The sequence below is a fragment of the Rhizobium sp. ERR 1071 genome, assembly GCF_007828675.1.
Taxonomy (GTDB): Bacteria; Pseudomonadota; Alphaproteobacteria; order Rhizobiales; family Rhizobiaceae; genus Rhizobium; species Rhizobium dioscoreae.
The window spans coordinates 114,741-169,223 of record NZ_VITM01000011.1 but is presented as its reverse complement, the minus strand read 5'-3'; the positions used below and the strand labels follow the sequence as shown (position 1 = coordinate 169,223).

The 54,483-nt window shown below is 60.3% G+C and carries 61 protein-coding genes (2 of these 61 running past the window's edge); 23 read left to right on the top strand and 38 right to left on the bottom strand.

Going from position 1 to position 54,483, the window contains the following annotated elements:
- The 9 genes from FBZ99_RS27700 to sdhC all read right to left on the bottom strand — a co-directional run.
- Positions 1-117 carry the beginning of a DUF1579 family protein gene (locus FBZ99_RS27700; RefSeq protein ID WP_145636092.1) on the bottom strand. It extends 375 nt beyond the left edge of the window, so 117 of the gene's 492 nt are visible here — the first part of the coding sequence; the start codon lies at positions 115-117; its stop codon lies beyond the left edge, outside the window.
- 5 nt (positions 118-122) lie between these two features.
- On the bottom strand, positions 123-1,316 hold the full coding sequence (sucC, locus tag FBZ99_RS27695) for an ADP-forming succinate--CoA ligase subunit beta (RefSeq protein WP_113330702.1): 1,194 nt from the start codon (positions 1,314-1,316) through the stop codon (positions 123-125).
- 27 nt (positions 1,317-1,343) lie between these two features.
- Positions 1,344-2,306: a malate dehydrogenase gene (mdh, locus tag FBZ99_RS27690; protein ID WP_069613384.1), complete on the bottom strand. Its 963-nt coding sequence runs from the start codon at positions 2,304-2,306 to the stop codon at positions 1,344-1,346.
- Between the two features lie 179 nt (positions 2,307-2,485).
- Positions 2,486-3,649: a cell division protein ZapE gene (gene zapE / locus FBZ99_RS27685; protein WP_145636091.1), complete on the bottom strand. Its 1,164-nt coding sequence runs from the start codon at positions 3,647-3,649 to the stop codon at positions 2,486-2,488.
- Between the two features lie 66 nt (positions 3,650-3,715).
- On the bottom strand, positions 3,716-4,243 hold the full coding sequence (locus tag FBZ99_RS27680) for a protease inhibitor Inh/omp19 family protein (protein ID WP_069613433.1): 528 nt from the start codon (positions 4,241-4,243) through the stop codon (positions 3,716-3,718).
- A 336-nt stretch (positions 4,244-4,579) separates the two neighbouring features.
- Positions 4,580-5,359: a succinate dehydrogenase iron-sulfur subunit gene (locus tag FBZ99_RS27675; RefSeq protein ID WP_075853671.1), complete on the bottom strand. Its 780-nt coding sequence runs from the start codon at positions 5,357-5,359 to the stop codon at positions 4,580-4,582.
- 17 nt (positions 5,360-5,376) lie between these two features.
- Positions 5,377-7,233, bottom strand: coding sequence for a succinate dehydrogenase flavoprotein subunit (gene sdhA, locus FBZ99_RS27670; RefSeq protein WP_112341366.1), 1,857 nt, complete (start codon positions 7,231-7,233; stop codon positions 5,377-5,379).
- A 7-nt stretch (positions 7,234-7,240) separates the two neighbouring features.
- On the bottom strand, positions 7,241-7,621 hold the full coding sequence (gene sdhD / locus FBZ99_RS27665; RefSeq protein ID WP_113330705.1) for a succinate dehydrogenase, hydrophobic membrane anchor protein: 381 nt from the start codon (positions 7,619-7,621) through the stop codon (positions 7,241-7,243).
- Between the two features lie 65 nt (positions 7,622-7,686).
- Positions 7,687-8,085 (bottom strand): succinate dehydrogenase, cytochrome b556 subunit, encoded by a 399-nt coding sequence (gene sdhC, locus FBZ99_RS27660; RefSeq protein WP_113354319.1) that lies wholly within the window; start codon positions 8,083-8,085, stop codon positions 7,687-7,689.
- A gap of 302 nt (positions 8,086-8,387) precedes the next feature.
- Between sdhC and FBZ99_RS27655 the strand changes: the two genes are divergently transcribed.
- Positions 8,388-8,783, top strand: coding sequence for a hypothetical protein (locus FBZ99_RS27655; RefSeq protein ID WP_145636090.1), 396 nt, complete (start codon positions 8,388-8,390; stop codon positions 8,781-8,783).
- Between the two features lie 6 nt (positions 8,784-8,789).
- Here FBZ99_RS27655 and FBZ99_RS27650 read toward each other — a convergent pair whose 3' ends face one another.
- Genes FBZ99_RS27650 through tsaD form a run of 5 tightly spaced genes read right to left on the bottom strand, consistent with a single transcriptional unit; the run spans position 8,790 to position 12,324 of the window.
- A complete protein-coding gene (locus tag FBZ99_RS27650) occupies positions 8,790-9,440 on the bottom strand; it encodes a class I SAM-dependent methyltransferase (RefSeq protein ID WP_145636088.1) in 651 nt (216 codons plus the stop codon).
- Positions 9,441-9,470: 30 nt separating this feature from the next.
- Entirely contained in the window at positions 9,471-9,902 is a 432-nt protein-coding gene (locus FBZ99_RS27645; protein ID WP_145636086.1) for an EVE domain-containing protein, read from the bottom strand.
- A 3-nt stretch (positions 9,903-9,905) separates the two neighbouring features.
- Complete coding sequence (locus FBZ99_RS27640; RefSeq protein ID WP_145636084.1) at positions 9,906-10,199, bottom strand: YciI-like protein; 294 nt, start codon at positions 10,197-10,199, stop codon at positions 9,906-9,908.
- Positions 10,200-10,240: 41 nt separating this feature from the next.
- Positions 10,241-11,230, bottom strand: a complete 990-nt coding sequence (locus FBZ99_RS27635; protein ID WP_145636081.1) for an NAD(P)H-dependent glycerol-3-phosphate dehydrogenase — start codon at positions 11,228-11,230, stop codon at positions 10,241-10,243.
- Positions 11,227-12,324 (bottom strand): tRNA (adenosine(37)-N6)-threonylcarbamoyltransferase complex transferase subunit TsaD, encoded by a 1,098-nt coding sequence (gene tsaD, locus FBZ99_RS27630; RefSeq protein ID WP_145636079.1) that lies wholly within the window; start codon positions 12,322-12,324, stop codon positions 11,227-11,229. The genes FBZ99_RS27635 and tsaD overlap by 4 nt, the downstream gene beginning before the upstream one ends.
- A gap of 84 nt (positions 12,325-12,408) precedes the next feature.
- Between tsaD and hemC the strand changes: the two genes are divergently transcribed.
- The 6 genes from hemC (at position 12,409) to FBZ99_RS27600 (ending at position 18,375) form a co-directional block, all read left to right on the top strand.
- Entirely contained in the window at positions 12,409-13,338 is a 930-nt protein-coding gene (hemC, locus tag FBZ99_RS27625) for a hydroxymethylbilane synthase (protein WP_145636077.1), read from the top strand.
- A gap of 6 nt (positions 13,339-13,344) precedes the next feature.
- Entirely contained in the window at positions 13,345-14,073 is a 729-nt protein-coding gene (locus FBZ99_RS27620) for a uroporphyrinogen-III synthase (RefSeq protein ID WP_145636075.1), read from the top strand.
- 80 nt (positions 14,074-14,153) lie between these two features.
- Positions 14,154-15,434, top strand: a complete 1,281-nt coding sequence (locus FBZ99_RS27615; protein ID WP_145636073.1) for a COG4223 family protein — start codon at positions 14,154-14,156, stop codon at positions 15,432-15,434.
- Positions 15,435-15,449: 15 nt separating this feature from the next.
- Entirely contained in the window at positions 15,450-17,057 is a 1,608-nt protein-coding gene (locus FBZ99_RS27610; protein WP_145636071.1) for a heme biosynthesis protein HemY, read from the top strand.
- 114 nt (positions 17,058-17,171) lie between these two features.
- The gene (locus tag FBZ99_RS27605; RefSeq protein ID WP_069613367.1) at positions 17,172-17,657 is read left to right on the top strand and encodes a tellurite resistance TerB family protein; all 486 of its coding nucleotides are present in this window, start codon (positions 17,172-17,174) and stop codon (positions 17,655-17,657) included.
- Positions 17,650-18,375, top strand: coding sequence for a glutamine amidotransferase (locus tag FBZ99_RS27600; protein ID WP_145636132.1), 726 nt, complete (start codon positions 17,650-17,652; stop codon positions 18,373-18,375). The genes FBZ99_RS27605 and FBZ99_RS27600 overlap by 8 nt, the downstream gene beginning before the upstream one ends.
- On the opposite strand, the gene FBZ99_RS27595 is transcribed toward FBZ99_RS27600, so the two are convergent.
- Entirely contained in the window at positions 18,372-19,001 is a 630-nt protein-coding gene (locus FBZ99_RS27595; RefSeq protein WP_145636068.1) for a poly-gamma-glutamate hydrolase family protein, read from the bottom strand. The two genes, FBZ99_RS27600 and FBZ99_RS27595, sit on opposite strands and share 4 nt — an antisense overlap.
- A gap of 10 nt (positions 19,002-19,011) precedes the next feature.
- The gene (locus FBZ99_RS27590; protein WP_145636066.1) at positions 19,012-20,268 is read right to left on the bottom strand and encodes an MFS transporter; all 1,257 of its coding nucleotides are present in this window, start codon (positions 20,266-20,268) and stop codon (positions 19,012-19,014) included.
- A gap of 106 nt (positions 20,269-20,374) precedes the next feature.
- Between FBZ99_RS27590 and FBZ99_RS27585 the strand changes: the two genes are divergently transcribed.
- Both FBZ99_RS27585 and FBZ99_RS27580 read left to right on the top strand, forming a co-directional pair.
- Complete coding sequence (locus FBZ99_RS27585) at positions 20,375-20,698, top strand: YggT family protein (protein ID WP_113330717.1); 324 nt, start codon at positions 20,375-20,377, stop codon at positions 20,696-20,698.
- On the top strand, positions 20,695-21,012 hold the full coding sequence (locus FBZ99_RS27580) for a DUF167 domain-containing protein (RefSeq protein ID WP_145636064.1): 318 nt from the start codon (positions 20,695-20,697) through the stop codon (positions 21,010-21,012). The genes FBZ99_RS27585 and FBZ99_RS27580 overlap by 4 nt, the downstream gene beginning before the upstream one ends.
- 5 nt (positions 21,013-21,017) lie before the next feature.
- Here FBZ99_RS27580 and ppa read toward each other — a convergent pair whose 3' ends face one another.
- The 4 genes from ppa to FBZ99_RS27560 all read right to left on the bottom strand — a co-directional run bounded on the left by ppa (position 21,018) and on the right by FBZ99_RS27560 (position 25,129).
- The gene (gene ppa, locus FBZ99_RS27575; RefSeq protein WP_069613363.1) at positions 21,018-21,554 is read right to left on the bottom strand and encodes an inorganic diphosphatase; all 537 of its coding nucleotides are present in this window, start codon (positions 21,552-21,554) and stop codon (positions 21,018-21,020) included.
- Positions 21,555-21,687: 133 nt separating this feature from the next.
- Complete coding sequence (locus tag FBZ99_RS27570) at positions 21,688-22,194, bottom strand: GNAT family N-acetyltransferase (RefSeq protein WP_069613362.1); 507 nt, start codon at positions 22,192-22,194, stop codon at positions 21,688-21,690.
- A 200-nt stretch (positions 22,195-22,394) separates the two neighbouring features.
- Complete coding sequence (gene typA, locus FBZ99_RS27565; RefSeq protein WP_069613361.1) at positions 22,395-24,212, bottom strand: translational GTPase TypA; 1,818 nt, start codon at positions 24,210-24,212, stop codon at positions 22,395-22,397.
- 233 nt (positions 24,213-24,445) lie between these two features.
- Positions 24,446-25,129: a glutathione S-transferase family protein gene (locus tag FBZ99_RS27560; protein WP_145636130.1), complete on the bottom strand. Its 684-nt coding sequence runs from the start codon at positions 25,127-25,129 to the stop codon at positions 24,446-24,448.
- 90 nt (positions 25,130-25,219) lie between these two features.
- On the opposite strand from FBZ99_RS27560, the gene FBZ99_RS27555 reads away from it, so the two are divergent.
- Positions 25,220-25,684 (top strand): MarR family winged helix-turn-helix transcriptional regulator, encoded by a 465-nt coding sequence (locus FBZ99_RS27555; RefSeq protein ID WP_145636062.1) that lies wholly within the window; start codon positions 25,220-25,222, stop codon positions 25,682-25,684.
- A gap of 74 nt (positions 25,685-25,758) precedes the next feature.
- Here the strand turns inward: FBZ99_RS27555 and FBZ99_RS27550 are convergent, their stop codons facing one another.
- Together FBZ99_RS27550 and FBZ99_RS27545 are read right to left on the bottom strand one after the other, a co-directional pair.
- On the bottom strand, positions 25,759-27,822 hold the full coding sequence (locus FBZ99_RS27550; RefSeq protein WP_145636060.1) for a M3 family metallopeptidase: 2,064 nt from the start codon (positions 27,820-27,822) through the stop codon (positions 25,759-25,761).
- A 97-nt stretch (positions 27,823-27,919) separates the two neighbouring features.
- The gene (locus FBZ99_RS27545; RefSeq protein ID WP_145636058.1) at positions 27,920-28,561 is read right to left on the bottom strand and encodes a LysE family translocator; all 642 of its coding nucleotides are present in this window, start codon (positions 28,559-28,561) and stop codon (positions 27,920-27,922) included.
- Between the two features lie 160 nt (positions 28,562-28,721).
- On the opposite strand from FBZ99_RS27545, the gene FBZ99_RS27540 reads away from it, so the two are divergent.
- Positions 28,722-29,204, top strand: coding sequence for a MarR family winged helix-turn-helix transcriptional regulator (locus FBZ99_RS27540; RefSeq protein WP_113330724.1), 483 nt, complete (start codon positions 28,722-28,724; stop codon positions 29,202-29,204).
- Positions 29,205-29,278: 74 nt separating this feature from the next.
- On the opposite strand, the gene FBZ99_RS27535 is transcribed toward FBZ99_RS27540, so the two are convergent.
- The 3 genes from FBZ99_RS27535 to FBZ99_RS27525 all read right to left on the bottom strand — a co-directional run bounded on the left by FBZ99_RS27535 (position 29,279) and on the right by FBZ99_RS27525 (position 31,144).
- Positions 29,279-30,502: an argininosuccinate synthase gene (locus tag FBZ99_RS27535; RefSeq protein WP_069613430.1), complete on the bottom strand. Its 1,224-nt coding sequence runs from the start codon at positions 30,500-30,502 to the stop codon at positions 29,279-29,281.
- Between the two features lie 109 nt (positions 30,503-30,611).
- Positions 30,612-30,902, bottom strand: coding sequence for a type II toxin-antitoxin system RelE/ParE family toxin (locus FBZ99_RS27530; protein WP_145636055.1), 291 nt, complete (start codon positions 30,900-30,902; stop codon positions 30,612-30,614).
- Positions 30,899-31,144: a type II toxin-antitoxin system ParD family antitoxin gene (locus FBZ99_RS27525; protein WP_145636053.1), complete on the bottom strand. Its 246-nt coding sequence runs from the start codon at positions 31,142-31,144 to the stop codon at positions 30,899-30,901. The genes FBZ99_RS27530 and FBZ99_RS27525 overlap by 4 nt, the downstream gene beginning before the upstream one ends.
- Positions 31,145-31,229: 85 nt before the next feature.
- Between FBZ99_RS27525 and FBZ99_RS27520 the strand changes: the two genes are divergently transcribed.
- Positions 31,230-32,084, top strand: coding sequence for an SDR family NAD(P)-dependent oxidoreductase (locus FBZ99_RS27520; protein WP_145636051.1), 855 nt, complete (start codon positions 31,230-31,232; stop codon positions 32,082-32,084).
- Positions 32,085-32,151: 67 nt separating this feature from the next.
- Positions 32,152-32,793, top strand: a complete 642-nt coding sequence (locus FBZ99_RS27515; RefSeq protein WP_145636049.1) for a LysE family translocator — start codon at positions 32,152-32,154, stop codon at positions 32,791-32,793.
- Here FBZ99_RS27515 and FBZ99_RS27510 read toward each other — a convergent pair.
- The 5 genes from FBZ99_RS27510 to FBZ99_RS27490 form a co-directional block, all read right to left on the bottom strand.
- On the bottom strand, positions 32,777-33,205 hold the full coding sequence (locus tag FBZ99_RS27510; protein WP_145636047.1) for a hypothetical protein: 429 nt from the start codon (positions 33,203-33,205) through the stop codon (positions 32,777-32,779). The genes FBZ99_RS27515 and FBZ99_RS27510 overlap by 17 nt on opposite strands.
- A 5-nt stretch (positions 33,206-33,210) precedes the next feature.
- Positions 33,211-34,446 (bottom strand): 23S rRNA (adenine(2503)-C(2))-methyltransferase RlmN, encoded by a 1,236-nt coding sequence (gene rlmN / locus FBZ99_RS27505; RefSeq protein WP_145636045.1) that lies wholly within the window; start codon positions 34,444-34,446, stop codon positions 33,211-33,213.
- Positions 34,447-34,732: 286 nt separating this feature from the next.
- Positions 34,733-35,281, bottom strand: a complete 549-nt coding sequence (locus tag FBZ99_RS27500) for an invasion associated locus B family protein (protein WP_095432995.1) — start codon at positions 35,279-35,281, stop codon at positions 34,733-34,735.
- Positions 35,282-35,613: 332 nt separating this feature from the next.
- Positions 35,614-36,003 (bottom strand): YkvA family protein, encoded by a 390-nt coding sequence (locus FBZ99_RS27495; RefSeq protein WP_145636042.1) that lies wholly within the window; start codon positions 36,001-36,003, stop codon positions 35,614-35,616.
- 66 nt (positions 36,004-36,069) lie between these two features.
- On the bottom strand, positions 36,070-36,375 hold the full coding sequence (locus FBZ99_RS27490) for a 4a-hydroxytetrahydrobiopterin dehydratase (RefSeq protein WP_145636040.1): 306 nt from the start codon (positions 36,373-36,375) through the stop codon (positions 36,070-36,072).
- 137 nt (positions 36,376-36,512) lie between these two features.
- Here FBZ99_RS27490 and FBZ99_RS27485 point away from each other — a divergent pair, with 137 nt between their 5' ends.
- Complete coding sequence (locus FBZ99_RS27485) at positions 36,513-36,995, top strand: low molecular weight protein-tyrosine-phosphatase (protein ID WP_145636038.1); 483 nt, start codon at positions 36,513-36,515, stop codon at positions 36,993-36,995.
- Here FBZ99_RS27485 and thpR read toward each other — a convergent pair.
- Positions 36,926-37,522: an RNA 2',3'-cyclic phosphodiesterase gene (gene thpR / locus FBZ99_RS27480; protein ID WP_069613347.1), complete on the bottom strand. Its 597-nt coding sequence runs from the start codon at positions 37,520-37,522 to the stop codon at positions 36,926-36,928. The genes FBZ99_RS27485 and thpR overlap by 70 nt on opposite strands.
- Before the next feature lie 68 nt (positions 37,523-37,590).
- Complete coding sequence (locus tag FBZ99_RS27475) at positions 37,591-38,241, bottom strand: arylesterase (RefSeq protein WP_113330733.1); 651 nt, start codon at positions 38,239-38,241, stop codon at positions 37,591-37,593.
- A gap of 82 nt (positions 38,242-38,323) precedes the next feature.
- On the opposite strand from FBZ99_RS27475, the gene FBZ99_RS27470 reads away from it, so the two are divergent.
- The 4 genes from FBZ99_RS27470 (at position 38,324) to FBZ99_RS27455 (ending at position 43,189) form a co-directional block, all read left to right on the top strand.
- Positions 38,324-39,034 (top strand): ABC transporter ATP-binding protein, encoded by a 711-nt coding sequence (locus tag FBZ99_RS27470; protein WP_145636036.1) that lies wholly within the window; start codon positions 38,324-38,326, stop codon positions 39,032-39,034.
- On the top strand, positions 39,031-41,577 hold the full coding sequence (locus FBZ99_RS27465) for an ABC transporter permease (protein ID WP_145636035.1): 2,547 nt from the start codon (positions 39,031-39,033) through the stop codon (positions 41,575-41,577). Before FBZ99_RS27470 ends, FBZ99_RS27465 begins: the two co-directional genes overlap by 4 nt.
- A gap of 195 nt (positions 41,578-41,772) precedes the next feature.
- Positions 41,773-42,513, top strand: coding sequence for a Bax inhibitor-1/YccA family protein (locus tag FBZ99_RS27460; protein ID WP_113330736.1), 741 nt, complete (start codon positions 41,773-41,775; stop codon positions 42,511-42,513).
- 118 nt (positions 42,514-42,631) lie between these two features.
- The gene (locus FBZ99_RS27455; RefSeq protein WP_145636033.1) at positions 42,632-43,189 is read left to right on the top strand and encodes a GNAT family N-acetyltransferase; all 558 of its coding nucleotides are present in this window, start codon (positions 42,632-42,634) and stop codon (positions 43,187-43,189) included.
- Between the two features lie 482 nt (positions 43,190-43,671).
- Here the strand turns inward: FBZ99_RS27455 and FBZ99_RS27450 are convergent, their stop codons facing one another.
- The 3 genes from FBZ99_RS27450 to acnA all read right to left on the bottom strand — a co-directional run bounded on the left by FBZ99_RS27450 (position 43,672) and on the right by acnA (position 48,096).
- Positions 43,672-44,073, bottom strand: coding sequence for a DUF2794 domain-containing protein (locus FBZ99_RS27450; protein ID WP_145636030.1), 402 nt, complete (start codon positions 44,071-44,073; stop codon positions 43,672-43,674).
- 332 nt (positions 44,074-44,405) lie between these two features.
- Positions 44,406-45,149, bottom strand: coding sequence for a DUF1223 domain-containing protein (locus FBZ99_RS27445; protein ID WP_145636028.1), 744 nt, complete (start codon positions 45,147-45,149; stop codon positions 44,406-44,408).
- A 256-nt stretch (positions 45,150-45,405) separates the two neighbouring features.
- On the bottom strand, positions 45,406-48,096 hold the full coding sequence (acnA, locus tag FBZ99_RS27440) for an aconitate hydratase AcnA (RefSeq protein ID WP_113354348.1): 2,691 nt from the start codon (positions 48,094-48,096) through the stop codon (positions 45,406-45,408).
- 263 nt (positions 48,097-48,359) lie between these two features.
- Here acnA and ccmA point away from each other — a divergent pair, with 263 nt between their 5' ends.
- The 5 genes from ccmA (at position 48,360) to FBZ99_RS27415 (ending at position 51,628) form a co-directional block, all read left to right on the top strand.
- On the top strand, positions 48,360-49,007 hold the full coding sequence (gene ccmA / locus FBZ99_RS27435; RefSeq protein WP_145636025.1) for a heme ABC exporter ATP-binding protein CcmA: 648 nt from the start codon (positions 48,360-48,362) through the stop codon (positions 49,005-49,007).
- Positions 49,008-49,347: 340 nt separating this feature from the next.
- The gene (gene ccmB, locus FBZ99_RS27430; protein ID WP_145636023.1) at positions 49,348-50,007 is read left to right on the top strand and encodes a heme exporter protein CcmB; all 660 of its coding nucleotides are present in this window, start codon (positions 49,348-49,350) and stop codon (positions 50,005-50,007) included.
- A gap of 79 nt (positions 50,008-50,086) precedes the next feature.
- The gene (locus FBZ99_RS27425; RefSeq protein WP_145322012.1) at positions 50,087-50,845 is read left to right on the top strand and encodes a heme ABC transporter permease; all 759 of its coding nucleotides are present in this window, start codon (positions 50,087-50,089) and stop codon (positions 50,843-50,845) included.
- Position 50,846: 1 nt separating this feature from the next.
- On the top strand, positions 50,847-51,020 hold the full coding sequence (gene ccmD / locus FBZ99_RS27420; RefSeq protein ID WP_145322009.1) for a heme exporter protein CcmD: 174 nt from the start codon (positions 50,847-50,849) through the stop codon (positions 51,018-51,020).
- Entirely contained in the window at positions 51,017-51,628 is a 612-nt protein-coding gene (locus tag FBZ99_RS27415) for a DsbE family thiol:disulfide interchange protein (RefSeq protein ID WP_145636021.1), read from the top strand. The genes ccmD and FBZ99_RS27415 overlap by 4 nt, the downstream gene beginning before the upstream one ends.
- A gap of 201 nt (positions 51,629-51,829) precedes the next feature.
- Here the strand turns inward: FBZ99_RS27415 and FBZ99_RS27410 are convergent, their stop codons facing one another.
- The 3 genes in view from FBZ99_RS27410 to ftsY are tightly spaced (each overlapping or abutting the next) and all read right to left on the bottom strand, a layout consistent with a single transcriptional unit that may run on beyond the window.
- Positions 51,830-52,420: a DUF2585 domain-containing protein gene (locus FBZ99_RS27410; protein ID WP_145636018.1), complete on the bottom strand. Its 591-nt coding sequence runs from the start codon at positions 52,418-52,420 to the stop codon at positions 51,830-51,832.
- Complete coding sequence (locus FBZ99_RS27405; RefSeq protein ID WP_145636016.1) at positions 52,417-53,136, bottom strand: septation protein A; 720 nt, start codon at positions 53,134-53,136, stop codon at positions 52,417-52,419. The genes FBZ99_RS27410 and FBZ99_RS27405 overlap by 4 nt, the downstream gene beginning before the upstream one ends.
- Positions 53,133-54,483, bottom strand: the 3' portion of a protein-coding gene (gene ftsY / locus FBZ99_RS27400; RefSeq protein ID WP_145636014.1) for a signal recognition particle-docking protein FtsY. Its footprint extends 197 nt past the window's final position; the window shows 1,351 of its 1,548 coding nt (coding positions 198-1,548); the start codon falls outside the window, past its right edge; its stop codon occupies positions 53,133-53,135. Before ftsY ends, FBZ99_RS27405 begins: the two co-directional genes overlap by 4 nt.

The following is a 54,483-nucleotide window of genomic DNA, read 5'->3' as shown; positions in this document are numbered from 1 at the left end:
GGTTGCCGTGCCTTCCTTCGTCCAGGCCGAAGCCGCGACATGCTCTTTCCCTTCCCAGGTGCCGGCAAAGGCACCGAGGCGAAGATGAGCAGCCGTTGGAGCGAAGGAAGCAGCCATCCCGATCAGCCCTTGACTGCCTTCACGATCTTCTGGGCGGCATCGTCCAGGTCATCTGCGGAGATGACGTTGAGACCGGATTCGTTGATGATCTTCTTGCCGAGCTCGACATTGGTGCCTTCGAGGCGAACGACGAGCGGAACCTTCAGACCGACTTCCTTGACGGCTGCAAGCACGCCTTCGGCAATGACGTCGCACTTCATGATGCCGCCGAAGATGTTGACCAGAATGCCCTGGACAGCCGGATCGGCAGTGATGATCTTGAAGGCGGCCGTGACCTTTTCCTTGGAAGCGCCACCGCCGACATCGAGGAAGTTCGCCGGCTCAGCGCCGTAGAGCTTGATGATGTCCATGGTTGCCATGGCGAGACCGGCGCCGTTGACCATGCAGCCGATGTTGCCGTCGAGGGCGACATAGGCGAGATCGTATTCGTGGGCCTGGATTTCCTTCTCGTCTTCTTCGGTCGTATCGCGCAGCGCGCGGATGTCTTCATGACGGAAGAGCGCGTTGCCGTCGAAGGAAACCTTGGCGTCGAGAACGCGCAGGCGGCCGTTGGTCATGACGATCAGCGGGTTGACTTCGAGGAGCGCCATGTCCTTCTCGACGAAGGCCTTGTAGAGGATCGGGAAGAGCTTGGCGGCATCTTCGCGGGCAGCGCCCTCAAGCTTCAGCGCATCAGAAAGGGCAGCCGTGTTGGCAGCCGTCACGCCCGTCGACGGGTCGATGGCGACGGTGATGATCTTTTCCGGCGTGTCATGCGCAACGGTCTCGATGTCCATGCCGCCTTCGGTCGAAACGACGAAAGCAACCTGACCGACGGAACGGTCGACGAGGATCGAGAGATAGAGTTCGCGGTCGATATCGGCGCCGTCTTCGATGTAGAGGCGGTTGACCTGCTTGCCGGCCGGGCCGGTCTGCTTGGTCACCAGCGTATTGCCGAGCATGTCCTTGGCGTTGGCGACAACGTCGTCAACGGACTTGGCGAGGCGAACGCCGCCCTTGGCGTCTGGGCCGAGTTCCTTGAACTTGCCCTTGCCCCGGCCGCCAGCGTGAATCTGGCTCTTGACGACGTAAAGCGGGCCTGGAAGCTGTTTGGCAGCAGCAGCGGCTTCATCGGCGGAGAAGATGGCAACGCCGTCCGCGACGGGTGCGCCATAGCTCTTCAGCAGCGCCTTAGCCTGGTATTCATGAATGTTCATGGGTCTATCCCTGTTGGAACGCGGAAATTACTTCAGCGACGGCGCGATCGTAGCGCAGGCTTCGCAAAGACCCGCAACGGCTGCGACCGACTTGTCGAAGGCTTCCTTTTCAGCCTTGTTCAGGTCGATTTCGATGACGCGCTCGATGCCGCCGGCACCGATGACGGTGGGAACGCCGACATACATGTCCTTGACGCCGTACTGGCCATCGAGGTGCGCGGCGCAGGGCAGGACGCGCTTCTTGTCCTTGAGGTAGGACTCGGCCATGGCGATGGCGGACGCGGCCGGAGCGTAGTAAGCGGAACCGGTCTTGAGCAGGCCGACGATCTCGGCGCCGCCGTCACGGGTGCGCTGGATGATTTCTTCGAGGCGCTCGGCGGTCAGCCAGCCCATGTTGACGAGATCCGTCAGCGGGATGCCGGCAACGGTGGAGTAGCGGGCGAGCGGAACCATCGAGTCGCCGTGGCCGCCGAGAACGAAAGCCGTGACGTCTTCGACCGATACGTTGAATTCCTTGGCGAGGAAGAGGCGGAAGCGCGAGCTATCGAGCACGCCAGCCATGCCCACGACCTTGTTGGTCGGCAGGCCTGAGAATTTCTGCAGCGCCCAGACCATGGCGTCGAGCGGATTGGTGATGCAGATCACGAAAGCATTCGGGGCATACTTCTTGATGCCGGCGCCGACCTGTTCCATGACCTTGAGGTTGATGCCGAGAAGATCGTCGCGGCTCATGCCCGGCTTGCGGGGAACGCCTGCCGTGACGATGCAGACGTCAGCGCCTTCGATCGCGGAATAGTCGCTGGCGCCCGTGAGATTGGCGTCGAAGCCTTCGACCGGAGAAGACTGGGCAATGTCGAGACCCTTGCCCTGAGGAATGCCGTCCGCGATGTCGAACAGGACGATGTCGCCCAGTTCCTTCAGGCCGGCGAGATGCGCCAGCGTGCCACCAATCATGCCAGAACCAATAAGTGCGATCTTGTTGCGCGCCATTTCGGTGTATCCTTTGCGATCAAAATCCGTGGCGGGACACCTGCAAGGCATCCACCTTTGCCGCCATTCGCATAGACCCAAAGGCCGAAATTGGCAATTGATTATTTTGGGATCAGGAATTTCAATCGGTTAGATCGAAAATGTCTTACGTAAACGTAAGACACTCTGTCACCGAATTGTTACTCGGCGGCACGCCTGGCCGGAGTCTGAGCCAGATATTCGGCGCTCCGCATCTCGAAAAGCCGCGATGCCGTGCGGTCGAATTCGAAGCCTTCTGTCCCCCGCCGCTCCTCGAGCAGATCTTCCGGCATGGCAGCCGCGGAGATGTAGAGACGGATATTATGATCGTAGAGCGTGTCGATCAGAATGATAAAACGCTTCGTCTGGTTGCGCTTGTCCGGCCTGAGCTTCGGCACGCGATCGAGGAAGATCGTATCAAACCGTTCGGCGATGGCGAGGAAATCGGCAGGCCCGAGCGGCGCGTCGCAGAGATCGGCGAAGGAAAAGCGCGCCATGCGGTCGACGGCCAGAGGCACATGGATGGAGCGCCCCTTCATCGGGATCTCCATCGGCTGCGCCTTGCGCCCATGCAGCGCCTGCATCCAGGAGGCATCCATCGCCATGTCGGTGCGCTGGTCCAGCGGCGTCAGATAGACGGGCTGGCTGTTCAGCTTCTCCATGCGATAGTCGGTCGGCGAGTCCAGCGTCACCACATCGACATGCTTCTTGAGGAGATCGATGAAGGGCAGAAAGAGGCCGCGATTGAGCCCGTCGCGATAGAGATTATCGGGTTCGACATTCGAGGTGGCGATCAGCACGCAGCCGAGCGAGAACAGTTCGGAAAACAGCCGCGACAGGATCATCGCGTCGGCAATGTCGGTCACAGTGAATTCGTCGAAGCAAAGCAGTTCGGCTTCGGCATAGAGATCGGCGGCGACAGGTGGTATGGGATCGGCCTGCTTGGTCTCGCCATTCTTGAATTTCAGCCGCTGCGCCGCGATGCGATTGTGCACATCGGTCATGAACTCGAAGAAATGCGCCCGGCGTTTCTTCTGGCAGGGCGCCATCGAGAAGAACATGTCCATCAACATGGTCTTGCCGCGCCCGACGCTGCCGTGAATATAGAGGCCCTTGATCGTCTCGACCGACTTCTTGCGGGCAGCAAACATCCAGCCGAGCGCGCTGGATTTTGCGGCGGGCCGCTTGCGCTTGAGATCGGCAAGCACCCGGTCCAGCATTTTCGCCACATCCATCTGTGCCGAATCCACCTGAAGGGATCCGGACGCCGTCAGCGCCTTCAGCTGTTCGCAGACGCTGATCGAATAATCTGGCATGGGCTGCATGGGGAAATATCCGCCTGTGCAAAATAAGGGCGCACCCGAAGGATTGCTGCCCCTTTCAAAATAAGCTTATCGGCTGAGGCTGAGCGGCTGGCCGGAGGCGGTCGAACCGTCAAAACGCGAATCGGCCGTCTTGTAGACCGTACCGATCGTCGAGCCGTCACGATTCTTCAGGAGAACCTGCTTGCCAGAGACTTCCCACGAGCCCATCGAGGTCAGTTCGCCCGCGCAACCGCGCGTACCGCCGCGCGAACCGCTGCCGAGGTTGGTCAATGTCAGGAACATATCGCAGCTCGATCCGCCATTGCTCACCTTCCAGCTGCCGACCATCGATTCTTTCGTGACATCCATGGCCGAAGCCGCCATCGCCTGCTGCTGCGCCGGATTGGCTGCATTCGGTGCGCTCGCCGGCGCCGCTGGGAATTGCGAGCCGTTACCGGCGCCGGGAGGCGGAAGCTGGCTGGATTGGACGGAAGGAACAGGCTGAGCCTGCAGTGGCGCCGGAGACGAATAACTGTCGTTATTGTATGCCGTGCGCTGGCAACCGGCAAGCGACAGGCCAATCGCCGCAGCCGTCACTGCATATCTAAACTGCATCATCACACTCCTAAATGATTGTCCACTGCTGACATCGACAAAGTGATATTTAATGATGTCCGAATTATCGTATTTCACTTTGGTTAATCAAGTCGATACCGCCACAAATTGCCGAAGGCCATAGCTGGACAAGAATCGGGTGGTTTCAAGGCTGATCCACCGCGCCTCACTCAAAATGAACGCAGGCGGAGAATTTCGGCATTCTCTCCCACCAATGCTCTCTTGAATACCTATGCGCGACGATAGCGATATCGCATGTCATCTAGAGGATTATGCGAGCGCTTCGGCAAAAAACCTGCCGAAGCATTCTTTCATCATTTGTAGTCAAAAGGCGGGTCAGACCCGCCGCTCGACCATCATCTTCTTGATTTCGGCGATCGCCTTGGCCGGGTTCAGACCCTTCGGGCAGGTCTGGGCGCAGTTCATGATCGTATGGCAGCGATAGAGGCGGAAGGGATCCTCGAGGTTATCGAGGCGCTCGCCCTTGGCTTCGTCTCTGGAATCGATCAGCCAGCGATAGGCCTGCAGCAGCACAGCCGGGCCGAGGTAGCGGTCGCCGTTCCACCAGTAGCTCGGACAGGAGGTGGAGCAGCAGGCGCAGAGAATGCATTCGTAGAGGCCGTCGAGTTTGAGGCGGTCCTCATGGCTCTGCTTCCATTCCTTGGCCGGCGGCGGCGAGACCGTCTTCAGCCAAGGCTCGATCGAGCGATGCTGGGCATAGAAGTTCGTCAGGTCAGGCACGAGGTCCTTGACGACGGGCATATGCGGCAGCGGATAGATCTTCACGGTGCCCTTGATCTCATCCAGACCCTTGGTGCAGGCGAGCGTGTTGGTGCCGTCGATGTTCATCGCGCAGGAGCCGCAAATGCCTTCGCGACAGGAGCGGCGCAGCGTCAGCGTCGGGTCGATCTTGTTCTTGATGTAAAGCAGACCGTCGAGCACCATCGGGCCGCAATCGTCGACATCGATGTAATAGGTATCGATGCTCGGGTTCTGGCCGTCATCCGGGCTCCAGCGATAGACGCGGAATTCGCGCGTGTTCTTGGCGCCGACCGGCTTCGGCCAGACCTTGCCTTCGCGCATCTGAGAGTTCTTGGGGAGAGCGAGTTCAACCATGGTCAGTTCCTCTCAGATCAATACACGCGTGCCTTCGGCTCGATCTTGTGCGGATCGATGCCTTCGGCGATCAGGTCGGTGTGAACCGGACGATAGTCGAGCTTCACGTCGCCTGCCTCGTTGACCCAGGCAAGCGTATGCTTGCGCCAGTTCTCGTCGTCGCGGCCGGCAAACTTGCCCTCGGTATAGTCCTCGCGGGCATGCGAGCCGCGGCTTTCCTTGCGAGCCTCGGCGCCATAGATGGTCGTGATGGCATTGGCCATCAGATTGTGCAGCTCCAGCGTCTCGACAAGGTCGGAATTCCAGATCAGCGAGCGGTCGGTGACCTTGATATCTGGCAATTCCTTCCAGATCTCCGACAGGCGGCGGCAGCCGGATTCCAGCGATTCCTGGGTACGGAACACGGCGGCATCTTCCTGCATGGCGCGCTGCATCTTCTCGCGCAGTGCCGCCGTCGGCGTCGAGCCGCTGGCATGGCGCAGGCGATCGAAGCGCTCCATGATCTTGTCGCAGGCGGCGACATTCACAGGGGGAACCGGGCTGTTGCGGTCGATGACCTGGCCGGCGCGGATGGCCGCAGCACGGCCGAAGACCACGAGGTCGATCAGCGAGTTGGAGCCGAGGCGATTGGCGCCGTGCACCGATGCGCAGCCGGCTTCGCCGACGGCCATCAGGCCCGGCAGCACGCGCTCGGGATTGCTGCTGTCGGCATTCAGCACTTCGCCCCAATAGTTCGTGGGAATGCCGCCCATATTGTAGTGAACGGTCGGCAGGACCGGGATCGGATCGCGGGTCACATCGACGCCAGCGAAGATGCGCGCGCTCTCGGAGATGCCCGGCAGGCGCTCGTGCAGCACGGCCGGATCGAGATGGTCGAGATGTAGGAAGATGTGATCCTTGTTCTTGCCGACGCCGCGGCCCTCGCGGATCTCAAGCGTCATGCAGCGCGAAACGACGTCACGCGAGGCAAGGTCCTTCGCCGACGGCGCATAGCGTTCCATGAAGCGCTCGCCCTCGGAATTGACGAGATAACCGCCTTCGCCGCGTGCGCCTTCGGTGATCAGGCAGCCCGAACCGTAGATACCGGTCGGATGGAACTGAACGAATTCCATATCCTGCAGCGGCAGGCCGGCGCGGGCCACCATGCCGCCACCGTCGCCGGTGCAGGTATGGGCGGAGGTCGCCGAGAAATAGGCGCGGCCATAGCCGCCGGTCGCCAGCACCACCATCTTGGCGGCGAAGCGATGGATCGTGCCGTCATCGAGGCACCAGGCGACGACGCCGGTGCAACGGCTGCCGTCATCGGACATGATGAGGTCGAGTGCAAAATACTCGATGAAGAATTCCGCATTGTTGCGCAGCGACTGGCCGTAGAGCGTGTGCAGGATGGCGTGGCCCGTACGGTCGGCGGCGGCACAGGTGCGCTGCACCGGCGGTCCCTCGCCGAAATTCTGCATGTGGCCGCCGAACGGGCGCTGATAGATCTTGCCTTCTTCGTTGCGCGAGAAGGGCACGCCGTAATGCTCGAGTTCGTAGACGGCCTTCGGCGCTTCCATGACCATGTACTGCATGGCGTCGACGTCGCCGAGCCAGTCGGAGCCCTTGACGGTGTCGTATAGATGCCACTGCCAGCTGTCCGGCGTCATGTTCTGCAGCGAGGCGGCAATGCCGCCCTGGGCTGCGACGGTGTGCGAACGGGTGGGGAAGACCTTGGTGATGCAGGCGGTGCGGAAGCCCTGTTCGGCCATGCCGAGCGTGGCGCGCAGGCCGGCGCCGCCGGCGCCGACGACGATCACGTCATAGGAGTGGTCGATATACTTGTAGGCTTTCCCGTTCTGGGCGGGCCCATTCTGAGCGGATGAGTTCGGTGCCATGATGCAATTATCCTACGAACGCGATCTTCAGAATGGCGAAAAGACAGAGCCCCGCCACGACGATCGCGAAGAACGTGTTGAGCATGAGAAGGACGATCTTGGCGAATTCGCCATGAACATAGTCCTCGATGATGACCTGCATGCCGATCTTCATATGAATGAGGGCGGAGATCACCATCAGGGCGAAGATGACGGCGACGATCGGATTCGAGATCGCATGCACGACTTCAGCGTAGGGCGCGCCGGCATAGATCATCAGGAAGATGACGAAGAAGAGGAAAAGTGGAACATTGGCAACGGCGGTCAGGCGCTGGCGCCAGAAATGATCGGTACCTTCCTTGGCGGAACCGAGACCGCGGACTTTGCCCAGAGGAGTGCGCATATCCATGAGAAATATCCTTTAAAGCATGATCCCGAAATGTGCCCAGGCGCTTCCGGGAGCGATCATGCCAATCAACCCAGCCGGATGACGATGCCGATGATCCAGACCAGCGCGGTCAGACAGATCGAGCCGATGAGCGTGAACTTGGCCATCTTCGTCGAGACGGCGGGATCGAAACCATGCCCGAGATCCCAGATGAAATGACGAAAGCCACCCAGCATATGGTGCAGCAGCGCCCAGGTGTAGCCGAGCAGGATGATGCGGCCGATGATCGTACCCATGATCCAATTGACCAGATCGAAATAGCCCTGACCCGTCGCCGCGGCGATCAGCCACCAGGCGACCAGCACCGTGCCGAAGTAGAGCGCGCCACCGGTGATGCGGTGGACGATCGACATGACCATGGTGGGGATAGGTTTGTAGATTTGCAGATGCGGCGACAGAGGCCGGTTTTGTGTGACGTTCGCCATCAGAACCTCGCGGCGTTACGATACGCTTAGAACCCGGATATCCGGGGCAACGCGCGCGCGGGGATGCGCAGTGTGCGTTGCATCATTGCGACCATTAATCACACAGACGGCCATCGACAAGCACAATTGATGCCTGCATCGAATTTAATCGATTCGGATCGCTCTGCACTTTAGCGAGCATGCAGAGAAGAGCCTCCCATTCCGGCCCATTTACCATTTCGGCAAGCCTGACATGGACTTCGCTGCGGTCTTCGGGCAATCTGCCGTTAAGATTTCATTAACGAACCGAAGCGGATCGAATCATGGCCCCGCATCTTTTCAAGGCAGCAGCGCTCGTTTTAGCGGCAGCCGCTCTTTCCTCGACGCCGACTTCAGCCGGCGACTATCGCCACTGGCACCATCACAACCGCTCCGGCATCGTGCGCCTCAACCAGATATCCCAACCGCAGGGTTCAGGGCAGCAACCCGCCCGGATCGTGATCATGGAACGACGCGATGCGGCAAGCGCCGGCAGCTATGCCGGTTCGGCCGACGTCTATCGGGCTGATGGCGGCACCTATGTTATCGGCTATGGCGGCTACAATCCCTATGCCCGGACCGCTGCGGCGCAGCTGCGACCGAAGGCGAAGGTCATCGATGTTCGCTATGCCGACAATCCCTGCTCATACGAAGCGGGCGTCTGCGTCATCCGGCATTGATGATTCTCAATCGGCGAGAAACCGCCAGACCGTCGTTTTCTTGACTTCGCTGTCCTCAAGCGCCCGCGTCACCGGCACTTGATAGGTCGCCTGCTCTTGCAGACGATCCTTGGGAAGATAGGCCCTGCCGGGATCGCCGACCAGAACCGTCTTCCCGTCGCCGGCCAATCGCCTTAGCCAGGGAACGAGGCTCGCGGCAAAATCGCGATCATAGAAGACATCGCCGGCGAGAATGATGCCCTCATCCACGGCCTGCCCGATCATATTGTCGCCGGAAAAATCCAGGGCCACACCGTTTTCAGCAGCATTGAGCCGGATCGCCGTGCCCGCCCACGGATCGATATCGACCGCGATCACCTGGACCGCACCTGCTCGCTTGGCGGCAATCGCGACAAGTCCGGAGCCGCTGGCAAAATCCAGCACCGTTTTGCCGGCAACGATCTCCGGATGATCGAGTATATAGCGCGCCAAGCCCTGGCCACCCGCCCAGGCAAAGGCCCAGAAGGGCGGCGGCAGGCCGATCTCTTGCAGCTCCTCTTCCGTCTTCAGCCACAGCTCATGCGCTTCGCTTGCCAGATGCAGCCGGATTTCCGGCACATGCGGCGGCGCCATCAGGCTGGTATTGGCGCGGATGAAGCTTTCCGGATCGGTTTTCAATGAATCTCCCACCTGCCGAACAAGGCGGAATCAGGCCGGCGGGTTTTCCAGCCCGCCCATGCGGCAGACTTCCAACCATTCATCATCCGTCACCGGCTGCACCGAAAGCCGCATGGAGGTGACGAGCGCCATCTGCGCAAGCTTCGGATTGGCCTTGATGTCTTTGAGAGTCACGGGATTCGGCATGTCGCGGACGGCGCGGATATCGACGCATTCCCAGCGCGGATCATCCTTCGCGGTCGAATCCGGATGCGCCAGCGCGCAGACCTCGACGATACCGACGACCTCTAGCCCGTCATTGGAATGATAGAAGAAGCCCTTGTCGCCGATCTGCATGGCCCGCATGTTGTTGCGGGCGAGATAGTTGCGCACGCCGGTCCATTCCGTTCCCTTGTCGCCGGCATCCTTCTGCTGTTGCCAGGACCAGGAGGACGGCTCGGATTTATAAAGCCAATGCGCCATCTCTTATGCCTCCGGCTTGTTGAAGACCCAGTTGAACGGCTTGATCTCGACGCTCTCGAACAAGCCGGCCTTCGTATAGGGATCCGCATCGGCAATCGCGACTGCCGCTTCGATGCTTTCCGCCTCGACGATCACGAGGCTGCCATTCGGCTTGCCTTCCGCGTCGAGGAACGGACCCGCCATCTTCAGCGTGCCCTCGGCATTGAGCTTATTCAGATGTTCCAAATGCGCCGGGCGCGTCTCCATGCGGACATTCAGGTGACCGGGCTTGTCCTTGCAGACAAAGGCAAACAGCATTGCTTGGCTCCTTCAGATATTCAGAAAATATTCCCCAGAAACTATTCCGTGGTGATCGGCCGTGTCATCAATTGCCCGATGGCTGCGCCTATGTCGAGTTTGCCGTCGATGATGGCGGACACCGCGTCGGTGATCGGCATGTCAACGCCGAGTTCGTGGGCAAGCCGCGCGGCAATGGATGCGGCATAGGCGCCTTCGACCAGCGTGCCACGCGTTGGGTCAACCGTTTCTCCTTTACCAAGGGCAATGCCGAAACGCAGATTGCGGGATTGATGGCTGGTCGCCGTCAGCACGAGGTCGCCAAGGCCAGATAGGCCGCGGACGGTTTCCGCCTTGCCGCCCTTGGCCGCGACGAAGCGCGACATCTCGGCAAGGCCGCGGCTGATCAGCGCCGCACGGGCGGAATCGCCGATACCCCGACCCTCGACGATACCGCAGGCAATCGCGAGGACATTCTTCAGCGCCCCCCCGAGCTGCACGCCGATACGGTCGTCCGAGGCGTAAAGACGGAAGGTCGGACCGGAAATCGCCTGTGCAAGCCGTTCCGCCACCGCCATGTCTGTAGCGGCGATCGCCATGGCAGTCGGCAGGCCTTTGGCGATGTCGGAGGCAAAGCCCGGCCCGGAGAGAACGGCGATGACATGCTCCGGCAGTTCGCGCTCCAGCATGTCGGTCAACAGATCGCCGGAAACCTTGTCGATACCCTTGGCGCAGGTGACGACGACGGCATCCTTGGCAAGATAAGGCCCATAATGTTTGGCAGCATCGGCCTGCGCCTGCGAAGGCATGGCAAAGAGGACGATGCCCGCATCGGAAACGGCATCCGCCTCGGCCGAGAACTTCAAAGAATCCGGAAGCGCAATCCCCGGCAGGACGGCATCATGCATGCGATCGGCTGCAAGATCCGCCATCAGGCCGGCTTTTCGCCCGACGAGGGTGACGTCGCTGCGGCCGGTCAATGCAATGACGGCTGCGAGCGCCGTGCCGAAAGCGCCGGCGCCGATGACTGCGATCCTCTCGTTGCCGCTCATGCCTTTGCTCCTCGTTTGCCGTGCCCCAGCAGGGTTTCCGCCTTCTGATCCAGCGGCCAGCGCGAGCGCGGCTGCACATCGAGATCATCAGGCGCCGCACCCGTTGCCATCCGCTCCAATCCAGCCCAGGCGATCATGACGGCATTGTCCGTACACAGTCTCAATGGCGGCGCGATGAAACGGAAACCATTGGCATCGCAAAGCTCCTGCAGCGTGCGGCGCAGTTCGAGATTGGCGGCGACACCACCGGCCACGACAAGCGACGGCTGTTCCGCCGTCTTCGGAAACTCCGCCTTGAAGCGCTGCAGGCCTCGGCCAATGCGATCCTTCAGCGTGCGCGAGATTGCCTTCTGGAAGGAGGCGCAAATATCGGCGATATCCTGCTCGGTGACAGGCGCGATCGCCGTCGCCGCCTGCCGCACCGCCGTCTTCAGGCCGGAAAAGGAAAAATCGAGGCGCGTCTCGCCGACCAGCGGCCGTGGCAGATCGAAGCGGTCCGGATTGCCATTCTTGGCGGCTGCCTCCACGGCCGGGCCGCCGGGATAAGGCAACCCCAAAAGCTTGGCCGTTTTGTCGAAAGCTTCGCCCAGCGCATCGTCGATGGTCGTGCCCCAGCGCTCATATTGGCCAACGCCGCGCACCAGGATCAGCTGGGTATGGCCGCCGGAAACGAGCAGCATGAGATAGGGAAAGGCAAGTCCGTCCGTCAGCCGCGCGGTCAGGGCATGGCCTTCCAGATGGTTGATGGCGTATAATGGTTTGCCTGTCGCACGTGAGATCGCCTTGCCGGTCATCAGACCGACGAGCAGGCCGCCGATGAGGCCGGGACCGGATGTGGCGGCAATGGCATCGACGTCTAAGAGCGACACATTGGCGCGTTTCAATGCTTCGTCGATCAGCGTATCGAGCGCCTCGACATGCGCACGCGCGGCAATTTCCGGCACGACGCCGCCATAGGCGCTATGCTCGTCCAATTGGCTGAGGACGACATCGGAACAGACATTGGGCGTGCCGTCATCCCGACGCTCGACAATGGCCGCGGCGGTTTCGTCGCAGCTTGTTTCGATGCCGAGAATACGAAGAACGGATGCCATGGAGAAAGTTCGTTGCCTACAGGTCGATTGCGATAAAGCGGAAATATGGTTACGGGAACTGTCGGTAACAACGGATCAAAGCGGATGCAAACAAAACCTTTCCGGATCGGCACGCGGGGCAGCCCGCTGGCGCTCGCCCAAGCGCGAGAAGCGCGCGACCGCCTGATGGCGGCCCATGGCCTTCCGGAGGAGATGTTCGAAATCGTCGTTCTCACCACCAAGGGCGACCGCATCACCGACCGGTCGCTGGCGGCAATCGGCGGCAAAGGCCTGTTCACCGAGGAACTGGAAGAAAAGCTGACGTCGGGCGAACTCGACTTCGCCGTGCACTCGGCCAAGGATATGGCGACGAAACTGCCCCAAGGCTTGGCGCTCACCGCCTATCTGCCGCGCGAAGATATCCGCGATTCTGTCATCGGCCGCACCGCGCCGAAACTAATCGAGCTACCGCACGGCGCCACCGTCGGCTCTGCGTCGCTGCGCCGCCAGGCACTGATCCGCCGTCTGCGCCCTGATATCAATGTCATCACCTTCCGCGGCTCCGTCCAGACGCGCCTGCGCAAGCTGGAAGAGGGGCAGGCCGACGCGACCTTGCTGGCGCTTGCCGGCCTGAAGCGGCTCGGCATGGTCGAGGTCATCACCGATATTCTCGACCCGGACGAATTCCCTCCAGCGCCCGCGCAAGGCGCGATCACAATCGAAAGCCGCATCGACGACGCGCGGATGAATGATCTGCTCGCCGCCGTCAATGACGCGCCGACCTTCGATGCCGTATCCTGCGAACGCGCCTTCCTGGCCGCACTCGACGGCTCCTGCCGCACGCCGATAGCCGGCTACGCAATTTGCGAAGGCGATCATCTGCGCTTCTTCGGCATGATCCTCACCCCGGATGGCAAGCAGGTACACACGACCACGATCGAGGGCCACCGCCGCGATGCCGAGGCGCTCGGAATCAATGCCGGCCAGGCGATCCGCGCCGAAGCCGGCAGCACCTTCTTCGAAGACTGGACCTGACAAAGGATGCGCGTCGTCGTCACCCGCCCTCAGCATTCGGGTGAGCGCACCATGCGGCGGCTGGCGCAGATGGGACATGAACCCCTGCTGCTGCCGCTGGCCAAACCTGTCCACGATGTCGAGGAGGCGAGACGAGCGCTCCTTGCCACGCAGGGCGCCGTCGCCGTTACCAGCGCCGAGGCGATCCGGGCGCTTTCGTTGTTGGATTCCGATCTTGCGCCTCATCTTGGTCGTCGCCTCTTTGCCGTGGGAAAGGCGACAGCCAAAGAAGCGGCTGATCTCGGATTCAGCAATATCGCCATATCCGAAGGCGGCGGCACAGAGCTTGCCGTCATGATCTCCGGCCATCCTTCATGCCTGCACGACGGCCCCCTTCTCTATCTTGCGGGGTCTCCGCGAGCGGCTGGCTTCGAAGCCGGACTGGCTGAGCGACACCTGCCTTTCCTGACCATCGAATGCTACCGGATGCAGAATATCGTCCCAGACGACAACATTCTTCGCCGGCTTTTCGCCGACACCCGTGCGGACGCCGTACTGCTCTATTCCCAGGAGACGGCGAAACGCTTTTTCAGCCTGCCATTCGTTCGGCACAACCCCGGCATCCTTGCTGAAACACGATTTCTCTGCCTGAGCGAAACCATCGCCAGCGCAGTTCCGGAGCCGATGCGATCCCATGTCGATATTGCCGACATGCCGAATGAAGACCGGCTTATGGCGCTTCTGATCCACGCGTAAGGTCGCAATTTTGATGTAAGGCCTTTCCATAATCGCCTTGTCTGTCTAACTTCGTTGCAGCGCATGATAAAGAGGACCTCATGGTATCGCGAAAAACGCCTAACCATTCGAAGCCCAACGACGAACCGGTCACGATTGATCTGGAAGCCGAAAAAACTGCGCAGGACGCAGCTCCCGAAGATTTGACTGAGCGCAGCCATGGCGAGCTTGGCGGCTCCTCGGCTGATGAAGTGGAAATGCCGCTGGAAGCGGAGAAGGAGCCATTTCGCGAAGAAGCTCAGGAGTCGATCTTCGGCGCCGCACCGCAAGAGCCGCAAACGGCCGCTGCGCAGCAGGCCGATCCTCCACCGTCCCATGCCGACCATCCGCCTCATACCGAGCGTCCGCCGTCGCGCGAGGGTTCGACATCAGGCCTTATCGCGGCCGGCATCACCGGCGGCTTGATCGCCCTCATTTGCGCCGGCGCCTTGCAATATGCGGGCTTCCTGCCTGGCGGCCGCACAGGCAAGGACAGCGCAACCGAGATCGCCGCACTGAATGCGGAGATCGACGGTCTCAAGCAGAGCATCGCCAATCTCGCCGCCGCACCAACCGCAAAGCCGGACGAAGCACTGACGGCCCGCGTCGCAGCACTTGAGGCGAGCGCTGCCAACGGCGCTTCGGCAAATGGCTCGGCTGGCATCCCTAATCCCGCCTCCGACCAGAAGATCGCTTCGCTCACCAGCGAGGTGGAGCAGCTGAAATCGGATCTCAGCAAGGCAACGCAGAGCCAGGCAACCTCAGATGCCGAAGTCAGCAAGCGTCTTGACGACGCTGAAAAGAAGTTGAGCGGACCGAGCCAGGAAAGCGCGGTTGCCCGCGCCATCGCAGCTGCAGCGTTGAAGGCGGCAATCGACCGCGGCGGCCCCTTCCAGCCTGAGCTCGACACCTTTGCCAATGTTGCGCCGGACGATCCAGCCGTTGCAGATCTCAAGAATTTCGCCCAGACCGGCGTGCCCTCCCGTGCCGACCTGATCCGCCAGGTTTCCGATGTCGCGACCGCAATCGTCGCCACCGCGCAGACCGACGATCCGAACCAGAGCTGGAGCAGCCGGCTGATGTCGGGAGCGAAATCGCTGGTGCAGGTCCGCCCCGTCGGCAATGTGCCCGGCGACAGCATCGATGCCATCGCCGCGCGTTTCGAGGACAAGGTCAGGAACGGCGATCTGCCGGGCGCGGTGACCGAGTGGAACATCCTGCCCGATGCCGGAAAATCCGCATCGGCCGCCTTCAAGCAATCTCTGGAAGCCCGCATCCGCGTTGAGGACCTGGTAAGCGATGCCCTGTCGAAGGCGATCGCCAATACCGGGAAACAGAACTAAGGACGGAGTGTAGCAATGATCAGACTGCTTATCTTCGCCATTCTCGTTCTGGCTCTCGGCTATGGCTTTTCGTGGCTCGCGGATCGCCCCGGCGATCTCTCGCTGGTTTGGGAAGGGCAGCTTTACCAGACGAAACTGATCGTGGCCGCCGCGATCCTGATTGCGATCGTGGCCGCCGTCATGATCGTCTGGTGGTTCGTGCGGTTGATCTGGACTTCGCCCTATTCCGTTACTCGCTATTTCCGCGCCCGCAAGCGCGATCGCGGCTATCAAGCGTTGTCGACGGGCCTGATCGCCGCCGGTGCCGGCAATGCGCTGCTCGCCCGCAAGATGGCGGCCCGCAGCCGTGGCCTCATCCGCGCCGATCAGGAGCCGCTCATCAACCTGCTTGAAGCCCAGGCTGCCCTGATCGAAGGCAAGCATGACGAGGCCCGTCAGAAGTTCGAACAGATGGCCAATGATCCGGAAACGCGCGAGCTTGGCCTGCGAGGCCTCTATCTCGAAGCCAAGCGCCTCGGCGCGCATGAAGCAGCGCGGCAATATGCCGAAAAGGCCGCCGACCAGGCGCCCTACCTGCCTTGGGCGGCGCAGGCGACATTGGAATATCGCAGCCAGGCCGGCCGCTGGGATGATGCCATCAAGCTGCTGGACCAGCAAAAGGTTGCCCATGTCGTCGACAAGGCCACGGCCAACCGTCAACGCGCCGTGCTGCTGACGGCCCGCGCCAACGACAAGCTGGAGAGCGATCCGACAGGCGCGCGCGACGATGCTTTGGCGGCGTTGAAGCTTGTGGACGATTTCGTGCCCGCAGCGCTGATCGCGGCCAAGGCCTTGTTCCGTGAAGACAAGGTGCGCAAGGCTGCCTCCATCCTCGAGCAGGTCTGGAAGGCGCAGCCGCATCCCGAAGTCGGCAGGGCATATGTGCGAGCTCGCAGTGGCGATTCCGTTCTTGACCGTTTGAAGCGCGCCGAGCGGCTGGAGGCGATCCGCCCGAACAATGTCGAAGCTCTGCTGTTGACCGCAAAGGCGGCGATGGATGCCGGCGATTTTGCCAAGGCTCGTGCCAAGGCAGAAGCAGCCGCAAGGATCGATGCGCGCGAAGGCGCTTTCCTGCTTCTTGCCGATATCGAAGAGGCCGAAACCGGCGATCAGGGCCGCATCCGCCACTGGATGGCGCAGGCGCTGCGCGCGCCGCGCGATCCGGCCTGGGTTGCCGATGGCTTCGTCTCGGAAAAATGGCTGCCGCTGTCGCCGATCACGGGCCGTCTCGATGCCTTCGAATGGAAGGCGCCTTTCGGCCAGATCGATGGGCCGGTGGAAGAAGGCTCCACGGTATCGGTCGATGCGGCGCTGAAATCGCTGCCGCCGGTGCGCGAGGCCGCCACCGCAACCACGGCGGCAAAGCCAAGTTCACCGAAAGTTGCATCGCCGGCCGCCGATACCTATGTCATGGAATTGGAACCTGCCGTGGCGAAACCCGCTTCAAGCCCCTCCGAGGCTGCGCCAAAGCCGGCACAGCAGGGTGAGGAGCCCCGGCCCTTTTTCGGCGGCGCGCCGGATGATCCGGGCGTGAAGGATCGGAAACTTGAACCGGAGCCCAAGACACGGCTCAAGTTGTTTTAGAGCAATTCCGGCAAAACTGCGCGGCGGTTTTGCGTCCGGAATTGCGGGAAGACAAAAAGAATTGAGCATGGTGCCCCAAGAACCTTGCTCTGCCTGCTTTAAGAATGGAAACGGATGTTCGAACGCTTTCAGGAATTCCTTCATAACCTGACCCAGGACCACCCCAGATCCGGCTTCGCACCCGACGACCCGCGTGTCGCGGTGGCGGCCCTGTGCATCCAGGTCATGGAGGCGGACGGCAAGATCGAGAACAGCGAAAAGAAACGGCTGCGCAAGCTCCTGAAGGACCAATATGGTCTCGATGGGCGCCAGCTCGACCAGCTGATCGCTGCCGGCGAGGAAGCGGAAAGCGAGGCGGTCGATTATTATCGTTTTACCTCGGATCTGAAGCGTCATCTCGACAGCACCCAGCGGCTCGAACTGCTCGGCATCCTCTGGGACATCGTCTATGCCGACGGCGAGCGCAGCGAGATGGAAGATCATGCAATCTGGCGGATCGCCGACCTCATGGGCATTTCCGATCGCGAGCGCATCATGAAGCGCCAGGAAGCAGCCGCACGCGCACCCGGCCCGAGGGTGGAGACAGGCAATGATGATTGAAGCGCCGAAGAGCGCCGGCCGCCCTATATTGATCGTCCTGCATCAGGAGCGCTCCAGCCCCGGCCGCGTCGGCCAGATGCTGCTGGAGAAAGGCTACGATCTCGATATCCGCCATCCGGTCCTCGGCGATCCCCTGCCCTCGACGCTCGAAGCACATGCTGGCGCCGTCATCTTCGGCGGCCCGATGAGCGCCAACGACCCGGATGACTTCATCAGGGTTGAGACCGACTGGCTGAAAGTACCGCTCAAGGAAAACCGCCCCTATCTCGGCATCTGCCTCGGGGCACAGCTGCTCGCCCGCCATCTCGGCGCCAAGGTGAAGCCGCGCGACGACGGCAAGACCGAAATAGGCTGGTATGCGCTGCAGCCGACGGAAAAAGGCCGGTTGCTGATGCGTTGGCCGCAAATGGTCTATCATTTCCATCGCGAAGGCTTCGAGCTGCCGCACGGCGCCGATCTGCTCGCGACAGCGGAGACCTATCCCAACCAGGCCTATCGCTATGGCGCCAATGCCTGGGGTCTGCAGTTTCATGCCGAGCTCACGCGCGCCATGATGCAGCGCTGGGTCGTGCATGGCGAGCATCGCTTCTGCATGCCGAACGCCCAGCAGGGCCGCGAGCATCTCGAAGGCCGCATGATCTTCGACGCCGCGCTGAAGGCCTGGCTATCGGAATTCCTCGATCTCGTCTTCGAGGGCAAGCAGGCAATGGTGGCCTAAAGGCCCTCGCCTGACGAAAGCACGCGATCGAATTCATCGATCGCGCTACGGATCGCAGACGCATATCGCTCCATCTTTTGTGCATCTTTCATGAGAATATCCCTGACGCCTCTCGGAATTTCGAGCTGGACGCCGGCCTGCCGCTTGCCGCGATTGCAGATATTGCCGGTGGAAGCTCCGGCAAGCGCCTCCCCTTTCACTCTCGCGGCCGCAGCAAAACCATTGAGCCCCAATGCTTCGACGATCCGGTCGCGAAGCGATGTGTCGAGACCGCCGATCCAGCTCGTCAGCGAATCATCCCGATCCGTTCGCCCATGAACGGCGACGACGATCGACGAACTGGCCACCAAGCCGTTTGCTATCGGTTCATCGAAATTTTCGGCGGTGATGTGCAGCTCATGATGAAGCCTCGCCGCATCGAGCCCTTCGAAACGATAAAGTGAGTACCTCTCATCGGCGATCGCCAGAGCGATCTCGGATGTGGCGGGCTCAATGAAACCGCCATGGGGAGCGATGACGGCGACATGCGATGATCGATCCTCGAGATGGATACGATAGCCGAAGCCCTCGATTTCATGCTCACGAAGCGCCGAAAACGAATTGTATCGATCCGGCTTCCTTGTCATCGCGCAATCCTCAAGCCGGCTGCGGCTCGCCGTCACGATCAGGCGCGTTCAGGCTGTCGATGCGGCGCAGCTGCGGGAAACCTGTGGCCCAAAGGATGGCGACGGTCAGCGTGCCAAGTCCTCCGATGACAACGGCGGGAATCGCACCGAAATAATGCGCCATGGTGCCGGCGCGGAATTCGCCGAGCTCGTTCGACGCACCGACGAAGACCATGTTGACGGCATTGACGCGGCCGCGCACGTGATCCGGCGTCCAGAGCGTAATCAGCGTTTCGCGGACATAGACGGAGATCAGGTCGGATGCGCCCATGATGGCCAGAGCTGTTATCGACAGCCACGGCGTATGCGAGATGCCGAAGATCAGGGTTCCCAAGCCGAACATGGCAACGCCGGCAAACATGCAGATGCCGGCGCGATTGCGGATAGGATAGGTTGCCAGGAAAAGGCCCATGGCGATCGCGCCGAAGCTTGGCGCCGCGCGCAGCATGCCGAGACCCCAAGGCCCGAGCGTCAGGATATCGCGCGCATAGATGGGCATCAGCGCGACCGCGCCGCCGAGCAGCACGGCGAAAAGATCGAGCGAGACCGCACCGAGCACCACTTTTTCCGACCAGATGAAACGGAAACCGGCGAGCATTTCATTGAGGCTTCGCCGCTCATGCGCAACCCGCTGCTGCGGTTTCGGGATCAGAAAGGTCAGCACCGAGCCGGCCGCAAAGAAAAGCACGGCAACGGTATAGGCGACATTGGCGCCGACGCCGTAAAGCAGGCCGCCGGCAACAGGACCGAGGATGGCGGCCGCATCCCACGACATCGAGTTCCAGGTGATCGCGTTCGTCAGGTCTTCGGGCGGGATCAGATTGGGCGCAAGCGACTGCATGGCCGGCGTCATGAAGGCACGTTCTATGCCGAAGACCGTGAGGATCAGAAATACCGGCAGCGGCGCGAAGGTGCCAGATACGGTCAGGAACAGCAGGGCAGCCGCACAAAGGGTGCCGACGAAAATGCAGATCGCGGAAATCCGCCGCCTGTTGTAGCGGTCCGCAACCGTGCCCGTCACCAGGATCAGCAACAGCGACGGCAGGAACTGCACGAGACCGATCAGACCGAGATAGATCGGTTGGCCGGTATGCTCATACATCTGCCAGCCGACGGAGACGCTGACGACCTGCGTGGCAAATGCTGTCAAAAACCGCGCGAAGAAGAAATAAATATAGGCAACGTGCCTGAAGGCGGCAAACCGGTCTCCGCTGACAGCGAACGACATGGAACGAGACTTTCCGACGTGGCCGCTAGCGCAAATGCCGGCCTTTTAAACATGATTCAACATGCTTCGGAGCATGGGACTTGCCCGTTTAGTCGCCAATGTCTACATGTCTGTCAACCGCGAATTGGAGACGGATATGCTCGCCTTATTTCAAACCATTGATCTGGCTTTGAATCTTTATACCTGGATCTTGATCGCCAGCGCCATCTTTTCCTGGCTCTATGCGTTCAACGTCATCAATTCGAGCAATCAATTCGTCAACTCCGTCGGCAACTTCCTTTATGCGGTTACCGAGCCGGCCCTGCGCCCGATCCGCCGCATTCTGCCTGACCTCGGCGGCATCGATATCTCGCCGGTCATCCTGCTGCTCATCATCTTCTTCATCCGCTCGCTGATGTGGAATTCGATCGTCCCCATGTTCCTGCGGTGAGCAAAGCCTGGCAGACCTTTCCGGATCACGTCAGGCTTTCCGTGCGGCTCACGCCCAATGGCGGGCGTGATGCGATCGATGGGTTGGAAACGGGCGCTGACGGTGGATGCTATTTGAAGGCGCGCGTTTCGGTAGCACCCGAAAAAGGCAAGGCCAACAGGGCGCTGATCGCCCTGCTTTCAAAGAGCCTCGGCATTCCCAAATCCACGCTTGCCCTTATCGGCGGCGACACCGCACGCAAAAAAATCCTCCGGATCGAGGGCGAACCGGAGGATTTGATAAAGAGGCTTTGCGCCGTAACCGAAGGCGGTTGATCAGATCAAGCCTTGGTGTTCTTGGCGCGCTCGATGGCTTCGACGATGAGTTCGCCAGCTTCCTTCGAACCCTTCCAGCCGAAGATCTTGACCCACTTGCCGGGCTCCAGATCCTTGTAGTGCTCGAAGAAGTGCTCGATCTGCTTCAGCGTGATCTCGGGCAGGTCGGTATATTCCTTGACCTTGTCATAGCGCATGGTCAGCTTCGGCGCGGGAACGGCGATAATCTTCTCGTCCTTGCCGGAATTGTCTTCCATCATCAGCACGCCGATCGGGCGAACGTTGATGACGCAGCCCGGAACCAGCGGGCGGGTGTTGGCGATCAGCACGTCGATCGGGTCGCCGTCGTCGGAGAGCGTATGCGGAACGAAGCCGTAATTGCCCGGATAGGTCATCGGCGTGTAGAGGAAACGGTCGACGACCAGCGTGCCGGCCTCCTTGTCCATTTCATACTTGATCGGATGACCGCCGACCGGCACTTCAACAATGACGTTGACGTCTTCGGGCGGGTTCTTGCCAATGGAAATCGCGTCGATACGCATGCTTGTCCCCTAGATAAGGATGGTTGCCGCCAGCCAAATAATCGGTTTCATGCCGCAACGCAACAACGCATCGGGAAAGAGGCGGATTTACTGCATGATTCCTTAAATCGGAATCGATGCGCTACAGCGCCGCTCAAGGCCAGACGAAGCCGATCTTGCGCAGCTGCCTGTGATCGAAGGTTTCGATGCCCTCACAGAAATCCGCACCGCCCTGCCCGCGATAGAAGCGGTAGGCGTTCTCGTTTTCCTCGAGGCACCAGACGACCAGCCCCTTGCAGCCAAGCGACTTCAACAGCCTGCGCGCCTCGCCGAACAGCATGCGCCCGAGGCCGAGGCCCTGATATTGCGGGCGCAGATAGAGTTCGTAGATCTCGCCTTCCTGGGGCAGTGCGCGGGCGCGATTGAGGCCGAGCGTGGCATAGCCTGCGATCTCACCGGCGACATCCAGAACCAGCAGCGTCGCGGGGCCACTTGTCGCCTTGCGCCACCAGGCTTCGCCACGACGCTCGATCATCTGGCCAAGGGCGCGATGCGGAATGATGCCGGCATAGGTGTACTGCCACGACTGGCGGTGCACCTCTGAAATGGCTCGGGCATCATGGGGTTCTGCCCGCCGAACATCAATCGACAACGTCTTCATAACATCTACTCTGGTCTTACCGATGCGAATTAACCATCCTCATTCATAAAGATGGCAGACTTGCCCACAGGCTTTATCCGTGGATCGTCAACAAAAATTAACGGTTTTTTAACCTTTAGGACAAGGGCTCAAAAACCGAACATACAAATAAAAACCCCGGCATGAAGGCCGGGGTCGAATGCATTGCTCGGTTAGGATGATCAGGCCAGACGGGCCTTCTCGTAACGCTTGCGCTCGTTCGGATCGAGATACATCTTGCGGAGGCGGATCGACTTCGGCGTCACTTCCACCAGCTCGTCGTCCTGGATCCAGGAAAGCGCGCGGTCGAGCGTCATGCGGATCGGCGGCGTCAGCTTCACGGCTTCGTCCTTGCCGGCGGCGCGGATGTTGGTGAGCTTCTTGCCCTTCAGCACGTTGACTTCAAGGTCGTTGTCGCGCGAGTGGATGCCGATGATCATACCGGCATAGACCTTCTCGCCGGCGTCGATGATCATCGGGCCGCGGTCTTCCAGGTTGAACAGGGCGTAGGCCACGGCTTCGCCGGCTTCATTGGCGAGCAGCACGCCGTTCACGCGGCCGCCGATCTCACCCTTGTAGGGCTGGTAGTCGTGGAACAGGCGGTTCATGACGGCCGTGCCGCGCGTGTCGGTCAGGAGTTCCGACTGATAGCCGATGAGGCCGCGGGTCGGCGCCAGGAAGACGAGACGGACGCGATTGCCGCCAGAAGGCCGCAGCTCGGACATTTCAGCCTTACGCTCGGACATCTTCTGCACGACGATACCGGAATGCTCTTCATCGACGTCGATGACGACTTCTTCGATCGGCTCGAGCAGCTGGCCGTTCTCATCCTTGTGCATGACGACGCGCGGGCGCGACACCGCAAGCTCGAAGCCTTCGCGGCGCATGGTTTCGATCAGAACCGCGAGCTGCAATTCGCCGCGGCCCGAAACGTAGAACGAATCCTTGCCTTCGGCTTCCTCAATCTTCAGCGCGACGTTGCCTTCTGCTTCCTTGAAGAGGCGATCGCGGATGACGCGCGAGGTGACCTTGTCGCCTTCGGTGCCCGCATAGGGGCTATCGTTGACGATGAAGGACATGGTGACGGTCGGCGGGTCGATCGGCTGCGCGACCAGCGGCTCGCTGACCTGCGGGTCGCAGAAGGTATCGGCGACCGTGCCCTTGGAAAGCCCGGCGATAGCGACGATGTCGCCTGCCTGCGCTTCTTCGATTGGCTGACGCTCGATGCCGCGGAAGGCGAGGATCTTCGAGATACGGCCGGTTTCGATGAGGTTGCCGTCTGCACCCAGAACCTTGACAGCCTGGTTCGGCTTGATCGAGCCGGAGTGAATGCGGCCGGTGATGATGCGACCGAGGAAGGGGTTGGCTTCCAGGATCGTACCGATCATGCGGAACGGGCCTTCGCCGACGGTCGGCTCCGGAACATGCTTGACGACGAGATCAAGAAGAGGGCCGAGGCCCTCTTCCTTCGGGCCATCAGGCGAATAGTTCATCCAGCCGTTACGGCCGGAACCGTAGAGGATCGGGAAATCGAGCTGTTCGTCGGTCGCGTCGAGATTGGCGAAGAGATCGAAGACTTCGTTGATGACTTCGTCTGCGCGGGCGTCCGGACGGTCGATCTTGTTGATCGCAACGATCGGACGCAGGCCGACCTTGAGCGCCTTGCCGACGACGAACTTGGTCTGCGGCATCGGACCTTCGGCAGCATCGACGAGAACGATCGCGCCATCAACCATCGAGAGAATGCGCTCGACTTCACCGCCGAAGTCGGCGTGGCCGGGGGTATCGACGATGTTGATGCGCGTGTCCTTCCAGACGACCGAGGTCGCCTTGGCGAGAATGGTGATGCCGCGCTCCTTTTCCAGATCGTTCGAGTCCATGACGCGTTCGGCAACGCGCTGGTTCTCGCGGAACGAGCCGGATTGCTTCAGGAGCTCGTCGACGAGGGTGGTTTTCCCATGGTCAACGTGCGCGATGATCGCGATGTTGCGAAGTGCCATATGTCTTAATCTCTGAGGCTGGGGCGCAGTGTTTCAGTAACACGCCAATTGCATTTGGCGCGCTCATACCCTTTTTTTCGCGAATGCGAAAGGGGGGAGGCAAGAAAGGGGCTGAATGCCGGCTTTTCGTGCCTCGCACATCAGTCTTACACGCTCAGACAGGCGCAATCTCTTCTACCACGTAGCGAGTTCAGATGCACGCAATCGCCTCGATCGGGATTTGCGCAATCCCGTCAGGCGGCATGTTTCAGTAAGAACGCATCATGATTGAGCAGGAAAGCCTTCAGGCGCTCGGGATAGTCGTGCGTCACCGCACCTCGCACGCTTTGCCGCGACGCCAGCTCTGTGCGCCATGCCTTGACACGCGATAGGCCGTCGAAAACGCCAGTTGATGTGATGGTGTCGAACACATCGAAGTAACGGAAGATCGGCGCAAAAACTGCATCGACGAGGCTGAATGCCTGTCCGGCAAAAAAGGGACCGTTTCCCAATTCCGCCTCGACACGAGCGAATTTATCGATCAGCGCCTTACGCTTGGCCTCATAGGTTCCTTCGTCCCTGGCGGTCTCGAATCCCCACAAATCTGAAAGAATGGAAGAGCCGAATTCCATCCAGCCGCGATGGCGGGCACGCGTGAGCGGATCTGCCGGGTGAAGCCGAGCGCCGGGTTGGGTTTCCTCGAGATATTCGCAGATCACCGCGCTTTCGAATAAAACCGTTTCCACTCCGTCCTCCTGCCGCACGATCAGCAACGGAACTTTGCCGAGCGGGGAAATAGCCAGAAACCAGTCGGGCTTTGCCGACAGGTCGACATAGCGGATCTCAAATGGCACGGCCTTTTCAGCAAGTGTGATGGCTGCTCGCTGGACGTAGGGGCAAAGGTAATGGCTGATAAGGACCAGTTTTGAGTCGGACATGATCAAATCTCCTGGGTCGAGTTCAAGATATATGTAATTGCATCTATATCTGGACTTGCAAGCCCGGTCAACATAGATGTAATTGCATCCATGTCCGATTGTTCAGATGCTACCCCTTCAAAGCCCTCCGCCGCAGTGACGCGAGCATGGGTACGCCTCATGCGCACCCAACAGATCGTCCTTGCGGCGATTGAGCAGGATTTGAAGGCAGCCGGCCTGCCGCCACTCGGCTGGTACGACGTGCTATGGGAGCTGACGCAAGCCACGGAAGGAAAGTTGCGCCCCTACGAGATCGAGGAGCGTACGCTCCTCGCCCAACATAATCTCTCCCGCCTTCTCGACCGGATGGAAAAGGCCGGTCTTGTTCATCGCGAAATATTTTCCGAGGACGGCCGAGGCCGCTGGGTCGTTATCACCGAAGCAGGAAGCGCCATGCGCAGCCGCATGTGGGCAGTCTATGCTTCGGCACTTCAACGCCATGTGGGTGATAAGCTGGATGATGCGCAAGCCGATCAGCTGGCCGAGCTGCTAGCTGTGCTTGCGCGCAAATCCTGATTAACCGGCAAAGACCAGCTCAGTCGCCAAAGCGGACCTTTGGCGACTGACTTTTGCTGCGTACCGAACGCAGATCAGGCCGCCAGCCCCTTCTTCTTAAGCATCGCATCTGCACTCGGCAGCTTGCCGCGGAAAGCCTTATAGGCATCTTCCGGATCGATCGAGCCGCCGACGGAATAGATGTTTGCCTTCAATTTTTCCGCCATATCCGGATTGAAGGCATCGCCGGTTTCCTCGAAGGCGGCGAAGGCATCGGCGTCGAGCACTTCCGACCACATGTAGGAATAATAGCCGGCCGAATAGCCGTCGCCGGAAAACACATGCTGGAAATGGGGCGTCGCATGGCGCATGACGATGGATTTCGGCATGCCGATCTCCGCAAGCACCCGCGCTTGTACCGCCATCGGATCCTCAATTGCGCCGCGCGTATGGAATGCCATGTCGACCAATGCCGAAGAGGTGAATTCGACCGTATTGAAGCCGGTATTGAAGGTGCGGGCCGCCAGAACCTTGTCGAGAAGCGCCTGCGGGATCGGCGCACCGGTCTCATAGTGGACGGCATATTCCTTGAGGATGGCGGTCACAGTCAGCCAGTGTTCGTAGAGCTGCGATGGCAGTTCGACGAAATCGCGCGAAACGCCTGTGCCCGAAACCGAGGGATAGGTGACGTTCGAAAGCATGCCGTGCAGCGCATGGCCGAATTCGTGGAACAGCGTGCGGGCATCGTCGAGCGACAGCAGCGCCGGTCGGCCTTCCGCCGGCTTGGCGAAGTTGCAGACATTATAGATGATCGGCAGTTCGCCGACATGGCCGTTCTTCAGCGGCAGCTTGTGCTGCGACTGGAACGAACTCATCCAGGCACCGGAGCGCTTCGAGCTGCGGGCGAAGTAATCGCCGAGAAAGAGGGCGACGAGCTTGTCGGAGCGGTCGCGGATTTCGAAGACGCGCACATCGGGGTGGTAGGCGGGAACGCCCTTCTGCTCGACAGCTTTGATGCCGAACAGGCGCCCGGCGACATCGAAACAGGCGGCAATGATCTTTTCGAGCTGCAGATAGGGCTTCAGCTCGGTTTCGGAGAAATCGAACTTCCGGGTCCGGATCTTCTCGGCATAGTGCCGCCAGTCCCAAGGCATGACCTCATGATTGCGGCCCTCTTCGGCGATCAGCGCGGCAATGTCTTTCTCCTCTTCGCCGGCGCGTGCGGCTGCCTTCGCCCACACGGTCATCAAAAGGTCGTTCACCGCTTCCGGCGTCTTCGCCATGGTATTGTCGAGCTTGAGTTCGGCAAAATTGGCATAGCCAAGTAGCTTCGCCTTTTCTGCTCTCAAGGCCAGCGTTTCACGGATGATCTCGCGATTGTCGGTCTTGCCGCCATTGGCGCCGCGGGCCATCCAAGCGTTGAAAGCCTGCTCGCGCAGATCGCGACGCTCCGACGACGTCAGGAACGGCTCGATGATCGAGCGCGACAGGGTGACGGCATATTTGCCCTCCTCGCCGCGCTCGCGCGCAGCCGCAGCCATCGCCTCGCGTAGATAGTCAGGAAGGCCGGCAAGATCGACTTCCTCCGACAAAAGCAGCGCCCAGCTCTTTTCATCCGCCAGCACGTTCTGTCCGAATTGCGCCCCGAGGCCGGCAAGCTTCTCGTTGATGGCGGACAGCCGCTCTTGCTCGGCCTTCGGCAGCTTGGCACCGGCCTTGACGAAACCCTTCCAGTGCCGCTCCAGAACACGGGTTTCTTCCAGCGTCAGCCCAAGCGCGTCGCGACTCTCCCAAAGCGCATCGAGACGGGCAAAGAGTGCCGCGTTCGTGCCGATCTTCGAATAATGCCGCGCCATCTTCGGCGCGATCTCGCGCTCCAGCGCCTGGATGGTCTCATTCGTATGCGCACCCGCCTTGTTCCAGAAGAGCGCCGAGATGCGCGACAGCTCGTCGCCGGCGATCTCCAGTGCCGTCACCGTATTGGCGAAGGTCGGCGCCTCGCTATTGCCGGCAATCGCATCGATCTCGGCCTCATGCGATATAAGTGCCGCATCGAAGGCGGGAGCAAAATCCGTATCCTTTACCGCATCGAAACGCGGCAGCCCCTGATGTCCGGTCCATTCGGTGAGCGCGGGATTGGCGGCAGTAAGGGAAGACATGCGGGGCATCCTTTCGACAGACATCTGACCGAAGCACGATATAAGGCTAGCCCCGCCGAATTGGTATGGCGAGGGGCGAACAAATTGATGAGCGGGATCAGGCCTTGCGCCAGCCGAGCAGGCCGGGTGTGGCATGCCAGAGCGCCTGTGCCGCAAAACCCATGAAAAGCACGCCGGAGCAGCGCACGATCAGCCGCTCATGCGCGCGATAGAAGCGCCGAACAGCGCCTGCGCCGATAATGCTGATGAGAATAATGTCGGCTGTTATGAACCCAGCAAAGGATACTGTCAGCAGCAGCGGCAGGGCACTGAAGGTCAATGCGCCGGCAGAGCCCGCGACAAGCGCCGTAAAGGTCGCCAGCGCAACGGGATATCCCTTCGGATTGGTGACGCCGAAGATCAGGCCGCGACGGAACGGGCGGTCGACATTGACGAGCGCCTTGCCGTCACCTTTCGACTTGGCGGTGACGGCACTCCAGCCAATCCAGGCGAGATAGAAGCCGCACAGCAAACCGAGCAGGTCGAAGACGAAGGTGCCGATGGTCTTGGCGCCGACGATGGCGACCAAAGCCAGCGTCGACCAGACGAGATCGCCGAGCAGATGGCCGCTGACGAAGAATGCACCCGCCTTGCGGCCTTGGCCGGCACCTATGCCGAGGAGTGCCAGAAAGGCAGGACCGGGAATAAGCACATAGAAAAGCGCGGCGAGGAAGGCGCCGACAACGAGCGATTGCGTCATGATGAATGATCCCGCTGGTGATCGCGCGAGAGTAGCAATCTGTGGAATCCGGTCAAGCAGCTGGCCGTTTTAAGTTCCAGGAAGCCGTTGTGTTCGTGGGATGAAATCAATAAGAACGTAGTGGGGCCCAAAAACAAAGAGCGTAGGTAGGGAAGCGCTTATGAACAGCAGGATTAATACGGATTCGCTCGCCTTTCTTGTGAGCGATTGCGCCCGACTGATCAGGGCGGCCTTCGAGCGACGCATTCTTGTCGCCGGGCTCGGGCTGACGGCGGGTGAAGCACGGACGCTGATGCAGGTCGCCGCCATCAATGGCAGCCGCCAACTCGACATCGCCTCCCGGATGGGGCTGGAGCCGATGACGGTCAGCGCCTTTTTGGACAAGCTGCAGGCACGCGGCCTGATCGAACGACAGCCCGACCCGCTCGATCGCCGCGCCAAGCGGATCGTGCTTTCGGAATCTGCCGACGCGAAGCTTCGGCAGATCGACCGTGAAGTCTGCGAAGTCGAGCGCAATGCGACGCAGGGCTTCGGCGAGGATCTTCAAGTGCAACTGCATGATGCGCTCTGCGCTTTCCGGAGCAATCTTCAAAAGGCCGAAGCACCTGCAGAAGTCGAACGGGAATTGAGGCCGGTGGATTAATTCCACGCCGCCATCCTGGAAAAAGGAAGCCCGCCTCCGGCGATCGGAAGCGGGCCATTTCTCATATCAATACCTTACTTCGACAGGTTGCGCTTGGCGAGCGTGCGCAGGCGCAGCGCGTTCAACTTGATGAAGCCGGCCGCATCCTTTTGGTCGTAGGCGCCCTGGTCGTCTTCGAAGGTGACCAGCTTGTCGGAATAAAGCGATTTCGGGCTTTCGCGGCCGATGACCATGACATTGCCCTTGTAGAGCTTCAGCGTCACTTCGCCTTCGACATGTTCCTGGCTCTTGTCGATGAGGGCCTGCAGCATCTCACGCTCCGGCGAGAACCAGAAGCCGTAATAGATCAGCTCGGCATAACGCGGCATCAGCTCGTCCTTCAAGTGCGCGGCACCGCGATCGAGCGTGATGGATTCGATGGCGCGATGGGCCGCGAGCAGGATCGTGCCGCCGGGGGTCTCGTAGACGCCACGGGACTTCATGCCGACGAAACGGTTCTCGACGAGATCAAGACGGCCGATGCCGTTGTCGCGGCCATACTCGTTCAGCTTCGCAAGCAAGGTCGCCGGGCTCAGGCGCTCGCCATTGATCGAAACGGCATCACCCTTTTCGAAGCCGATCTTGATGATGGTGGCCTTGTCGGGAGCGGCTTCCGGCGAGATCGTGCGCATGTGCACATATTCCGGCGCTTCCTGCGCCGGGTTTTCCAGAACCTTGCCTTCGGAAGAGGAGTGCAGAAGGTTGGCGTCGACGGAGAAAGGCGCTTCACCCTTCTTGTCCTTGGCAACCGGAATCTGGTGCTTCTCGGCGAATTCGAGGAGGTCGGTACGGCTCTTGAACGACCAGTCGCGCCATGGCGCAATGATCTTGATATCCGGGTTCAGCGCATAGGCCGAAAGCTCGAAGCGAACCTGGTCATTGCCCTTGCCGGTCGCGCCGTGGGCGATGGCATCGGCGCCGGTCTTCCTGGCGATCTCGATCAGGTGCTTGGAGATCAGCGGACGGGCAATCGAGGTGCCGAGCAGGTAGACGCCTTCATAGACGGCATTGGCGCGGAACATCGGGAAGACGAAATCGCGCACGAATTCCTCGCGCACATCCTCGATATAGATTTCCTTGATGCCGAGCATTTCGGCCTTCTTGCGCGCCGGCTCCAGCTCTTCGCCCTGGCCGAGATCGGCGGTGAAGGTGACCACTTCGGCGCCGAGCTCCGTCTGCAGCCACTTCAGGATAATCGAGGTGTCGAGACCGCCGGAATAGGCGAGAACGACTTTCTTCACGTCTTTATGTGATGCCATGATGAGTTCCGTTTCGAGGCGGGCCAGGGGAAAGGCCCGCAAAGCTGTATCGCGGAACTTTTAGCGAGATTATCGTGCGGCGCAAGGGGAGGCGCGAGCGGGACGTTTCTCAGAGATGAGCGCCGATGTTCATTCGCTGATGCAGGATGCGGATGATCGTGACCATTTGAGCGACATCTTTATAGATGATAAAATGTGAGCCGGAGGCGAGAGCGAGACAATCTGGTTTGATACCGCTGATCTTGCGGCTGCGTGCGATGCCCTTCACCAAAGCATGACAACAATCACGCAGAACGAAGACATAATCTTCCGCTTGCTCGTAACCCCATTTTTCCTCGGTATAGTCGTAGATTTGATCGATGTCGGACGTTGCTTTCGGCGAGAAGACCAATTTCTTCATCGCTGATTGCGCAACTTTCTCTTTCCTTCGATAAATTCATTGAAATCAAACTTTTCCGGCTCGCCCGAGGCTTCGCCCTCGGCGATCGCCGCCGCAATCGCCTCTATTTCCGCCCGGCTGCGCAATAATTTAAGCGCGGCGTCAATGACCTCGCTCGGCGAATCGTAATTGCCGTGGCTGATCTGCTCGCCGATGAACGCATCCATCTGCTCGTCGATCTCTACGGACACATGCTTTGTCACTGGCGTGACCTCCGGCGGTTTGACTTGATTGCCGAAAGTACCATATTCGGCAGCGACCGAACAATGCCTGAGGAGGGCGCCGCTCGTGACCGATATTCAAGACATTTTCAAGAAATCCAATGTTGCCGTCATCACCGGAGGTGCATCCGGCATCGGCTTTGCCGCAGCAAAACATTTCGCCTCGCTGGGCATGAGCGTCGTTATCGCCGACCTCGGGGGCGACCGACTGGCGGAGGCGAGCGCTGAACTCAAGATGAGTGCAGGCGAAGAGCATGTCATGGCCATCGAGACCGATGTCGCCAGCAAAGACGCGCTGGAAGCGCTGGAGCGCGCAGTCCTGCAGCGTTTCGGCCGCGTACATGTGTTGATGAACAATGCCGGCATCGGCCCGCAAACCTCTGTTTTCAGCGCCCAGGCAGAATGGGATGCGATTCTCGGCGTCAATCTGCTTGGCGTCATCAACGGCACGCGCGTCTTCGGGCCGGGCATGATCGCGCATGGGGAACCAGGCCTGATCATCAACACCGGCTCGAAACAGGGCATCACCACGCCACCCGGCAATCCCGCCTACAATGTCTCGAAGGCGGGCGTGAAGGTCTTTACCGAAGCGCTGCAGCACGAACTGCGTAATACTGAAGGCGCCAAGATTTCAGCCCATCTCCTCATCCCCGGCTTCGTCTTCACTGGTCTCACCAAGGGCGAACGCACGGAAAAACCGGCAGGCGCCTGGACGCCGGAACAGACTGTCGAGTTCATGATGGAAAGCCTAAAACGCGGCGATTTCTATATTCTCTGCCCGGACAATGACGTCGCCCGGCCGGTCGATGAGCGCCGCATGCTTTGGGCCGCCGGTGATATCGTCGAGAACCGGCCGCCGCTGTCGCGCTGGCATCCGGACTATGCCGATCAATTCAGGGCCTTCCTCGAAAAGAAGGATTGATTTGCAATCAGCCGAAAGCTGGATAAGAAAACCCAAGCACCATCATCCGGCTTTCGGAGCGACTTTCATGGATTTCATACCCAGCCTGCCGACCCTTCTTGCCTTTTCGGCAGCGAGCCTTTTGCTGGCGATGACGCCCGGTCCCGACATGACGCTGTCGATCAGCCGCGCTCTCGCACAGGGAAAGAAGGCGGCGCTGTTCGTCGTGCTCGGCACCACCCTCGGCGTCGTCGTCCATACCTGCCTGGTGGCTTTCGGCATTTCGGCGCTGATTACGGCTTCGCCCGTTGCCTTCACGGTGCTGAAGACTGGAGGCGCTGCCTATCTGCTGTGGCTGGCAATCCAGGCGATCCGTTTCGGTTCCAGCCTATCGGTCAAGAAGGTCGATACCATCGGCGGAACACCGCTTGCAAACATCTCCAACGGCTTTTGGGTCAACCTGCTGAACCCGAAGGTCATCATCTTCTTCATGACCTTTCTGCCGCAGTTCGTTACATCAGGCGATCCTGCCGTCACACACAAGCTGCTCTTCCTCGGCTTCTTCTTCATCTTTATCGGCATGCCGGTCAACATGCTCGTCGTTCTTGCCGCGGACGGCCTGTCGTCCTGGCTGCAGCGGAATCGCGGCGTAATGCGCGGCCTGGACTACACCTTCGCCAGCGTCTTCTCGATTTTCGCGGTGAAAATCTTCTTCACTCAGGCTCGTTGAAACCGGACCACTGCCCCGCAAACCGGCCGGCAATCCACCAGTAAACGGTGGCGCTGGCCATGCCCAGGAATGCGAAGCAGACCGCAACGGTGATCAGATTGAGGGTCTGCGGCCTTTCCATGCCGCCCGAAATCAGGACGGACGCGACTGCCGATAGGGTCGCGCCGAAAATTGCATAGCCATACCATTGACGCATGCCGCGCCATTCGAGAATGGGGATAACCACCAGAGACGGCAGGATGCTGACGACCATCGCGACCTTGGTGAGCGCAATGGTCAGAACGAAAAGCTCGGGCGCCGCGGTCTCCGGCACGGTCCAGACGGCGGCGCAGGCGAGCACAAAGCCCATGAGAGCGCAAGCGGCGAGATAGCCCCACAAGAGGCGCATCGGCTTGCGCAGTCCAAGGAGCATCGATCTCAGTCCTCGCCGTGATTGGCGATCATCATGGCTTCGAAGGCCAATCGCTCCGTCTTGCGCATGCGCTCGGATTCCGATTTCAGCTGACCGCAAGCGGCGAGAATATCGCGGCCCCGCGGCGTGCGGATCGGTGAGGCATAGCCGGCCGAATTGATGAAATCGGCGAACTTTTCGATCTGCTCCCAGTCGGAACACTGATAGTTCGTGCCCGGCCAGGGATTGAAGGGGATCAGGTTGATCTTGGCGGGAATGCCCTTCAGCAGCTGGATCAGACCCTTCGCGTCTTCGAGGCTGTCGTTGACGCCCTTCAGCATCACATATTCGAAGGTGATGCGCCGCGCATTCGACAGGCCCGGATAGGCGCGGCAGGCGTCCATCAGTTCCTTCAGCGGATACTTCTTGTTGATCGGCACCAGCATGTCGCGCAGATCGTCGCGCACCGCATGCAGCGAGATCGCCAGCATGACGCCGATCTCTTCGCCGGTGCGATAGATTTCCGGCACGACGCCTGATGTGGAGAGCGTGATACGGCGCTTGGAGAGCGACAGGCCATCGCCGTCGGAGGCGATCAGCAGCGCCGTCTTGACGCTGTCGAAATTGTAGAGCGGCTCGCCCATGCCCATCATGACGATATTGCTGACCTTGCGACCTTCGGCGGGCATGATCGTCCCTTGCGGCGCTTCGCGGTCCGGGAAATCGCCGAGCCGGTCGCGCGCCAGGAGCAGCTGCGACAGGATCTCTTCCGCAGTCAGATTGCGCACCAGGCGCTGCGTGCCGGTATGACAGAAGGAACAGGTGAGCGAACAGCCGACCTGGCTGGAAATGCAGAGCGTGCCGCGACCCTCTTCCGGAATATAGACGGTTTCCACCTCGACCGGCCGCCCGGCGCCGCGCGGCGGGAAGCGCAGCAGCCATTTCCGGGTGCCGTCATTGGAAACCTGCTCCTCGACGATCTCGGGACGAGCGATGGTGAAATGCGCCTTCAGCATTTCGCGCATGTCCTTCGACACATTCGCCATGGCATCGAAATCGGAGACGCCGCGCACATAGATCCAGTTCCAGAGCTGGCTGACACGCATCTTGATCTGCTTGTCGGCAACGCCCTTTTCCCTAAGCGCCGCGCCCATCTCTTCGCGTGTCATGCCGATCAGCGACGGCTTCGGCGAAAGCTCGACGGGCTGCGACACGGGCATCGGCTTAAGCCTGGAGGGAGTTATCACATCAGTGGCGGACATAGGATCGTTCCAACGGTTCACATCGGCGATGCCGCAAAAGCTGACGAAAGCTGCGGATGCGGACAAGGCACGGAAATCTGAAGATTCATGCGGTGGCGTGGCAAGCTATCTGCCGCACACCTATCGTTGGCGCGGCCTTTAGCATTAATTTCCGCTCGCGTCATCCCTTTCCCTCAAAAGCAAAGGTTGGCCTTCAAAACGAAAGGCCGGTCGACTGGACCGGCCTTGCTCATTGCGGTCGCGGCAACGGAAAGATCACATTTGCGTGATCCTTCGGCCCTCGATCTTATTTGCAGTTTTCGATCTGCTTCAGCGCAGCCGTCACACCCTTCAATGAATAGGTGTAGGAAGTGGCAGTGCCCTTCTTCGAGGTCGCCGAAACCTTCAGCGAGTGGCCGGATTTCAGCGCGGCGACCAGTGCCGGCTCCTGCGCGGCGTTTTCAACCCACGCGGCCTTGTCTTTGGTGAACATCACGAAGGTCTTGTTGTCGATGGTGACGTTGACCTTCGAGTTGTCCTTGAGGGGGTAGCCCATCATCGCCTGCGGTTCATAGGAGATGTTCTGGCCCGGACGCTGCGACACGATGAAGAAATTGTCGCCATGGTCGATGCCGGTCGGCGGCGCCTTGGCCGTCGGCACGGAAAGAACGTAACATACCTTACCGCCGGCGGACTGGTAGGAATAGGCACCCCAGGCGTCGAACTGCTGAATGCGCGTCGGAGCCGCCGGCGCTGCTGGCGCCGCTGCCTGCGTCTGCTTCTTGGTCTGCGCGGACGCTATGCCGGTTCCGGCCAGAACGAGCGAGAGGGCGATTGCGAAGCTTTTTACAAACATGGTTTCCTGCCGATTTCTTGCGGTCCAGAGCTCATGGCGATTCGTTTGACGCACGCCTGTGCTCGTGAGCTGCCTTATTTTGACTTTATTCAGGTTACCAAACCGTCAACGGAGCGCTGCCGCCACCGGCTCCGTGCCATTTCAATCCAGTTATCGCGCAAAGCTTGAAACGCATCAGAAGGAATTGGAAAACCCGGATGATGAAGTACCACCCTGCAGCTTCGATTTAAGACAGAAAGATTCGGGCAAGAATTTGACCTCGCTAAAATCAGGGAGGTCTCATAAATCTCTGGAAACCCGAGAGGATTCAGATCGGCTCGGCAAAACAAGCATCAGGCGGTCTTCATAGACTCGGGCCCGTTCTCCAGCGCACGGTCGGCGGCGTCGTAATGTTCCTGGCGGATATGGCCCCTGATCATGCTGAAAGCGAGCGTCAGCACCGCGACATCATCGGAAAAGCCGATGACGGCAAAGAAATCGGGGATAATATCGACCGGCATGACGAAATAGCCGAGTGCCGCCAGCAATATGCCGCGAACACGCGTCGGCGTCTGTGGGTCGAACGCACAATAGAAGGCGGCCACGACATCGCGGGAAAAGGGAATATAGCGAGCTGCCTTCCGCAAGGTCGGCCAGAATTTTCTGCGCACCGATTTCTCCTGCTCTTTTTGGGTCTCTTCGTCACCAGGCATCAGGATTTCCCCGTACTTGATGTCATCCATTCCATTCACCTCAATCGAGGCCCGTCGGCCGGGCCGTGTAAACATATGGTGATCGTATCAGGCGATTCAATCGATCCGGCGCGCGGCCGCCTTCTCCATCGCCTTCGCCAGCTTCACGTCATGATCGGTCAGGCCGCCGGCATCGTGTGTCGTCAGCTTCACCTCGACGCGGGAATAGACGTTGAACCATTCCGGATGGTGGTTGAATTTTTCGGCGGCCAGGGCTGATTCCGTCATGAAGCCGAAGGCCTCGACGAAGTTGCGGAACTTGAAAGTCTTCGAGATCGAAAGGCCGTCATCCGCAAGCGCCCAGCCTCCAAGCTCCGCAAGATTTTCATCGATTGCCGCGCGGTCCAGTCTGTCGTATTTCATGGCAAGTCACTCCTCTCTAAAGCAGTTCCAGTAAAACTGCGTAGCGGTTTTCCGTCCGGAATTGCGTAAAAGCAAAAGGATAGAGCGTTTTCGCATTTCGAAGAAAAGCGGAAAAGTTCTAGCGGTTGAACGATAGCATGGATCGCCACAGAGTTCTTTTCGTCTGCGCCGGCAATATCTGCCGGTCGCCCCTCGCCGAAGGCATATTCAGGCATCTGGCGGACGAAGCCGGCCGCGGCGGTGAATTCGACATCGATTCGGCCGGCACCGGCAGCTGGCATCAGGGAGAGCGCCCCGATCGCCGCTCGATCGCGGTTGCAGCTGGCCACGGAATCGATATCTCAGACCAGCGTGCCCGGCGCATAGCATCAGCCGATTTCGGCAGGTTCGATCTGATACTGGCAATGGATCAAGACAATTTGAAGAACTTGCGCAAGGCGGCACCTGCCGATGCGCTCGGCAAGCTGCATCTCTTCAATGCCCTGGCGCTCGGAAGCAACAAGGACATCCCCGATCCCTACTACGGCGACCGCGAGGATTTCGAAGCCGTCTATACCATGCTTTTGGCAGGCTGCAGCGCGCTGTTACCCAAAGCCGGGAAAGTGCTGCGGGGCTCGTGAAGCGGGAATATCTCTTCAGTGAGATAGGGACCGCCGCCGACCGATTCGCGCGACGACAGAAGCACGAAGCGCCCGACCGTGAACGGTGCGGTGTAGAAATTGCCGCGGCCGGAGAGATAGTGCACCACGTCGTCAACCCGCGAGGACTTCAGCCTGGCGAGCGTTACATGCGGCGTGAACTTGCGGGGGTCCGGCTGCAGGCCGATCCGCTGGCAGATACGCTCGATCTCGCCTTGCAGCGCGAACATATCAGGCGTCTGCGAGACCCCGGCCCAAACCGAATGCGGTTTCTTGGAGCCGAAGGAACCGATGCCCTCCAGCCGAAGCTGGAATTCAGGCCGATCTATCCGGTCCAGACGGTCGACGATCTCATCCGCAGTGCGGCCATCGACATCGCCGATGAAGCGCAAGGTGATGTGATAATTTTCAACGTCGATCCACCTGGCTCCCGGGAGACCACCGCGCAACAATGACAGGCTCATGGCCGCATTGCGCGGAATTTCGAGGGCGGTAAAAAGTCTCGGCATGACGAGCACTCCCCGAATCTCTTGCAGGTATAGGTAGGGAATCACGCATTTGCAGTCGGTGCAAGCATCTATTTCGCACCTGCGTCAATCGTCCCTACAAAACTGATAACAGCCGGCAACATATGCTCGACCATCACATCGACCCCCTTGGAGTTCGGATGCATCCCGTCCGAAAGCTGCAAATCCGCATGCGTGGCGACGCCATCGAGGAAGAACGGATAGAGCGGAAGCTGATATTTGTCGGCCAGCCGCTTATAGATCGGGTTGAATTTATCGGCATAGTCCGGTCCCATGTTCGGCGGCGCCAGCATGCCGACGAGAAGCATCGGGATCTTTCTGTCCTTCAACCGTTCGATCATGGTCTCGAGGTTCTTTTCCGTCTGCTCCGGCGGAATGCCGCGCAGCGCATCGTTGGCGCCGAGTTCCAGGATCACGCCATCCGTGCCGTCCGGCACCGACCAGTCGATACGCGAAAGGCCGCCGGAGGTCGTATCTCCCGAAACACCGGCATCGGCAACCGCCACATCCAAACCCTTGGCCTTCAGCGCCGCCTCAAGCTTGGCGGGAAAGCCGTCGCCCGGCGGCAGCTGATAGCCCGCCATCAGGCTATCGCCGAAGCCGACCAGCTGAATGGTGCGTGCATCGGCGGCATGAACTACGCCAAACAAAAGACCGAAAGTGATGACAGCGAAGTGAAGCGCAGCAACTTTAAAACCCATGATCCATTTCCTAAATTCGCTGCTCGGGCCAAGTCGCGCCCGCCATTGTCTCTGATGTTCTCTGATATATAGGGCGTTCGCATTGGCAAAAACCATCATAGAGCTGAAGAAGGCGGATTTGACGCTCGGCAATGCCGCCGCCTCCGTCCACGTGCTGAAGGGCATCGATCTCACCGTCATGGAGGGTGAGGCCGTCGGCATCGTCGGCCCCTCCGGCTCCGGCAAGTCCACGCTGCTGATGGTGCTGGCCGGCCTCGAAAAGCTCGACAGCGGCGAACTTCTGATCCGCGACACACCGCTGCATAGCCTCAGCGAAGATCGCATCGCCGATTTCCGCGGACGCAATATCGGCATCGTCTTTCAGTCTTTCCATCTCATCGCCAACATGACGGCGCTCGAAAACGTCGCCGTGCCGCTGGAGCTTGCCAACGTCCGCGATGCGTTCGATATCGCCCGTCGCGAACTGGAAGCCGTCGGCTTGGGCGAGAGGCTCAATCACTATCCCGGCCAGCTTTCCGGCGGCGAGCAGCAGCGCGTCGCTATTGCCCGCGCGCTGGCGCCTTCGCCTGCCGTCCTGATTGCCGACGAACCGACGGGCAATCTCGACACCGATACCGGCCGGCAGATCGCCGATCTGCTCTTTGCCCAGCAGGCCGAGCGCGGCACGACCATGCTGCTCGTCACCCATGATCCCGCCCTTGCCGCCCGTTGCTCGCGCCAGATCCGCGTCCGTTCCGGCGAAATCGAGAACGACAGCATGCGCACGCGCGCCAACCAGGCGGCGATGGCATGAGCGCGGCGGGACTGCGCCTGCCGCTTGCCTTCCGCCTTGCCATGCGCGAATTGCGCGGCGGCCTTGGCGGTTTCTACATCTTCCTCGCCTGCATAGCGCTAGGTACCGGCGCAATTGCCGCCGTTAATTCCGTTTCCCGCTCGATTACCGACGCAATCTCGACGCAGGGCCAGTCACTGCTGGCGGGCGACGCCCGCTTCGAACTGCGCAACCGCGAGGCAACTCCAGAGGAATTCGCCTATCTCCAAAGCTTAGGGAAAGTTTCCCGTTCCACCGGCTTGCGCTCCATGTCGCGCCTGCCCGATGGCTCGGACCAGGCACTCGTCGAAGTCAAGGCGGTCGACGATGCCTATCCGCTCTACGGCAGATTCGAGGCGGAACCGGACCAGCCGCTCGCAACGCTGCTTACAGCCAAGGATGGCACCTATGGCGCTGTTGTCGCTCCCCTGCTGCTCGAACGCCTTAACCTCAAAATCGGCGATGCCCTGCTGCTGGGCAATGCCAGGCTCCGCATCACAGGCACCATTGAAAGCGAGCCGGATGCCGTTTCCGAAGGTTTCGGCTTCGCGCCGCGCCTGCTCACGAGCCGCAATGCCCTGATTGCTTCCGGCCTGATCACGACAGGCAGCCTGGTCGAACAGGCATACCGAATCCGCATGGACAATCCCGCGGCCAGCATCCGCAATCTCACCGAGCGCGCCAATGCCGCCTTCCCTCAGGCCGGCTGGTCGATCCGCAGCAGCGATCGCGCAGCACCCCAGCTTGCCGACAACGTCACCCGCTTCTCGCAGTTCCTGACGCTCGTCGGCCTCGCAGCGCTCATCGTCGGCGGCGTCGGCGTTGCCAATGCCGTGCGCGCCTTCCTCGACTCCAAGCGCACGACCATCGCCACCTTCAAGTGCCTGGGCGCTCCGGCCTTCGTCGTTGTGCTGATCTACCTCATCCAGATCGCCGTGATTGCACTCGCCGGCATAGCAATTGGCCTCGTCCTCGGCGCTATCGCGCCGATGATCGCTTCGCAATTCATGGCGGAATTCCTACCGATTTCGACCGCACCGAGGCTTTACCCCGGCGCATTGACGCTGGCTGCTCTCTTCGGCCTGCTGACGACACTGGCCTTTGCCATTCCGCCGCTCGGCCATGCCCGCGAAGTGCCGGCGACGGCGCTGTTTCGCGAGCAGGGCTTCGAAGCGCGACGCCTGCCCGGCTGGCCCTATCTCCTGGCTGCCGGCGTCCTAATGGCGGCACTTGCAGCCCTGGCGATCGTCACCGCCTATGACCGCTTCATCGCAGTCGTCTTCGTCGTCTCGATCGCTGGCGCTTTCGTCGTGCTGCGGCTGGTGGCAGCCCTGCTCTCCTGGCTTGCCCGCCGCAGCCCGCGCGTGCGCTCGCCCGCGCTGCGCCTGGCGATCGGCAACATTCATCGGCCGGGCGCGCTCACCTCGTCCGTCGTGCTGTCGCTCGGCCTTGGGCTGGCGCTGCTGGTGACCTTGACACTGATCGACGGGAATATGCGCTGCGAGCTGATGGGGCGCATGAGCGAACAGGCGCCGAACTTCTTCTTCGTCGATATTCAGGGGCCGGAACTGGAAGGCTTCCGCAAGATCGTCCTCGACATCGACCCCAAGGGCAAGCTTGTCGAGGCGCCAATGCTCCGCGGCCGGATCGTCGCCTTCAACGGCGAGGATGTCACCAAAATGAAGGTGCCGGCCGCAGGCCAATGGGTGCTCCGCGGTGACCGCGGCATCACCTATGCCGATACAGTGCCGGAAAACGCCTCGGTCACGGAAGGCAAATGGTGGGACAAGGATTATAGCGGCGAACCGCTGGTCTCCTTTTCCGAAGACGAAGGCAAGGCGCTCGGCCTGAAGCTCGGCGACAAGGTGACCGTCAACGTGCTTGGCCGCAACGTCACCGCCAGGATTGCCAGCTTCCGCAAGGTTCAATGGCAGTCGCTGTCGATCAATTTCGTGATGATCTTCTCGCCCAACACCTTCAGGGGCGCTCCGCACGCCTGGCTGGCGACATTGACCGACACTTCCGCCACCTCGGAACAAGAAGCGGCGATCCTGAGGAAAGTCACCAATACCTTCCCGACCATCACAAGCGTCCGCGTCAAGGATGCGCTCGATGTCGTCAACACGCTCGTGGGACAGCTGGCGACGGCCATTCGTTCCGCCGCATCTGTCGCACTCATCGCCTCGGTGCTGGTGCTGGCCGGTGCGCTCGCGGCCGGCAACCGCGCCCGCACGCATGACGCCGTCATCCTCAAGACGCTCGGCGCGACGCGGGCAACATTGATCCGTGCCTTCAGCTACGAATATCTGATCCTGGGCGCCGCAACCGCCATCTTCGCGCTGATCGCCGGCTCCACATCCGCCTGGTACATCGTCAGCCGTATCATGCGGCTCCCTTCTGCCTTTCTGCCCGATGTCGCTTTCTCCACGCTGGTTATCGCGCTGATTTTGACGGTCGGTATAGGCTTGATCGGTACTTGGCGGATTCTCGGGCAGAAAGCAGCGCCTGTTCTGCGCGAACTCTGATTCGTTACGGAGACGAACCGGAAGCCGGCAAAACGGCTCGATATTACATCGATTTAACATGCGCCGGATCGCTTGACCCTTGTGTATGAGGCCCGAAAGCCTCATATTCTGTGCAGGCATGCTGAGCTCCGCAGCGGCGCCTGGGCCTTGAAAGACCCGACACCGTAATCAAATCGGAGCTTGAAAGAGGAAAACATGGCTGACTTTCGCAATTACCAAAACCGGGCGCAGAGCGGTGCGCAATCCGGTGCGATGATAGACGAGGGCCTTCGAGCCTACATGCTCAAGGTCTATAACCTGATGGCGCTGGGTCTGGCGATCACGGGTGTTGCCGCCTATCTCTCCTTCTCGCTCGCTTTCGCAAACGGACAGATCACGGCCTTCGGCCAGGCGATCTATCTGAGCCCGCTGAAGTGGGTGGTCATTCTCGCCCCGCTCGCAATGGTCTTCTTCCTGAGCTTCAGGATCAACCGCATGAGCGTGGCCGCCGCGACGACGACCTTCTGGGTCTACGCCGCGCTGGTGGGCCTGTCGCTGTCGTCGATCTTCATCATCTACACCGGCCAGAGCGTCGTGCAGACCTTCTTCGTGACCGCCGCCTCCTTCGGCGCGCTGTCGCTCTACGGCTATACGGCCAAGCGTGACCTGTCGGCGATGGGTTCGTTCCTGATGATGGGTCTCTTCGGCCTGATCATTGCGACGCTCGTCAACATCTTCCTGGCTTCATCCGCGCTGCAGTTCGCCATCTCCGTGATCGGCGTCCTGATCTTCGCAGGCCTCACCGCCTACGATACGCAGCGGATCAAGGAAATGTACTACGAAGCCGACGACGTGACCGTGGCCGGCCGCAAGGCGATCATGGGCGCCCTGTCGCTCTACCTCGACTTCATCAACCTGTTCATGTTCCTGCTGCAGTTCCTCGGCAACCGCCGTTAATTGCAGCATGAAATGAGACACGAAAAGGCGGCTTCGGCCGCCTTTTTTATTTGCCTGGGCACAAGCGCTGCGATTTTATGGCAACCGTCGCAAATTCGCAGATCAGGCAATAGAAACAATGTCCGTCAGCCTCCGCAGTGCAACCTTAGACGACCTTCCCCACATCACCGCCATCTACAGAGATTCCGTTCTGAACGGCACGGCAAGCTATGAAATCACGCCGCCGAACCAGGAGGAAATGACGGCGAGGTTCGAGGCAATTCGTGACAAGGGCTATCCCTATCTGGTCGCCGAAGACGATACCGGCGCGTTTCTCGGCTATGCCTATGCCTCCGCTTTCCGCACGCGGCCGGCCTATCGCTGGATGGTGGAAGATTCGATCTATCTGGCGCCCGAGGCGCGCGGGCGCGGCATCGGCAGACTGCTGCTCCATGCCCTGGTGGAAAACTGCCAGACGCTCGGCTTCCGCCAGATGATCGCCGTCATCGGCGGCGCCCACCCAGCCTCCATCGCCGTACATCGCGCGGCAGGCTTTGCCGAAGTGGGGCTGCTCAAGGGTACCGGCTACAAGCACGGCCGCTGGTTGGATACCATGCTGATGCAGAAGGCGCTCGGGGACGGCGCGGAAACCGATCCGGATCCATCGGTCTATCCTGGGACATTGTTTGGGGAGTAGTGTCAGTATCGGACCTATGAGTCCGCGGAGCCTGTGATACCCCCTCTGTCACTTCGTGACATCTCCCCCACAAAGGGCAGGGCTATCGCATATGGAGGCGGATGAGCACCATAAGCTCCTTCTCCCCTTGGGGAGAAGGTGGCCCGAAGGGTCGGATGAGGGGGTTATCGATTTGAATTCATGGATTTTTGTGGTCTTGGCGGGCACCCCCTCATCGGCCTGGCGGCACCTTCTCCCCGCTGGGGAGAAGGGGACGGCGGCGATCTCCGCTCATATGCGATAGCCCTGCCACAAGGGGGGAGATAGCTGGGAGTTTGCCGCTCGCCCATCACAGACAATAAGGCGTGATTTCGGCAGACTCGATGTACCATGAGGCGAAGAGGCTGCTCCAAATTACCAATCTCCCCCTTGTGGGGGAGATGTCCCGATAGGGACAGAGGGGGTGTGGCACTATCAGCCAGCACACAGCCAACGACGAGAAACTACTTCTCTACCAACTTCAGCTGCTTGTCGAAAACCTTCAACACTTGGCTCAGCTCATGACCGCGTTTCAGGATCATGCCGTTGGTATTGACGACTGAGAAGGCGCCCTGCTTGGCTGAAAGCTTCGGATTCTTTTCGATGCGGAAGAGCGGCATTTCGCCGGAGCGTTTGAAGACGGAGAAAACCGCCTTGTCCTTCAAATGGTCGATGGCGTAGTCGCGCCACTCGCCCTCGCCGACCATGCGGCCATAGATCCAGAGAATCGCATCAAGCTCCCGGCGATGAAAGGTCACCGGCAGCGGGTCCTTGCTCTGTTTGTATTCTCTGAGATCAACGACGACGGATGAATTGGTATCGACGGAACGGCTTTCACCGTGTCTCAAATCCGGCTGATCAGTCATCAATCCCCCAGGGGCTATCTCATGACAGGAGAATGACAGTTTGCCTCAGCCGCATCAAATTGCAAGACGGCTGACGGCTCACAATTTCTTTCCCGGCTGTGAAAGCACCTCGTCAACGCCGCATTTCAGACAAAACGACGCCCAATTTACAGGAAGTATAGGCAGCCGTTTGGCGCCGCCGCGTCAAACGGCCCGGCTGGGGCGCATCGATTAAACCCCAGCCCCGAATGCGTCCTCGCCGGGCACCTCCCCTTTTTGGCGCCAGCCAAAATAGGGACCCCTTTTGGCATCAGTTCAAAATGGAAGACCTCCGGCAAAGCTGGAAAAATCGTTCAGCCGTCCGAGCCTACCGTCAGAACAGTCGCCCCGAGAATGGCAGCCGGATCGCCTGAAGATGTCGACGACTGCAGCAGAATCGCAAGGCCTCGCCGGCCAGCCTTATCCAGCACGGTGGACGGCAGCACGAGGCTCATGGCCTTGCCGTCCCACATGCCGACTGTTTCGACATCGGATACCGCGTGCATATAGGCAATCTGCTGGCCGGTATTTTCGCCGCCCTTCGGTGCCACCATCTGTTCCTTATCGAAATAGACGGCAACGACATTCGCCTTGCCCTGCCCAGCGCCGATCTTGATCTCGAGCTCGTCGCCCTTCATGGCAGCATTCACCGGAACCGTCAGCCCCTCGCCAAGGCGCACAAAGTCATCCAGTTTGACGTTGATGCCATTGAGATCGGCGCCGTTCATATGGTCCCTGCCATTGACGATCGCCTGCGGTGTATAAACCCCGCTGCGCCCCATCGTGCGGGCATAGGCGTATTGCCGCGCCGTATTGTCCTTGGATGCCATCGTGTCGTTCCAGCCGAGATAGTTCCAGTAATCGACGTGATAGGCGAGCGCCACGACATTGCCCTGGCGGATCAGCTTACGGAAGGCAGCATCGGCGGGAGGGCAGGAAGCGCAGCCCTGCGAGGTGAAGAGTTCGACGACGCCCTTGATCTTCGGAGCCTCCTGCGCATGCAGCGAACTTGCGAGCCCAATGCCTGCCAGAAGTGGAGCCAAAAATCGAAGGCGCATTCTATCTTACCTCTGCATCCAATCTCGAGCGCCGTCTGCCTACACGGGCTCTGCAAAACTCGCGCTTCTTGGGGCGACCAGGCCACATCAAGCCCGAAAAATCTGAAACAAGAGATAATAGTTTAACGCGATGACGCAAAGTCACGATGGGGTGAGGCCGGGGTGAGCAGAAGTCTCGCAGTACACATCACCGTGAAAAACAAGAGGCCGCCGGAAGAGTTTTCCGGCGGCCTCCCATAACAGCGTTTAATGCCTATCAGGCAGCGAGATCACGCAGAACGGTCTGCAGGATGCCGCCGTTGTTGACGTAGATGACCTCATCCAGCGTATCGATACGGCAGATGATCGGAACATCCTTCACCGAACCGTCGCCATAGGTGATCTTGGCGATCTTGCGCTCGCGCGGCTTGATGTTCTCCAGGCCTTCGATCGTCACGAGTTCGTCGCCCTTCAGGCCGAGGCTTGCCCAGGTGGTGCCTTCCTCGAAGACGAACGGGATGACGCCCATGCCGACGAGGTTCGAACGGTGGATGCGCTCGAAGGACTGGGCGATGACGGCGCGCACGCCGAGCAGGTTCGTGCCCTTGGCAGCCCAGTCGCGCGAAGAGCCGTTGCCGTATTCGACGCCTGCGAAGATGACGAGCGGAACGCCCTCGGCCTTGTACTGCATGGCCGCATCGTAAATCGACGTCTCTTCCTTGGACGGATAATGGATGGTGTAGCCACCTTCCTTGCCGTTCGGGCCGAGCATGTGGTTGCGGATGCGGATGTTGGCAAACGTGCCGCGCATCATGACTTCATGGTTACCGCGGCGCGTGCCGTACTGGTTGAAGTCGGCAACGCCGACGCCATGACCGAGGAGGTAGGAACCGGCCGGCGAGGCCGCCTTGATCGAACCGGCCGGAGAAATATGGTCGGTGGTGATCTTGTCGCCGAAGAGGCCGAGAACGCGCGCGCCCTTGATGTCGGAAACGCCGGCGCCCTTCTTGCCCATGCCCACGAAGTAGGGCGGGTTCTGCACGTAGGTCGAGTTGTCGTCCCACGCATAGGTCTGGCCCGGAGGAACCTGCACGGCCTGCCAGTTGGCGTCGCCCTTGAAGACGTCGGCATACTTGGTTTCATAAAGCTCGCGGGTGACGTACTTCTGGATGAACTCCTGAACCTCGTGCGAGGTCGGCCAGATGTCCTTCAGATAGACCGGCTTGCCGTTCTGGTCTTCGCCGATCGGCTCCTTCGTCAGGTCGAGCTGCACCGAGCCTGCGAGCGCGTAGGCGACGACGAGTGGCGGCGAAGCGAGATAGTTCGCCTGGACGTCGGGCGAGATGCGGCCTTCGAAGTTGCGGTTACCGGAGAGGACGCCGGCAACGATCAGGCCCTTGTCGTTGATCGTCTTCGAGATCGGCGCCGGCAGCGGGCCGGAATTGCCGATGCAGGTGGTGCAGCCGAAGCCGACCAGGTTGAAGCCGAGCTTGTCCAGATCAGCCTGTAGGCCGGACTTGGCAAGATATTCGCCGACGACCTGCGATCCCGGCGCCAGCGAGGTCTTGACCCACGGCTTGCTCTTCAGGCCCTTGGCAACGGCGTTGCGGGCCAGAAGGCCGGCAGCGATCAGCACCGACGGGTTGGAGGTATTGGTGCAGGAGGTGATGGCAGCGATGGCAACGTCGCCATGGCCGATGTCGAAATCCGTACCTTCGACCGCATAGCGGTTGGAGAGCTGGCCCGGCTTCTTGTATTCGGTTTCGAGCGAGGTTGCGAAGCCGGAAGCGATGTTTTCCAGCGCGATGCGGCCTTCCGGACGCTTCGGACCGGCCATCGACGGCACGACGTCGCCGAGGTCGAGTTCCAGCGTGTCGGTGAAAACGAGATCGGAACCGTCATTGTCGCGCCACATGCCTTGGGCCTTGGAATAGGCTTCGACGAGTGCGATACGGTCCTTGGCGCGGCCGGACATGTTGAGGTAGTTCAGCGTTTCCTTGTCGACCGGGAAGAAACCGCAGGTCGCGCCATATTCCGGACCCATGTTGCCGATGGTGGCGCGGTCGGCGAGCGGCATGTTGTCGAGGCCGGGGCCGAAGAATTCGACGAACTTGGAAACGACACCCTTCTTGCGCAGCATCTGCACGACGGTCAGAACGAGGTCGGTCGCGGTGACGCCTTCCTTGAGCTTGCCGGTCAGCTTGAAGCCGATGACTTCCGGCAGCAGCATGGAGACCGGCTGACCGAGCATGGCGGCTTCAGCCTCGATGCCGCCGACACCCCAGCCGAGAACGCCGAGGCCGTTGATCATGGTCGTGTGCGAATCGGTGCCGACGCAAGTGTCGGGATAAGCGATCGTTTCGCCGTCTTCTTCCTTCGTCCAGACGGTCTGGCCGAGATATTCGAGGTTCACCTGGTGACAGATGCCGGTGCCGGGAGGAACGACGCGGAAGTTCTTGAATGCCTGCTGGCCCCACTTCAGGAAGCGGTAGCGCTCGCCGTTGCGCTGGTATTCCAGCTCGACGTTCTTGGCGAAAGCCTGCGGCGTGCCGAATTCGTCGACGATGACGGAATGGTCGATGACGAGATCGACGGGAACGAGCGGGTTGATCTTTTCCGGATCGCCGCCAAGCGAAACCATCGCGTCGCGCATGGCAGCAAGGTCGACGACGGCCGGAACGCCGGTGAAGTCCTGCATCAGCACGCGCGCCGGGCGATAGGCGATTTCGTTCTCGACGGTGCCCTTGTTGGTCAGCCATTCGGCGACGGCAAGGATATGCTCCTTGGTGACCGACTGCCCGTCTTCAAAACGCAGCAGGTTTTCCAAAAGCACCTTCATGGAGTAAGGCAGCTTGGAAACACCGGGCAGACCATTGGCTTCAGCCTTGGGAAGGCTGAAATACACATAGTCTTTCCCGCCCACGGTCAGCGTGGAACGACAATTGAAACTGTCAAGAGATTTAGACACGAGATACCCCGTTTCTGATAGCCAACACAGTCGTGCGAACGCCTATGCACTTTATGCACATCAGGATGCGGGTACGGCCATTTCCGCTGTCCGCACGTAAGGTTTAAAACCTTAAGTTCGGCGCAAGGATTGAATTCACGCCGACCGCTGGCGTGGTTGCAGGTCTTATAGATAATTTCGTAAAGACTTGCCAGAGTGACAAAGCGCAATTTTGGACAATTTTTTGCGCGTTGCAGCAACGAAAACGGGGAAAGCCTGAGCGAATGCATCTAAGCGCTGAAAATCTGGCGGCAAGGCGGGGCGAAGACCTGATTTTCTTGAATGTTTCCTTCAACTTGGCGGATGGAGATGCACTCGTTTTAACTGGCCGTAATGGGTCGGGAAAATCGACGCTTCTGCGCGTTGTGGCAGGCCTTCTGAGGCCGGAAAAAGGCACTATCACATTTACCGGAAATGACGGCGAATCGGGCCGGCCGGCCGGTGAAGCCAGCCACTATCTCGGCCACCGCAATGCGATGAAATCCGAGCTGACGGTGGCCGAAAACCTGACCTTCTGGAAAACATTCCTCGGCGATATGCCAGGCGGCTCCAGCCTGGACGTCGAGGAAGCTGCTGACGCCGTCGGGCTTACCGGCATCACGCATCTGCCCTTCGGCTATCTCTCCGCCGGCCAGCAGCGGCGAATCGCTTTCGCCAAACTTCTGGTCGCCCATCGCCCGATCTGGATCCTCGACGAGCCGACGGCAGCACTGGACAGCTCCGCCGACCAACTCTTCGCCGATCTCATCACAGCCCACCAAAAGAGCGGCGGCATCGTTGTTGCGGCAACGCACCAGCCGCTCGGCTTGGAGAATGTGCAGGAGATGCGGATGACGGGGTTTGCAGCGGCGAGTGTGGGGGTGTGGGGATGATGCAGATGTTTCCTCTTATGCCGCACCTTCGTCACCCCCCTCTGTCACTTCGGAAAAGCTCGTCGCTATGCGACGAGTTACCCCCCTCTGTCACTATCGTGACATCTCCCCCACAAGGGGGGAGATTGTGGGCGGCGATTGCTTGCCCAAAGCAACTTCGACATGATCTGCGAGCACTGAAAGACACTCTTTGGCTGCGAGCGAGCGGCGAGTTACCAATCTCCCCCCATGTGGGGGAGATGCCCCGAAGGGGCAGAGGGGGGTGGCGGGAAGCGAAAGCTTCTCGCGCCTTGAGCCAAGCGAAAGGCAACTCCCTGACTCACGTCGAAAGCCGTTCCCCATGACCGCCCTCTTCCTCCGCGATCTCAAACTTTCGATGCGCGCCGGCGGTGGCGCTCTCATCGGTATCCTCTTCTTCCTCACCGTCGTCGCCGTCATCCCCTTCGGTGTCGGGCCTGATCTCAAACTTCTCTCGCGCATCGGCCCGGCCATCGTCTGGATCGGCGCGCTGCTCGCAAGCCTGCTCGGCCTTGATCGGCTGTTCCAGGCCGAGCGCGACGACGGTTCGCTCGATCTGCTCGTCATGCAGGAAACACCGCTGGTATTGACGGTCTTCATCAAATGCGCGGCACATTGGGTGGCGACAGGCCTGCCCCTCGTCATCGCCTCGCCGCTGCTCGGCCTCTTTATGAATATGAACGAGACGGCGATCGGTGCGACGGCCCTGACCCTGCTCGTCGGCTCGCCAGCGATCACCTTCGTCGGCGCGGTCGGTGCTGCGGTCGCCGTGGCGTTGCCGCGCGGCGGGCTGCTCGTCTCCATTCTCGTGCTGCCGCTCACCATTCCCGTGCTGATCTTCGGCGTCAGCGCCACCTATGCCGCCGTCGAAGGGCCGCAGCCGTTCCTGCCGCCCTTCCTGATCCTGATCGCGCTCACCTTGTTCTTCGCCGTCCTCGGCCCGGCCGCTGCTGCTCTTGCCCTGCGGAACACGACTGATTGATCGCAATAAGATACTGTTTCGTCCATCCGGGACAATGCGGTCGATTGCCGGAAATGCCATATCGGGTTAAACAAGCCGCATGAGCGATATCACTGCGATCAGCCGATTTTCCGACCTTGCCAATCCCACGCGGTTCCTGGCTTTCTCGGCGCGTCTCATTCCCTGGCTAGCGGCCATTTCGGCCGTGCTCTTCGCGATCGGCCTCTATCTGTCCTTTACGACCGAGGGCGATTATCAGCAGGGCGATACGGTCCGCATCATGTATATTCACGTTCCGGCCGCCTGGCTGTCGATGATGTGCTACACGATCATGAGCATGTCGGCGATCGGCACGCTGGTCTGGCGCCATCCGCTCGCCGATGTCGCCGGCAAGACGGCGGCCCCGCTCGGCGCCGCCTTCACGCTGATCGCGCTGGTCACCGGTTCGCTCTGGGGCAAGCCGATGTGGGGCACCTATTGGGTCTGGGATGCACGCCTGACCTCGGTCTTCATCCTCTTCCTGATGTATCTCGGCCTGATCGCGCTGAACCGCGCCATGGACGATCCATCGAAAGCTGCCCGCGTCGCCTCGATCCTGACACTGGTCGGCTTCATCAATATCCCGATCATCAAGTTCTCCGTGGACTGGTGGAACACACTGCATCAGTCGGAAAGCATCATGCGCATGGATGGCCCGGCCATCGCCGCGGAATTCCTCTGGCCGCTCTTCACCATGGCGCTCGCCTTCACGCTGCTGTTCTTCACGCTGCACCTGATGGCGATCCGCAACGAAATCTGGCGTCGCCGCATCGCCACGCAGCGTCGCATGGCCGCGCGCATGGCAGGCCGGGAGGGCTAGAATGACGCATCCCTTCTATGTCTTCGGCTCCTATGGCTTTGCGGCGGTCGTCGTGCTCGCTCTTATCGCTTGGATCTGGATCGACGGACGCCTACGACGTCGCGAGCTCGCGGCATTGGAAGCCTCCGGCCTCCGCCGCCGCTCGCAGCGCGCGGCGGAAAGCGAGACGAAATGACCGCGGATGCCGATAACAAGGATCAGCCGAAATCGAGCGGCACCGCACGCTATCTGCTGGCGCTCATTCCGCTGATCGTCTTTGCCTGCATCGCATTCGCCGTCGGAAAGGTCATGTACGACCAGGAAGTGCACGGCACCGATATTTCGGCCATTCCCTCGGCGCTGATCGGCACCAAGGCGCCGAAGCTCGCGCTCGCGCCTCTCGAAGGCTCCAACCTGCCGGCGCTCACCGACGACGCCATCAAAGGCAAGCTGACGCTCGTCAATGTCTTCGCCTCCTGGTGCATTCCCTGCCGAGATGAGCATCCGGTGCTGAAGGAGCTTGCCAGGAGCGGTCAGCTCAACATCGTGGCCATCAATTATAAGGACACAAGCGAGAACGCCCTTCGCTTCCTCGGCGAACTCGGCAACCCATATAACGCCATCGGTATCGACCCGAACGGCTCCGCCGCCATCGACTGGGGCGTCTACGGCATCCCGGAATCCTACCTCGTCTCCCCCGACGGTACGATCCTCTACAAGCAGGTCGGCCCGTTCACGCCGACAAGTTTGAAAGAAGGGCTTTATCCGGCCATAGCCAAGGCGCAGGGGAAGCCGGCGTCTTAACTCCCTTCTCCCCTCGGGGGGCCGAAGGATGGGTTGAGATCAGCGGCTCGACCCTGGTTGGTGCCGGAAGGGCGGATGAGGGGCTGGGGCACGAAGCAAAAAGGCCCTGAGCGGCGAGCGAAAGTCAGCACTCTCCCGGTAGCGCCCCCTCACCCGGCGCTATCGCGCCACCCTCTCCCCGCAGGGGCGAGGGTTAAAAGATTAAATCCCGCCCTGCCACGTCTTGATCGCCTCGACCGGCCAGACCAGCATCAGCACGTTGAGCGTCAGATTATCGCGGATCAAATATCCGGCGAGCAGCTCAAAGAAGATGGCGATGGCGACCGTCACCAGCACCGGTGCGCGCCAGGCAAACAGGAAGCCGACCACCATGAACACGGCATCCATCGACGAGTTGAGGATGCTGTCGCCGACATAATCGAGCGAGATCGTCGCGGCGCGATAGCGGTTGATGATGATCGGGGAATTTTCCAGGATCTCCCAGCCGGATTCGATCAGCATGGCAACGAACAGCCGCATCGACAGCGGCTTGCCGCGCATGATCAGATGCGTGAGCCCGAAGAAGAGAAAGCCGTGTATGATGTGCGACGGCGTGTACCAGTCGGCGATATGCTGCGAATTGCCGCTGGATTTCACCACTGGCTCGAATAGCTTCACGTAGCCGCAGGTGCAGATCGGCACACGGCCCATCATGTATTCGGTGACGATCTGCACGAGCAGAACGACAACGCAGGCGATGAACCAGAAGCTCTGTTGCCGATAGCGGCTTTGGGCGTCGATGGCTTGGCTCATTTACCGTTTTCCGCCGGCGGCTCGACCGTGTGCTTCATGATCAGCGGCATCTGTGACAGCGTGAAGAGGATGGTGATCGGCATCGTCCCCCAGACCTTGAAGTTCACCCAGAGATTATCCGCCGCCTTGGTGTCCGGAAGATAAAGCCAGTTCGAGCCGCGCCAGACGACTTCGTTGAGCACGGCGAGAACGAAGAAGAAGATACCCCAGCGCAGCGTCAACTTGCGCCAGCCCTCGGCATCGAGCTGGAAGGCGGCATTGAAGACATAGCCGAGCAGCGACTTACCGAAAGCAAGTCCGCCGAGCAGCACAATGCCGAACAGCGCATTGACGATGGTCGGCTTCATCTTGATGAAGGTTTCGTTCTGAAGGTAGATGCCGAGCGCGCCGAAAATCAGCACCACAATGCCGGAGACGAAGGGCATCAGCGGCAAATGGCCGAGCATGACCTTCGAAACGATGAGCGAGATCACCGTCGCTGCCATGAACAGGCCGGTGGCGACGAAGAGTGGGCCGCCGAGCGCCGCCAGTTGCGGAAAATGCTGCGCCAGCCACTCGCCGCGCAGATTGCCGAAGAAGAACACCAGCAAAGGCCCGAGTTCCAGCACCAGCTTCAGCATCGGATGGTGCCTGTCGGCGGCACTTGGGGTGAGATCGCTGTCGCTGGTCGTCATTGCGGCACTTTCCCTGTCATCAAACTTATTCTTGTCATTCATTGGCTGTTTACAGCCCCCGTACCGGCAATGGCATGAGCAAAATCCTCGGCTTCGAACGGCTCGAGATCCTCTACACCTTCGCCGACGCCGATGAAATAGACCGGCAACTTGTGCTTGGCCGAGATGGCAACAAGGATGCCGCCCCGCGCTGTGCCGTCGAGCTTGGTCATGATGAGCCCGTTGACGCCGGCAACATTGCGGAAGATTTCCACCTGGTTCAAGGCATTCTGGCCGGTCGTCGCATCGAGCGTCTGCAAAACCGTATGCGGTGCATCCGGATCGAGCTTGCCGAGCACGCGCACGATCTTTTCGAGCTCGGCCATCAGCTCCGCCTTGTTCTGCAGGCGGCCGGCGGTATCGATGATCAGCACGTCGCTCTTGTTGGCCTTGGCCTGCTGGAAGGCATCGAAGGCGAGGCCGGCAGCGTCTGCGCCGAGCTTGGTGCCGATGAAGTCCGATTTCGTGCGCTCAGCCCAGATCTTCAATTGCTCGATCGCAGCGGCGCGGAACGTATCGCCGGCGGCCAGCGTGACCTTCAGTCCCGCGCCGGAGAGCTTCGCCGCCAATTTGCCGATCGTCGTCGTCTTGCCGGTGCCGTTGACGCCGACGACGAGGATCACATGTGGCTTGTGGCTGAGATCGAGCTGCAAGGGCTTCGCAACCGGCTTCAGCACCTTGGCGATTTCCTGCGCCATGATGCGGCCGACATCTTCGCCCGTCACATCCTTGCCGTAGCGTTCGGAGGCCAGCGTATCCGTGACGCGCATCGCCGTTTCGACGCCGAGGTCGGCCTGGATCAGCAGATCCTCCAGATCCTGCAGCGTCTGATCGTCGAGCTTGCGCTTGGTAAAAAGCGCCGCGATCTGGCCGGTCAGCTGCGACGAGGTGCGCGCAAGCCCGGCGCGCAGGCGCTGGAACCAGGAGAGTTTTTGTTTTGGCGCTTCGGGGGTGGGAGCTGGCGCGGAAGCGGCTGTGGAGAAGCCCTTGGGGAGGATGGGGGTGGCGGTCGGAGTGTCGCTAGCTTCCAAATGAGATTCGGAGTCTTTCGACGAGAATTCTGAGTTTGCTGTAGCTTCCTCACCCCCCTCTGTCCTGTCGGACATCTCCCCCACAAGGGGGGAGATTGGTTCGTTGGGGCGCTCTTCCGAAATTACATTCGCTTCAGGATCAGCAGGTTGCTCCGGTTCGATCGCTTGAAGATCGTCGTGCTGTTCTTGCGATTCGGATTCGAGGGAACGGGCAGCTTCAGCGGCCTCAATCTCTTTCGCGTCGGAAACATCTGCCTGGCCTTCAGCCCTTTCTTCCTGCTCAGCCGGCGCGGCATCCTCCAACCGATCCCCCCCCATA

Bases quoted from the DNA above. Each gene is read 5' to 3' on its own strand.
- sucC (WP_113330702.1), bottom strand. From the start codon at position 1,316: ATGAACATTCATGAATACCAGGCTAAGGCGCTGCTGAAGAGCTATGGC.
- mdh (WP_069613384.1), bottom strand. From the start codon at position 2,306: ATGGCGCGCAACAAGATCGCACTTATTGGTTCTGGCATGATTGGTGGC.
- zapE (WP_145636091.1), bottom strand. From the start codon at position 3,649: ATGCAGCCCATGCCAGATTATTCGATCAGCGTCTGCGAACAGCTGAAG.
- FBZ99_RS27680 (WP_069613433.1), bottom strand. From the start codon at position 4,243: ATGCAGTTTAGATATGCAGTGACGGCTGCGGCGATTGGCCTGTCGCTT.
- FBZ99_RS27675 (WP_075853671.1), bottom strand. From the start codon at position 5,359: ATGGTTGAACTCGCTCTCCCCAAGAACTCTCAGATGCGCGAAGGCAAG.
- sdhA (WP_112341366.1), bottom strand. From the start codon at position 7,233: ATGGCACCGAACTCATCCGCTCAGAATGGGCCCGCCCAGAACGGGAAA.
- sdhD (WP_113330705.1), bottom strand. From the start codon at position 7,621: ATGGATATGCGCACTCCTCTGGGCAAAGTCCGCGGTCTCGGTTCCGCC.
- sdhC (WP_113354319.1), bottom strand. From the start codon at position 8,085: ATGGCGAACGTCACACAAAACCGGCCTCTGTCGCCGCATCTGCAAATC.
- FBZ99_RS27655 (WP_145636090.1), top strand. From the start codon at position 8,388: ATGGCCCCGCATCTTTTCAAGGCAGCAGCGCTCGTTTTAGCGGCAGCC.
- FBZ99_RS27645 (WP_145636086.1), bottom strand. From the start codon at position 9,902: ATGGCGCATTGGCTTTATAAATCCGAGCCGTCCTCCTGGTCCTGGCAA.
- FBZ99_RS27640 (WP_145636084.1), bottom strand. From the start codon at position 10,199: ATGCTGTTTGCCTTTGTCTGCAAGGACAAGCCCGGTCACCTGAATGTC.
- FBZ99_RS27635 (WP_145636081.1), bottom strand. From the start codon at position 11,230: ATGAGCGGCAACGAGAGGATCGCAGTCATCGGCGCCGGCGCTTTCGGC.
- tsaD (WP_145636079.1), bottom strand. From the start codon at position 12,324: ATGGCATCCGTTCTTCGTATTCTCGGCATCGAAACAAGCTGCGACGAA.
- hemC (WP_145636077.1), top strand. From the start codon at position 12,409: ATGCAAACAAAACCTTTCCGGATCGGCACGCGGGGCAGCCCGCTGGCG.
- FBZ99_RS27620 (WP_145636075.1), top strand. From the start codon at position 13,345: ATGCGCGTCGTCGTCACCCGCCCTCAGCATTCGGGTGAGCGCACCATG.
- FBZ99_RS27615 (WP_145636073.1), top strand. From the start codon at position 14,154: ATGGTATCGCGAAAAACGCCTAACCATTCGAAGCCCAACGACGAACCG.
- FBZ99_RS27610 (WP_145636071.1), top strand. From the start codon at position 15,450: ATGATCAGACTGCTTATCTTCGCCATTCTCGTTCTGGCTCTCGGCTAT.
- FBZ99_RS27605 (WP_069613367.1), top strand. From the start codon at position 17,172: ATGTTCGAACGCTTTCAGGAATTCCTTCATAACCTGACCCAGGACCAC.
- FBZ99_RS27600 (WP_145636132.1), top strand. From the start codon at position 17,650: ATGATTGAAGCGCCGAAGAGCGCCGGCCGCCCTATATTGATCGTCCTG.
- FBZ99_RS27595 (WP_145636068.1), bottom strand. From the start codon at position 19,001: ATGACAAGGAAGCCGGATCGATACAATTCGTTTTCGGCGCTTCGTGAG.
- FBZ99_RS27590 (WP_145636066.1), bottom strand. From the start codon at position 20,268: ATGTCGTTCGCTGTCAGCGGAGACCGGTTTGCCGCCTTCAGGCACGTT.
- FBZ99_RS27585 (WP_113330717.1), top strand. From the start codon at position 20,375: ATGTCTGTCAACCGCGAATTGGAGACGGATATGCTCGCCTTATTTCAA.
- ppa (WP_069613363.1), bottom strand. From the start codon at position 21,554: ATGCGTATCGACGCGATTTCCATTGGCAAGAACCCGCCCGAAGACGTC.
- FBZ99_RS27570 (WP_069613362.1), bottom strand. From the start codon at position 22,194: ATGAAGACGTTGTCGATTGATGTTCGGCGGGCAGAACCCCATGATGCC.
- typA (WP_069613361.1), bottom strand. From the start codon at position 24,212: ATGGCACTTCGCAACATCGCGATCATCGCGCACGTTGACCATGGGAAA.
- FBZ99_RS27560 (WP_145636130.1), bottom strand. From the start codon at position 25,129: ATGTCCGACTCAAAACTGGTCCTTATCAGCCATTACCTTTGCCCCTAC.
- FBZ99_RS27555 (WP_145636062.1), top strand. From the start codon at position 25,220: ATGTCCGATTGTTCAGATGCTACCCCTTCAAAGCCCTCCGCCGCAGTG.
- FBZ99_RS27550 (WP_145636060.1), bottom strand. From the start codon at position 27,822: ATGTCTTCCCTTACTGCCGCCAATCCCGCGCTCACCGAATGGACCGGA.
- FBZ99_RS27545 (WP_145636058.1), bottom strand. From the start codon at position 28,561: ATGACGCAATCGCTCGTTGTCGGCGCCTTCCTCGCCGCGCTTTTCTAT.
- FBZ99_RS27540 (WP_113330724.1), top strand. From the start codon at position 28,722: ATGAACAGCAGGATTAATACGGATTCGCTCGCCTTTCTTGTGAGCGAT.
- FBZ99_RS27535 (WP_069613430.1), bottom strand. From the start codon at position 30,502: ATGGCATCACATAAAGACGTGAAGAAAGTCGTTCTCGCCTATTCCGGC.
- FBZ99_RS27530 (WP_145636055.1), bottom strand. From the start codon at position 30,902: ATGAAGAAATTGGTCTTCTCGCCGAAAGCAACGTCCGACATCGATCAA.
- FBZ99_RS27515 (WP_145636049.1), top strand. From the start codon at position 32,152: ATGGATTTCATACCCAGCCTGCCGACCCTTCTTGCCTTTTCGGCAGCG.
- FBZ99_RS27510 (WP_145636047.1), bottom strand. From the start codon at position 33,205: ATGCTCCTTGGACTGCGCAAGCCGATGCGCCTCTTGTGGGGCTATCTC.
- rlmN (WP_145636045.1), bottom strand. From the start codon at position 34,446: ATGTCCGCCACTGATGTGATAACTCCCTCCAGGCTTAAGCCGATGCCC.
- FBZ99_RS27500 (WP_095432995.1), bottom strand. From the start codon at position 35,281: ATGTTTGTAAAAAGCTTCGCAATCGCCCTCTCGCTCGTTCTGGCCGGA.
- FBZ99_RS27495 (WP_145636042.1), bottom strand. From the start codon at position 36,003: ATGGATGACATCAAGTACGGGGAAATCCTGATGCCTGGTGACGAAGAG.
- FBZ99_RS27490 (WP_145636040.1), bottom strand. From the start codon at position 36,375: ATGAAATACGACAGACTGGACCGCGCGGCAATCGATGAAAATCTTGCG.
- FBZ99_RS27485 (WP_145636038.1), top strand. From the start codon at position 36,513: ATGGATCGCCACAGAGTTCTTTTCGTCTGCGCCGGCAATATCTGCCGG.
- thpR (WP_069613347.1), bottom strand. From the start codon at position 37,522: ATGCCGAGACTTTTTACCGCCCTCGAAATTCCGCGCAATGCGGCCATG.
- FBZ99_RS27475 (WP_113330733.1), bottom strand. From the start codon at position 38,241: ATGGGTTTTAAAGTTGCTGCGCTTCACTTCGCTGTCATCACTTTCGGT.
- FBZ99_RS27465 (WP_145636035.1), top strand. From the start codon at position 39,031: ATGAGCGCGGCGGGACTGCGCCTGCCGCTTGCCTTCCGCCTTGCCATG.
- FBZ99_RS27460 (WP_113330736.1), top strand. From the start codon at position 41,773: ATGGCTGACTTTCGCAATTACCAAAACCGGGCGCAGAGCGGTGCGCAA.
- FBZ99_RS27455 (WP_145636033.1), top strand. From the start codon at position 42,632: ATGTCCGTCAGCCTCCGCAGTGCAACCTTAGACGACCTTCCCCACATC.
- FBZ99_RS27450 (WP_145636030.1), bottom strand. From the start codon at position 44,073: ATGACTGATCAGCCGGATTTGAGACACGGTGAAAGCCGTTCCGTCGAT.
- FBZ99_RS27445 (WP_145636028.1), bottom strand. From the start codon at position 45,149: ATGCGCCTTCGATTTTTGGCTCCACTTCTGGCAGGCATTGGGCTCGCA.
- ccmA (WP_145636025.1), top strand. From the start codon at position 48,360: ATGCATCTAAGCGCTGAAAATCTGGCGGCAAGGCGGGGCGAAGACCTG.
- ccmB (WP_145636023.1), top strand. From the start codon at position 49,348: ATGACCGCCCTCTTCCTCCGCGATCTCAAACTTTCGATGCGCGCCGGC.
- FBZ99_RS27425 (WP_145322012.1), top strand. From the start codon at position 50,087: ATGAGCGATATCACTGCGATCAGCCGATTTTCCGACCTTGCCAATCCC.
- ccmD (WP_145322009.1), top strand. From the start codon at position 50,847: ATGACGCATCCCTTCTATGTCTTCGGCTCCTATGGCTTTGCGGCGGTC.
- FBZ99_RS27415 (WP_145636021.1), top strand. From the start codon at position 51,017: ATGACCGCGGATGCCGATAACAAGGATCAGCCGAAATCGAGCGGCACC.
- FBZ99_RS27410 (WP_145636018.1), bottom strand. From the start codon at position 52,420: ATGAGCCAAGCCATCGACGCCCAAAGCCGCTATCGGCAACAGAGCTTC.
- FBZ99_RS27405 (WP_145636016.1), bottom strand. From the start codon at position 53,136: ATGAATGACAAGAATAAGTTTGATGACAGGGAAAGTGCCGCAATGACG.